The 57671-nt window shown below is 69.7% G+C and carries 54 protein-coding genes (2 of these 54 cut by a window edge); 34 read left to right on the top strand and 20 right to left on the bottom strand.

The window, feature by feature from the left end; all coding sequences use genetic code 11:
• From VFK57_12040 to VFK57_12055, 4 genes are all read right to left on the bottom strand, one after another.
• Nucleotides 1-847, bottom strand: the 5' end (the start) of a protein-coding gene (locus VFK57_12040; protein HET7696433.1) for a penicillin-binding protein. The gene continues 1001 nt to the left of window position 1, outside the view; 847 of the gene's 1848 nt are visible here — the first part of the coding sequence; the start codon lies at nt 845-847; its stop codon lies off the left edge, out of view.
• Nucleotides 848-1093: 246 nt separating this feature from the next.
• A complete protein-coding gene (locus VFK57_12045; protein ID HET7696434.1) occupies nt 1094-1486 on the bottom strand; it encodes a cell division protein FtsL in 393 nt (130 codons plus the stop codon).
• Nucleotides 1483-2370: a 16S rRNA (cytosine(1402)-N(4))-methyltransferase RsmH gene (gene rsmH / locus VFK57_12050; GenBank protein HET7696435.1), complete on the bottom strand. Its 888-nt coding sequence runs from the start codon at nt 2368-2370 to the stop codon at nt 1483-1485. Before rsmH ends, VFK57_12045 begins: the two co-directional genes overlap by 4 nt.
• Nucleotides 2370-2810, bottom strand: a complete 441-nt coding sequence (locus VFK57_12055; GenBank protein HET7696436.1) for a hypothetical protein — start codon at nt 2808-2810, stop codon at nt 2370-2372. The genes rsmH and VFK57_12055 overlap by 1 nt, the downstream gene beginning before the upstream one ends.
• A 128-nt stretch (nt 2811-2938) precedes the next feature.
• Between VFK57_12055 and ychF the strand changes: the two genes are divergently transcribed.
• The 21 genes from ychF (at nt 2939) to VFK57_12160 (ending at nt 27969) form a co-directional block, all read left to right on the top strand.
• Nucleotides 2939-4045 carry a redox-regulated ATPase YchF gene (ychF, locus tag VFK57_12060; GenBank protein HET7696437.1) on the top strand — a complete coding sequence of 369 codons (1107 nt, stop codon included), beginning with the start codon at nt 2939-2941 and terminating at the stop codon, nt 4043-4045.
• An 83-nt stretch (nt 4046-4128) separates the two neighbouring features.
• Nucleotides 4129-5190, top strand: a complete 1062-nt coding sequence (locus tag VFK57_12065; GenBank protein ID HET7696438.1) for a glycosyltransferase family 4 protein — start codon at nt 4129-4131, stop codon at nt 5188-5190.
• Nucleotides 5187-6197 carry a glycosyltransferase family 2 protein gene (locus VFK57_12070; GenBank protein HET7696439.1) on the top strand — a complete coding sequence of 337 codons (1011 nt, stop codon included), beginning with the start codon at nt 5187-5189 and terminating at the stop codon, nt 6195-6197. Before VFK57_12065 ends, VFK57_12070 begins: the two co-directional genes overlap by 4 nt.
• Entirely contained in the window at nt 6198-7058 is an 861-nt protein-coding gene (locus VFK57_12075; protein HET7696440.1) for a glycosyltransferase family 2 protein, read from the top strand. It abuts the gene before it with no gap.
• On the top strand, nt 7055-8317 hold the full coding sequence (locus tag VFK57_12080) for a hypothetical protein (protein ID HET7696441.1): 1263 nt from the start codon (nt 7055-7057) through the stop codon (nt 8315-8317). Before VFK57_12075 ends, VFK57_12080 begins: the two co-directional genes overlap by 4 nt.
• A 25-nt stretch (nt 8318-8342) precedes the next feature.
• Nucleotides 8343-9050, top strand: a complete 708-nt coding sequence (locus VFK57_12085; GenBank protein HET7696442.1) for a polyprenol monophosphomannose synthase — start codon at nt 8343-8345, stop codon at nt 9048-9050.
• A gap of 1 nt (nt 9051) precedes the next feature.
• Nucleotides 9052-10281, top strand: coding sequence for a glycosyltransferase family 4 protein (locus VFK57_12090; GenBank protein ID HET7696443.1), 1230 nt, complete (start codon nt 9052-9054; stop codon nt 10279-10281).
• Nucleotides 10282-10294: 13 nt separating this feature from the next.
• The gene (locus VFK57_12095) at nt 10295-11059 is read left to right on the top strand and encodes a glycosyltransferase family 2 protein (protein ID HET7696444.1); all 765 of its coding nucleotides are present in this window, start codon (nt 10295-10297) and stop codon (nt 11057-11059) included.
• Nucleotides 11049-12146 (top strand): DegT/DnrJ/EryC1/StrS family aminotransferase, encoded by a 1098-nt coding sequence (locus tag VFK57_12100; protein ID HET7696445.1) that lies wholly within the window; start codon nt 11049-11051, stop codon nt 12144-12146. The genes VFK57_12095 and VFK57_12100 overlap by 11 nt, the downstream gene beginning before the upstream one ends.
• Nucleotides 12146-13222, top strand: a complete 1077-nt coding sequence (locus tag VFK57_12105; protein ID HET7696446.1) for a hypothetical protein — start codon at nt 12146-12148, stop codon at nt 13220-13222. Before VFK57_12100 ends, VFK57_12105 begins: the two co-directional genes overlap by 1 nt.
• A 4-nt stretch (nt 13223-13226) precedes the next feature.
• Complete coding sequence (locus VFK57_12110) at nt 13227-14654, top strand: MBOAT family O-acyltransferase (protein ID HET7696447.1); 1428 nt, start codon at nt 13227-13229, stop codon at nt 14652-14654.
• Nucleotides 14654-17149 (top strand): glycosyltransferase family 39 protein, encoded by a 2496-nt coding sequence (locus VFK57_12115; GenBank protein HET7696448.1) that lies wholly within the window; start codon nt 14654-14656, stop codon nt 17147-17149. The genes VFK57_12110 and VFK57_12115 overlap by 1 nt, the downstream gene beginning before the upstream one ends.
• A 13-nt stretch (nt 17150-17162) precedes the next feature.
• Complete coding sequence (locus tag VFK57_12120) at nt 17163-18320, top strand: glycosyltransferase family 9 protein (GenBank protein HET7696449.1); 1158 nt, start codon at nt 17163-17165, stop codon at nt 18318-18320.
• A complete protein-coding gene (locus VFK57_12125; GenBank protein HET7696450.1) occupies nt 18317-20104 on the top strand; it encodes a hypothetical protein in 1788 nt (595 codons plus the stop codon). Before VFK57_12120 ends, VFK57_12125 begins: the two co-directional genes overlap by 4 nt.
• Nucleotides 20105-21064, top strand: coding sequence for a GDP-mannose 4,6-dehydratase (locus VFK57_12130; GenBank protein HET7696451.1), 960 nt, complete (start codon nt 20105-20107; stop codon nt 21062-21064).
• Nucleotides 21064-22011, top strand: coding sequence for a radical SAM/SPASM domain-containing protein (locus tag VFK57_12135; GenBank protein ID HET7696452.1), 948 nt, complete (start codon nt 21064-21066; stop codon nt 22009-22011). The genes VFK57_12130 and VFK57_12135 overlap by 1 nt, the downstream gene beginning before the upstream one ends.
• Nucleotides 22012-22114: 103 nt before the next feature.
• Nucleotides 22115-22897, top strand: a complete 783-nt coding sequence (locus tag VFK57_12140; protein ID HET7696453.1) for a hypothetical protein — start codon at nt 22115-22117, stop codon at nt 22895-22897.
• Nucleotides 22898-22912: 15 nt separating this feature from the next.
• Nucleotides 22913-23620 (top strand): methyltransferase domain-containing protein, encoded by a 708-nt coding sequence (locus VFK57_12145; protein HET7696454.1) that lies wholly within the window; start codon nt 22913-22915, stop codon nt 23618-23620.
• A 7-nt stretch (nt 23621-23627) separates the two neighbouring features.
• Entirely contained in the window at nt 23628-25214 is a 1587-nt protein-coding gene (locus VFK57_12150; protein ID HET7696455.1) for a lipopolysaccharide biosynthesis protein, read from the top strand.
• 50 nt (nt 25215-25264) lie between these two features.
• Nucleotides 25265-26494, top strand: coding sequence for a radical SAM protein (locus VFK57_12155; GenBank protein HET7696456.1), 1230 nt, complete (start codon nt 25265-25267; stop codon nt 26492-26494).
• The gene (locus VFK57_12160) at nt 26494-27969 is read left to right on the top strand and encodes a radical SAM protein (GenBank protein ID HET7696457.1); all 1476 of its coding nucleotides are present in this window, start codon (nt 26494-26496) and stop codon (nt 27967-27969) included. The genes VFK57_12155 and VFK57_12160 overlap by 1 nt, the downstream gene beginning before the upstream one ends.
• An 85-nt stretch (nt 27970-28054) precedes the next feature.
• Here VFK57_12160 and VFK57_12165 read toward each other — a convergent pair whose 3' ends face one another.
• Nucleotides 28055-28810, bottom strand: coding sequence for a polyprenol monophosphomannose synthase (locus VFK57_12165; protein ID HET7696458.1), 756 nt, complete (start codon nt 28808-28810; stop codon nt 28055-28057).
• A gap of 53 nt (nt 28811-28863) precedes the next feature.
• Between VFK57_12165 and VFK57_12170 the strand changes: the two genes are divergently transcribed.
• From VFK57_12170 to VFK57_12205, 8 genes are read left to right on the top strand one after another with little or no spacing between them, the layout of a single operon-like run.
• Nucleotides 28864-30408, top strand: coding sequence for a hypothetical protein (locus VFK57_12170; protein HET7696459.1), 1545 nt, complete (start codon nt 28864-28866; stop codon nt 30406-30408).
• Entirely contained in the window at nt 30405-32072 is a 1668-nt protein-coding gene (locus VFK57_12175) for a glycosyltransferase family 39 protein (protein HET7696460.1), read from the top strand. Before VFK57_12170 ends, VFK57_12175 begins: the two co-directional genes overlap by 4 nt.
• Complete coding sequence (locus VFK57_12180; protein HET7696461.1) at nt 32059-32940, top strand: class I SAM-dependent methyltransferase; 882 nt, start codon at nt 32059-32061, stop codon at nt 32938-32940. Before VFK57_12175 ends, VFK57_12180 begins: the two co-directional genes overlap by 14 nt.
• 6 nt (nt 32941-32946) lie before the next feature.
• Nucleotides 32947-33996: a GNAT family N-acetyltransferase gene (locus tag VFK57_12185; GenBank protein ID HET7696462.1), complete on the top strand. Its 1050-nt coding sequence runs from the start codon at nt 32947-32949 to the stop codon at nt 33994-33996.
• Nucleotides 33997-34008: 12 nt separating this feature from the next.
• The gene (locus VFK57_12190) at nt 34009-34995 is read left to right on the top strand and encodes a hypothetical protein (protein ID HET7696463.1); all 987 of its coding nucleotides are present in this window, start codon (nt 34009-34011) and stop codon (nt 34993-34995) included.
• Between the two features lie 11 nt (nt 34996-35006).
• Nucleotides 35007-36125, top strand: a complete 1119-nt coding sequence (locus VFK57_12195; protein ID HET7696464.1) for a glycosyltransferase family 4 protein — start codon at nt 35007-35009, stop codon at nt 36123-36125.
• Nucleotides 36122-38017 carry a hypothetical protein gene (locus tag VFK57_12200; protein ID HET7696465.1) on the top strand — a complete coding sequence of 632 codons (1896 nt, stop codon included), beginning with the start codon at nt 36122-36124 and terminating at the stop codon, nt 38015-38017. Before VFK57_12195 ends, VFK57_12200 begins: the two co-directional genes overlap by 4 nt.
• 9 nt (nt 38018-38026) lie before the next feature.
• Nucleotides 38027-38476 (top strand): GatB/YqeY domain-containing protein, encoded by a 450-nt coding sequence (locus VFK57_12205; GenBank protein HET7696466.1) that lies wholly within the window; start codon nt 38027-38029, stop codon nt 38474-38476.
• A 195-nt stretch (nt 38477-38671) separates the two neighbouring features.
• Here VFK57_12205 and VFK57_12210 read toward each other — a convergent pair whose 3' ends face one another.
• Entirely contained in the window at nt 38672-40216 is a 1545-nt protein-coding gene (locus VFK57_12210; protein HET7696467.1) for a lipopolysaccharide biosynthesis protein, read from the bottom strand.
• Nucleotides 40217-40286: 70 nt separating this feature from the next.
• On the opposite strand from VFK57_12210, the gene VFK57_12215 reads away from it, so the two are divergent.
• A complete protein-coding gene (locus tag VFK57_12215; GenBank protein ID HET7696468.1) occupies nt 40287-41426 on the top strand; it encodes an MFS transporter in 1140 nt (379 codons plus the stop codon).
• A 34-nt stretch (nt 41427-41460) separates the two neighbouring features.
• On the top strand, nt 41461-42213 hold the full coding sequence (locus VFK57_12220) for a rhomboid family intramembrane serine protease (protein HET7696469.1): 753 nt from the start codon (nt 41461-41463) through the stop codon (nt 42211-42213).
• A 16-nt stretch (nt 42214-42229) separates the two neighbouring features.
• Here the strand turns inward: VFK57_12220 and VFK57_12225 are convergent, their stop codons facing one another.
• Both VFK57_12225 and VFK57_12230 read right to left on the bottom strand, forming a co-directional pair.
• Nucleotides 42230-43054 carry an SDR family oxidoreductase gene (locus tag VFK57_12225; protein HET7696470.1) on the bottom strand — a complete coding sequence of 275 codons (825 nt, stop codon included), beginning with the start codon at nt 43052-43054 and terminating at the stop codon, nt 42230-42232.
• A 12-nt stretch (nt 43055-43066) separates the two neighbouring features.
• Nucleotides 43067-43429, bottom strand: a complete 363-nt coding sequence (locus tag VFK57_12230) for a cupin domain-containing protein (protein HET7696471.1) — start codon at nt 43427-43429, stop codon at nt 43067-43069.
• 23 nt (nt 43430-43452) lie between these two features.
• On the opposite strand from VFK57_12230, the gene VFK57_12235 reads away from it, so the two are divergent.
• The 3 genes from VFK57_12235 to VFK57_12245 are packed head-to-tail and all read left to right on the top strand — an operon-like array spanning nt 43453 to nt 47578.
• Nucleotides 43453-45576 carry a dehydrogenase E1 component subunit alpha/beta gene (locus tag VFK57_12235; protein ID HET7696472.1) on the top strand — a complete coding sequence of 708 codons (2124 nt, stop codon included), beginning with the start codon at nt 43453-43455 and terminating at the stop codon, nt 45574-45576.
• A gap of 7 nt (nt 45577-45583) precedes the next feature.
• Nucleotides 45584-46594, top strand: a complete 1011-nt coding sequence (locus VFK57_12240; protein ID HET7696473.1) for a hypothetical protein — start codon at nt 45584-45586, stop codon at nt 46592-46594.
• Between the two features lie 27 nt (nt 46595-46621).
• Nucleotides 46622-47578, top strand: coding sequence for a ParB N-terminal domain-containing protein (locus VFK57_12245; GenBank protein ID HET7696474.1), 957 nt, complete (start codon nt 46622-46624; stop codon nt 47576-47578).
• 9 nt (nt 47579-47587) lie between these two features.
• On the opposite strand, the gene VFK57_12250 is transcribed toward VFK57_12245, so the two are convergent.
• The 12 genes in view from VFK57_12250 to VFK57_12305 are tightly spaced (at most 45 nt apart) and all read right to left on the bottom strand, a layout consistent with a single transcriptional unit that may run on beyond the window.
• Nucleotides 47588-47992 carry a gas vesicle protein K gene (locus tag VFK57_12250; protein ID HET7696475.1) on the bottom strand — a complete coding sequence of 135 codons (405 nt, stop codon included), beginning with the start codon at nt 47990-47992 and terminating at the stop codon, nt 47588-47590.
• Nucleotides 47989-48657, bottom strand: coding sequence for a GvpL/GvpF family gas vesicle protein (locus VFK57_12255; GenBank protein HET7696476.1), 669 nt, complete (start codon nt 48655-48657; stop codon nt 47989-47991). The genes VFK57_12250 and VFK57_12255 overlap by 4 nt, the downstream gene beginning before the upstream one ends.
• Nucleotides 48657-49049, bottom strand: coding sequence for a gas vesicle protein (locus VFK57_12260; protein HET7696477.1), 393 nt, complete (start codon nt 49047-49049; stop codon nt 48657-48659). Before VFK57_12260 ends, VFK57_12255 begins: the two co-directional genes overlap by 1 nt.
• On the bottom strand, nt 49046-49822 hold the full coding sequence (locus VFK57_12265; protein HET7696478.1) for a GvpL/GvpF family gas vesicle protein: 777 nt from the start codon (nt 49820-49822) through the stop codon (nt 49046-49048). Before VFK57_12265 ends, VFK57_12260 begins: the two co-directional genes overlap by 4 nt.
• Nucleotides 49822-51831, bottom strand: coding sequence for an ArsA family ATPase (locus tag VFK57_12270; GenBank protein HET7696479.1), 2010 nt, complete (start codon nt 51829-51831; stop codon nt 49822-49824). Before VFK57_12270 ends, VFK57_12265 begins: the two co-directional genes overlap by 1 nt.
• On the bottom strand, nt 51828-52127 hold the full coding sequence (locus tag VFK57_12275; protein HET7696480.1) for a gas vesicle protein GvpG: 300 nt from the start codon (nt 52125-52127) through the stop codon (nt 51828-51830). Before VFK57_12275 ends, VFK57_12270 begins: the two co-directional genes overlap by 4 nt.
• Nucleotides 52127-53056 (bottom strand): GvpL/GvpF family gas vesicle protein, encoded by a 930-nt coding sequence (locus VFK57_12280; protein HET7696481.1) that lies wholly within the window; start codon nt 53054-53056, stop codon nt 52127-52129. Before VFK57_12280 ends, VFK57_12275 begins: the two co-directional genes overlap by 1 nt.
• A 20-nt stretch (nt 53057-53076) precedes the next feature.
• Nucleotides 53077-53535 carry a response regulator gene (locus VFK57_12285; protein HET7696482.1) on the bottom strand — a complete coding sequence of 153 codons (459 nt, stop codon included), beginning with the start codon at nt 53533-53535 and terminating at the stop codon, nt 53077-53079.
• Nucleotides 53532-55661 (bottom strand): ATP-binding protein, encoded by a 2130-nt coding sequence (locus VFK57_12290; protein ID HET7696483.1) that lies wholly within the window; start codon nt 55659-55661, stop codon nt 53532-53534. The genes VFK57_12285 and VFK57_12290 overlap by 4 nt, the downstream gene beginning before the upstream one ends.
• A 6-nt stretch (nt 55662-55667) precedes the next feature.
• Nucleotides 55668-55994, bottom strand: coding sequence for a gas vesicle structural protein GvpA (gene gvpA / locus VFK57_12295; GenBank protein HET7696484.1), 327 nt, complete (start codon nt 55992-55994; stop codon nt 55668-55670).
• A gap of 27 nt (nt 55995-56021) precedes the next feature.
• Nucleotides 56022-56369 (bottom strand): gas vesicle protein, encoded by a 348-nt coding sequence (locus VFK57_12300; protein ID HET7696485.1) that lies wholly within the window; start codon nt 56367-56369, stop codon nt 56022-56024.
• Between the two features lie 45 nt (nt 56370-56414).
• A protein-coding gene (locus tag VFK57_12305) for a long-chain fatty acid--CoA ligase (GenBank protein HET7696486.1) crosses the window boundary here: on the bottom strand, nt 56415-57671 show its 3' portion. 315 nt of this gene lie beyond the right edge of the window; only the last 1257 of its 1572 coding nucleotides appear in the window; the start codon falls outside the window, past its right edge; the stop codon is at nt 56415-56417.

A 57671-nucleotide genomic window follows, 5' to 3' on the forward strand; every position in this document is an offset into this window, starting at 1 on the left:
AGTGGTGCGTGTCGTAGATCGGCTTGCGTCCCGGGAACGTGATGAAGCCCGGGCTGGTCTCGATCAGCGAATCCGGCCGGATCACCTTCTGTTCCAGCGCCGCCGACGCGGTGACGATCTTGAACGTCGAGCCCGGCTCGTAGAGCGTCTGGATGGCGCGGTTGCGGCGGACGGCGTCGTCGACGCGGCCGAACGCGTTGGGATTGAACGTGGGCCAGTTGGCGAGCGCGAGGATCTCGCCGCTCGACGGATCCATGACGATCGCGGTTCCGCCTTCGGCGCGGTTCTCCTCGACGCCGGCGCGCAGCTCGCGTTCGGCGACGTACTGCAGGTACTGATCGATCGTCAGCTCGATGCCGGCGCCCGCGGTGGGCGGGGTTTCGACCCGGCTGAACATCGCCTTCCGCAGGTTGTCGGTCTGCAGCAGGACCTTGCCGGCGCGGCCGCGGATCTGCGAGTCGTAGGCGGACTCGATGCCGCCGAGACCGACGTTGTCGAGGCCGACGTAGCCGATGACGTGGGCCGCCAGCTCGCTGTTCGGGTAGTAGCGGCGGCTCTCCTTCAGCAGCATGATGCCGGACAGCGCCAGCGCCTTGACGCGCCGCGCCTCGTCGGGCGTCACCTGGCGGGCGATGTAGGCGAACGGCGCGCGCTTCGAGAGGTTCCTCGCGATCCCCTGCCGGCGCTCGGCGTTGCAGCCGTCGAGCGCGGCGCAGACGCGCGCCGCGACCTCCGCCGGGTTGTCGATCTCGTTCGGCACCGCGGCGATGGTGTCGGCGTCGACGCTGTAGGCGAGCAGCCGTCCCTTGCGATCGAAGATGTCGCCGCGCTTGGCGGGCGGGATCACGGTGCGCAGCTGCTGCCGATCGGCGCGGGTGGTGAAGTCCTCGTGCGCGACGACCTGCAGATAGACCAGGCGCGCCTCGATGCCCGCGGTCCACAGCGCCAGGCCGGCGGCGGCGATGAGAATGCGCGAGCGGAGGGTCGCGCGCCATTCCGCCGGTGGCCGAAGGCTGCCAGGCCGAGACCTCGTCCGGCTTCGAGCAGCGACTGGATGCGCTCTGGTGTGATCGCCATGTCCGGACGCGCCTGTCTACCGTGCGGCGACGATCGATTTGTCGGGCGGCGCCGCCGGAGTGACGCGCTCGATGACGATGGCCCGGCCGCGCGCCGGCGCGACGAGGTGGAGCTGCTCGGTGGCGATCTTCTCGATGCGGCGCGGGGCGCGCAGCGTCTCGATCTCGAGCGTGAGGTGGCGGTTGATCTCCTCTTCCGCGGCGCGCTCCTGGCGCATGCGTTCGATTTGATAGCCGTGCCGCAGCAGCTCGAAATGCTGCCACGCGGAGAACAGCAGCACCACGACGAGGAACAGCCCGATGCCGACCGAGCGCCAGAGCTGCCGCTGGCGCGCCGCGTCGACCTCGCGCACGATCGGGTTGTTGCGAATGTCCTTCTTGATCGCGTACTCGAAGTCCATTCCGCTCATGCGAACCTCTCAATCGCGCGCAGCTTGGCGCTGCGGGCGCGCGGGTTGCGCGCGACCTCGTTGTCGCCGGGCGTGAGCGGCCGCTTGGTCAGGATGCGGAGCCCGTCGCCGGTCTTCTCCAGCGCCCGGAAGGTGTGCTTCACGATGCGATCCTCGAGCGAGTGGAACGTGATCACCGCCAGCCGCGCGTTCGCGCGCAGCCGCCGCGTCGCGTCCGCGAGGAACCCGTCCAGCCCCTCCAGCTCGCGGTTGACCCAGATCCGCAGCGCCTGAAAGGTCCGCGTCGCCGGGTCGATCCGCTGGTGTCCCTTGTGCGGCACGGCGCGGCGGACGATCGCCGCCAGCCGCGACGTCGTGTCGATCGCCGCTTCCCGGCGCGCGCCGACGATCGCGCGGGCGACGCGGCGCGAAAAGCGCTCCTCCCCGAACTGGAAGATCACGTCGGCGAGCGCCTGCTCGTCCACGTCGCGGAGCAGATCCGCCGCGGTGGGTCCCTGGGTGCGATCCATCCGCATGTCGAGCGGCTCGTCGCGGCGGAAGCTGAAGCCGCGCCCGGCCTCGTCGAGCTGCATCGACGACACCCCGAGGTCGGCGAGCGCGCCCGCCACCGCGTCGATGCCGCGCGCGTCGAGCACCCGGCCGAGGTCGCGGTAATCCGCATGCACCAGCTCGACACGCCCGCCGAAGGAGGACAAGGCGGCACGCGCCAGCGCCAGCGCGGAGACGTCGCGATCCAGCCCGAGCAGGCGGTCGGCGCCGTTCTCCAGCAGCGCGCGGCTGTGGCCGCCGAGCCCGACGGTGCAGTCGACGAACAGACCGCCGCGCGACGGCTCGAGCAGGGTGAGCACTTCGGGGACCATCACCGGCTCGTGCAGGGGCGACATCAGACGCCGAACTCCGAGAGGGCGCGGGCGTCGTCGTCCGTGTAAGGCTCGCTGAGCATCTTGGCGACGAGCCGATCGTGATTCCAGACGTCGAGGCGATCGACCGCGCCGAGCACGTCGACTTCACCGCTCATGCCGGCGGAGTCGCGCAGGCGCTGGTGGATCAGCACGCGCCCCTGTGAATCGATTTCGGCGCTCTGCCCGTAGTAGTTCACCCGGTCGAGAAACTTGGTGCGGGACGGATGAGTCGAGGGGGCGCGGGCCAGGCGCTCTTCCAGGGCCAGCCAGACCGGCATGGGATAAATCCGTACGGAGTCCCCCGTCAGGCTCGTCACGAACACTTCAGACCCATGCGCCTTTTCGACCAGCGCACGGAAAGCGTTCGGAATCTTGAGCCGCGCCTTGTCATCGATTCTGGCGGCGTAGTTGCCCCGGAGCACGTCCGTTTACTCCACTTTGCTCCACAAAAATCCACCGCGATAGTAGAGGGGGCATCTCTTTCTGTCAACGGCAAAATGTAGAGCCTCTTGGACTTACGTTAAACTTTCGCCCCCTTTCGCGTGCTAGCATGCGCAGATCTGACATGCTGCGCGCCGGCCTCATCGGGTTCCCCTCGTCCGGCAAGACCGCCCTCTTCCAGCTCCTGACCAGCGTCCGCGAGGCTCCGCGTCCCGCGGGCCGGCAGGAAGCCCATGTCGGCGTGTCCCGCGTACCCGACGAGCGCCTCGATCGGCTGACTGAGCTGTTCAAACCGCGCAAGCACACCCCGGCGACCGTCGAGTTCGCCGACATGGGCGGCGCCGGCGGGGCGCGGACCGGCGCGGCCGCGCTCCTCGACGTCGCCCCGTTTCGCAACGCCGACGCGCTGCTGCACGTCGTCCGCATGTTCCGCGATCCCGCCATTCCGCACGCCGCGGGCTCCGTCGATCCGGCGCGCGACGTCCGCACCATGGAGGAGGAAGTCATCCTCGCGGATCTCGGCGTCGTCGAGCGGCGGCTCGAGCGGCTCGAACGGGATCTGAAGAAGTCGGCGGCGAACGCGGACCTGAAGAAGGAACACGAGATCCTGCTGCGCTGCCGGGCGCTGCTCGAGAACGGCAAGGCGATCCGCACGCTCGACCTCCCGGCCGACGACGCGCGGCGGCTGAGAGGATTCCAGTTCCTCTCCGCGAAGCCGCTGCTGATCGTGTTGAATCTCGACGAGGCGGATCTGCCGCAGGCCGACCGCGCGGTGGACCTTGCCGGAATCGCGGATTACCTCCAGGGCGCGCACACCCGCGCCGTGCCGATCTGCGCCAAGATCGAGCTGGAGATCGCGCAGCTCGATCCGGCGGACGCCGCGGCATTCATGGCGGATCTCGGCCTGCGCGAGTCTGGCCTGGACCGCGTGATCCGCGCCAGCTACGAGCTGCTCGGGTACATCTCCTTCTTCACCGTGGGGGAAGACGAGAACCGCGCGTGGTCGATCCCGCGCGGCACCAACGCGCAGCAGGCGGGCGGGGAGATTCACACCGACATCCAGCGCGGCTTCATCCGCGCCGAAGTGGTGCGCTACGAGCACCTGCTCGCGCGGGGCTCGCTCGCGGCGTGCCGCGAGCACGGCGAGCTGCGCCTCGAGGGGAAGGAGTACATCGTCCTCGACGGCGACGTGATCAACTTCCGCCACGCGACGTAATCATCCGCGGGGCTTCGCCCCCGGACTCCTCTGCACGCCCGCTCGCGGTTGCTGCTGAAGTTGCGGGATAATCGGAACGGTCGATGCCGGTTCAGAAGATCCTCGTACTCGAGGCGCAAGTGCCGTTCGTGCACGGGGGTGCGGAGGTTCACGTACGCGAGCTGCTCCGCGAGCTGCGCGCGCGCGGCTACGACGCGGAGCTGGTGAGCGTCCCGTTCAAGTGGTATCCGAAAGACGAGATCCTGCCGCACGCGGCGGCGTGGCGGCTGCTGGATCTGAGCGAGAGCAACGGGCAGCCGATCGACCTCGTCATCGCGACCAAGTTTCCGACCTATTTCGCGCGGCATCCGAACAAGGTCGCGTGGCTGATTCACCAGTATCGCGCCGCGTACGAGCTGTGCGGGACCGAGTACAGCGATTTCGGGCACAACGAGCGGGACCTGGGGCTCCGCGACACGCTGATCCGGCTGGATACGGAGATGCTGGGGGAGTGCCGTCGCATCTACGCCAACGCCCGGAACACCGCGAATCGCGTGGCGAAGTACAACGGGCTGGCGGCCGAGGCGCTGTATCATCCGCCGAAGCTGGCGGCCCGGCTGCGCGCCGCGCCGCCGGCGTACGGCGACTTCGTGCTGTCGGTCGGCCGGATCGAGGCAGTGAAGCGCGTCGACCTGCTGGTGTCGGCCATGGCTCGCGTCGATAAGCCGATCAGGCTCGTGGTGGCGGGCGACGGCACGCAGCGCGGCAACGTCGAACGCGCCGCCGCGGAGGCGGGCGTCGCCGATCGAATCGACTTCCTCGGCTCGGTCGACGACGAGCGGCTGCTGGATCTGTATCGCCGGGCGCTGGCGGTGCTGTATCCGCCGTTCGACGAGGATTTCGGCTACGTCACGCTCGAGGCGTTCCTGTCCCGCAAACCGGTCGTGACCGCCGCCGATTCCGGGGGGCCCAACGAGTTCGTCGTCGACGGCGTGAACGGCTTCGTGCGCCCGCCCGATCCGTCGGCGTTCGCCGACGCCGTCAACGCGCTCGCCGCCGATCGGCGCCGCGCGGCGGCGCTGGGCGACGCCGGCTACGAGCGCGCGCGCACGATCACCTGGGACGGCGTGATTGAGAAGCTGGTGAGGCAAGCGAGCGGCGGATGAAAAAACTGATCATCCAGATTCCGTGCCTCAATGAGGCGCAGACGCTGCCGGCCACGCTCGCCGACCTGCCGCGGAGCATGGCCGGCGTGGACGTCGTCGAGATCCTGGTGATCGACGACGGCTCGCGCGACGGCACGGCGGAGGTGGCCCGCGCCTGCGGGGCGCATCACATCGTGCGGCTGCGGCGCAATCAGGGGCTGGCGGCGGCGTTCCGCGCCGGCATCGACGCCGGCCTGAAGCTCGGCGCCGACTTCATCGTCAACACCGACGCCGACAACCAGTACGCCGGGCACGAGATCCCCAGGCTGCTCGCGCCGCTGCTGCGCGGCGAGGCCGACATCTGCATCGGCGATCGCAACATCGCGGAGCTGCGGCACATGTCGTGGCGCAAGCGGCAGCTGCAGGCGCTCGGCAGCTGGGTGGTCCGGCAGGTGTCGAACACCTCGGTGCCCGACACCACCAGCGGCTTCCGCGCCTACACGCGCGAAGCCGCGCTGCGCATGACCATCGTCTCCGAGTTCTCGTACACGCTGGAGTCGATCATCCAGGCCGGCAAGAAGCGCATGGCCATCGCCCACGTGCCGATCGCGGTCAACCCGCGGACGCGCGAGTCGCGCCTGTTCGACAGCGTCTTCTCCTATATCAAGCGGTCCGGCGCCACCATCGTCCGCATCTACGCGATGTACGAGCCGCTGAAGGTCTTCACCTACCTGGGGCTCACGATCTTCGGCGGCGGCGTGCTGCTCGCGCTGCGCTACGGCTACTACGTGCTGCGAAGCGAAGGCTTCAAGCACACCGGCTCGCTCATCGCCGCGGCGGTGCTGATGATCGTCGGCTTCATGGTGCTGGTGATCGGCCTCGTGGCGGATCTGATCTCCGCCAACCGCAAGCTGCTCGAGGATCTGCTCTACCGGGTGCGCGGGCTCGAGCTGCCGCCCGAGGAGCGCGACCGCGAGGGGCCGACGGTGACGCACGCGTCCGAACGCGTCGACCGGTGGGAACACTAGGTGGCGGATCCCTCCGCAGTCTCGGTCGTCATCCCCGCGTACAACGAGAGCGCGGCCATCGCCGAGGTGATCGCGGTGCTGCGCGGCGCGGCGCACTGGCGGGAAATCATCGTCGTCGACGACGGCTCGACCGACGGCACCGGCGAACGCGCCGCCGCCGCCGGCGCCACCGTCGTCCGACATCCGTACAACATCGGCAACGGCGCCGCGGTGAAGAACGGCATCCGCCGCGCCGGCGGCGACTACATCCTGATCGTGGACGCCGACGGCCAGCATCCCGCCGAAGATGCGCTCCGCCTGGTGGACAAGCTCGGCCCCTACGACCTCGTGGTCGGCGCGCGCTCGGCGAGAACCCAGGCGACGCACGCCCGGCGCGCCGGCAACGGCCTGCTGAACCGGTTCGCGAGCTACCTCACGGGACGCGACATCCCGGATCTCACGTCAGGGTTCCGCGCCGCACGCGCATCCGGCCTCCGCGAGTTCCTGCATCTGCTGCCCAACGGCTTCTCGACGCCGACGACGACGACGCTGGCGTTCATCAAGGGTGGGTACAGCGTGACGTTCGAGCCGATTCACGCGCGGCAGCGGACGGGACAATCGAAGATCAAGCTGGCGCGCGACGGCGCGAAGTTCCTGATGATCATCTTCAAGATCATCACGATCTTCAGCCCGTTCAGGATCTTCCTGCCGATCAGCGCCGCGGCGCTCGCGCTCGGCGCCGGCTACGGCATGTGGAACGTGGTGATGCACTCGCGCATTCCCAACGGATCGGTGCTGCTGATTCTGTTCGCGGTCGTCGTGTTCCTCGTCGGGCTGGTGTCGGAGCAGATCTCCGCGCTGCGGTTCGAAGGACGGCGGTGACGGCGCCGCCGACGCGGCTGCGGCTGCCGGCGTGCCTGGCGCTCGCGCTGGCGCTGCGCCTCGGGTTCGCGCTGTTCTACTGGGTCGATCAGCCGCTGACCCACGACGAGCGCGAGTATCTGGCGCTCGGCCGCAGCGTGGCGCGCGGCGACGGCTTTCACTACCCCGCCGACGAGCCGCGCCCGGGAACCGCGCAGCAGTTCGGGCGCGCTCCGGGATATCCGCTGTTCCTCGCCGCCCTCGGCCTCCGCGAGCCCGCGGACCACGCGCCGCGGCGCCTGCAGATCGCCCAGGCGCTCGCCGGCACGCTCATCGTCTGGCTGATCGCGTCGATCGCCTCGCGCGCTGCGGGCCCGCGTGCGGGAACGGCGGCGGCGGCGATCGCGGCGGTGTACCCGCCGCTGGTGTGGACGCCGGCATACGTACTCAGCGAGACGCTGTTCTCGGTGCTGGCGCTCGCCGCGGCGCGGGCGCTGCAGGAGCGAGGATCGAGGGGCGAGGGGCGAGGATCGGAAACGATTCTGCCGATCCTCGAGCCGCGAACCGCGTTGGCCGGCGTTCTCACCGGCGCCGCGATTCTGACCCGGCCGGGGCTGATCTTCTTCCTGCCGTTCGCCGCGGTGTGGCTGTGGCGGAGCAGGCGCGCGGCGCATGGGGCGATCTTCGTCCTCGTCGCCGCGCTCTGCGTCGCTCCGTGGACGATCCGCAATCACCGGGTCTACGGACGCTGGATTGCCGTGGCCTCCGAAGGCGGGGTGACGTTCTGGACCGGGAACCATCCGCTGGCGGTCGGTGAGGGGGATCTCGCCGCGAACCCGGCGATCAAGCGGGCCGAGCTGGAATTCCGCGGCGCGCATCCGGGATTGACGGCGGAGGAGCTGGAGCCGCTCTACTATCGCGACGCGTTCGCGTGGATCCGCGCCAACCCGGGCGCCTGGCTCTGGTTGATGGCGCGCAAGGCGTTCTACACGGTCGTGCCGGCGGGCCCGTCATATGCGGTACACTCGGCGAAGTACGTCGTCGCGTCGGTCGCGGCCTATCTGGCGGTTCTCGCGGCGGCGATCGCCGGCGCGTGGCGGTGGCGGAAATCGCAGCGGCGCACGGGCCCCGTCGCACTGTGGCTGATGGCGGCGTCGACCGTGGCGGCGGGCCTGATCTTCTTCCCGCAGGAACGGTTCCGGATCCCGGTGATCGACCCGGCCTTGATCGTCACCGCCGCCCTGCTGGCGGGCCTTCGCACCCGCGAACGCACGGAGTGAGCCCACGCGAGCCGCCGACCAACTTATGAACGTGTTGATTGTCACTCCGACGTATAACGAGCGCGACAATCTGCCGGTCCTCGCCGAGGGCGTTCTCAAGTACGACGGCACCCGCATGCTGGTCGTCGATGATGGATCGCCGGACGGCACCGGCGCGGTGGCGGACGCGCTGGCGGCGCGGCATCCCGGGCGCATCGAAGTGATGCATCGCACCGGGCCGCGCGGGCTGGGGCGTTCGTACGTCGACGGCCTGCTCCACGCGATCCGCGAAGGGCGTGCCGAGTTCATCTGCCAGATGGATGCCGACCTGTCGCACAATCCGGACTACCTGCCGGAACTGGTTCGCGCCGCCGGGTCGCAGGACCTGGTGATCGGCTCGCGCTATCTGCGCGGCGTCAGCGTCGTGAACTGGCCGCTGCATCGGATCTTTCTGAGCGCGTTCGGCAACCGCTACATCCGGCTCATCACCTCGCTGTCGGCCAGCGACTGCACCAGCGGGTACCGCTGCTGGCGGCGCGAAGCGCTGGCGCGCATGCCGATCGCCGACATGGTCTCGGACGGCTACTCGTTCCTCGTCGAGATGCTCTACGAGGCGCAGCGGCGCGGCCTGCGGATTGGCGAGGTGCCGATCATCTTCATCGAGCGCCGCGTCGGGCAGTCGAAGCTCTCCGGCAACGTCCTCCTCGAGTCGCTGATCATGCCCTGGCGGCTCGTGTTCCGCTCACGCTCGTAGCATGCGCCACGTCGTCGTGATGGTGACGACATCGTATCCGCGGTTCCCCGGCGATTCCGTCGGCACGTTCATGGAGCCGATCGCCAGGACGGTGGCGGCGCGCGGCCACGAAGTGCACATCGTCGCGCCGTGGCACCCGCGCATCGTGCGCGGCCGGGTGGAAGACGGCGTGCACTTTCATTTCTTCCGGTATGCCCCGGTCGAGTCGCTGAACGTGTTCGGCTACGCCGCCGGACTCCGCGCCGACGTGACGCTCAAGGCGGCGGCATGGCTGGCGGCGCCGCTGGCGCTCGCGGCGGGATGGTTCAAGGCGATGCGCGTCGCCCGGAAGCGCCGCGCGACGGTGATGCACGGCCACTGGGTCGTGCCGGGCGGCGTGATCGCCGCCGCCGCCCGCCCGGCGCTGCCGCTCGTCGTCAGCCTGCACGGGTCGGATGTGTTCGTCGCCGAGCGGACCCCGCCGGCGGGCGCGGCGGCGCGGCGGGTGTTCGCGCGCGCCGGCTTCGTAACCGCGTGCAGCGAGGACCTGGCGCGGCGCGCGATCGCGCTCGGCGCGCCGGCGGACCGGATCGAGGTCGTGCCGTACGGGGTGGATACCACGCGCTTCCGGCCGGCGCCGGAACGGCGCGCGGCGTTGCGCTCGCGTCTTGGCATCGGCGACGATCGGCCGCTCGTCGTCGCCGCCGGACGGCTGGTTCGCAAGAAGGGCTTCGAGTACCTGATCGATTCCATGGCGGCGCTGCGCGCCGTCCACCTCGCGATCGCGGGGGATGGCGATCTCGCGGCGGAGCTGCATGAGCGCGCCATCCGCGCCGGCGTCGCCGATCGCGTGCACCTGCTCGGCAACCTGCCCCAGGACGAGGTCGGCGCATGGTTCGGCGCCGCCGACGTCGTCGCGATTCCGTCCGTGCGCGACGACAGCGGCAACGTGGACGGGCTGCCGAACACCGCGCTCGAGGCGCTGGCGTCGGGCACGGCAGTAGTCGCGACGGCGGCGGGCGGCCTCGGCAGCGTGGTCCTGGACGACAGGACTGGCGCCGTGGTGCCGGAACGTGACTCGGCGGCGCTGGCCCGGACGATCACCGCGCTGCTCGGCGATCCGGCGCGCCGCGCCCGGCTCGGCGCGGCCGGCCGCGAGGCGGTCATCGCCCGTTTCGGCTGGCCGGCTGCGGCGGAACGGTTCGAATTCGCTTACGATCGTGCTCTTGCCTTCAGGTCACTCAGCCGATAACATTTGGCGCCCCATGTCCGCTGAAAGCCCGGTGAAGGGGCTGAGCGTGTTCTTTCCCGCTTACAACGACAGCGGGACTATCGCGAGCCTCGTCATCACGGCGCTCCGCAGCGCCCGCAAGCTGACGTCCGACTTCGAGGTCATCGTCGTCAACGACGGCAGCGCCGACAGGACCGCGGAGATTCTCGACGAGCTGGCGCGGACCTACCCCGAGGTGCGCGTCGTCCACCACGAGCGCAATCGCGGCTACGGCGGCGCGCTGCGGACCGGTTTCGCGACGGCCACTCGCGAACTGGTCTTCTACACCGACGGCGACGCGCAGTACGATCCGTCCGAGATGGAGCTCCTGTGGCGGCGGCTGGACGATTCGGTGGACGTCGTCAACGGCTACAAGATCAGCCGTTCGGATCCGATGCACCGCATCGTCATCGGCCGGCTGTATCACCACACCGTGAAGCTGCTGTTCGGGCTCCGCGTCCGCGACGTCGATTGCGACTTTCGCCTGATCCGGCGCTCGGTGTTCGACAAGGTGCGGCTCGAGAAGGACAGCGGCGTGATCTGCCTCGAGATGATGAAGAAGATCACGGACGCGGGATTCCGCATCGCCGAAGTGCCGGTGCACCACTATCACCGGGCGTACGGGAAGTCGCAGTTCTTCAACTTCGGCCGGCTGTTCCGCACCGGCGTGGACGTGATGAAACTGTGGGTCTCGCTGGTGATCCGGCGGGAGCATCTCAAGGCGCCGGGCCGCGTCGTTCATGATTCGAATGTCCGGTAGCGTCCCGTTCCTGAACCTCACGCCCGGCGAAGACGCGCAAGACATCCGGACCGCCATCGATCGCGTGGTGTCGCGCGGCTGGTTCGTGCTCGGCCCCGAGCTCGAGGCCTTCGAGGCGGAATTCGCCGCCGCCTGCGGCGCGCCGTACGCCGTCGGCGTGGGCACCGGCACCGACGCGCTGATGCTCGCGCTGCGCGTCCACGGCATCGGCCCGGGGGACGAAGTCATCACCTCGCCGCTGTCAGCCGCCTACTCCGCGCTCGCAATCATGATGACCGGCGCGCGTCCGGTCTTCGCCGACATCGATCCCGATCGACTGACGATCGATCCGCGCGCCGCGGAGGCGGCCGTCACACCGCGGACGCGCGCGCTGCTGCCCGTCCATCTCTACGGTCAGCCGGCCGACATGCCGGCGCTGATGCAGGTCGCGGAGCGGCACCGGCTGCTCGTCGTCGAGGACTGCTGCCAGGCGCACCTCGCGGCGTGCGCGGGGCGTCCGGTGGGTTCGTTCGGCGCCGCCGCGGCATACAGCTTCTATCCGACGAAGAATCTCGGCGCGTTGGGCGACGGGGGGGCCGTCACCGTCGCCGACGGCCAGATCGCGGCCCGGCTTCGCCGCCTGCGCAACGGCGGACAGACGGATCGTTACCAGCACCTCGAATTCGGCGTGAACACGCGGCTCGACGAAGTGCAGGCGGCGATCCTGCGGGCCCGCCTGAAATGGCTGCCGCGCTGGACGCAGCAGCGGCGGGCGCTGGCGGCGCGGTATCGCAGCGCGCTCGAGACGGCGCCGATCGCGGTCCCCGCCGAATACGATCCCGGGCACGTGTATCACCTGTTCCCGGTACTCTGTCGCCGCCGCGACGCGCTTCAGACACAGCTGAAAGCGCGCGGCATCGAGACGCTGATCCACTATCCGGTGCCGATCCCGCGGCAGCCCGCGCTCCAGTCCGAACGGCCCGCGATGTGTCCCGTCGCCGACCGCGTCTGCGCCGAAGTGCTGTCGCTCCCGCTCCATCCGGGGCTGACGTCGCAGACGGTCGATGAGGTGGCCGCGGCGGTCCGCGAGTTCGCTCCCGTGGCGTGATGCGGGTTCGACGTCTCCTGCTGCTCGCCGCGATCGCAGCGGCGAACTTTGCGGTCTTCGAAGCGGCGCTGCGCACCTGGGGTCACTCGGAAGCGGCGCCCGCGTTCCAATCGCTGTTCGTGCCCGATCCCGCGATCGGCTACCGGCTGCGGCCCGGCGCCCGCGTGCGCTTCGCGACCGCGGAATTCGACACCGTGATCGCCATCAACGATCAGGGCGTGCGGGACGACGAGCCGATCGGGCCCAAGCCTCCGAACGAGCGGCGGATCGTCGTGCTCGGCGACTCGCTCGTGCTCGCGGTTCAGGTCGACCAGCGGCAGACGTTCTGCGAGCTGCTGGAGCAGCGGCTGAACCGCGGCGGCGGGCCGATTCGATACCGCGTCATCAACGCCGGCGTCCAGGGCTACGGCCCGGTAGAGGAACTGCTCTTCTTCCGCCACGTCGCGCGCGCATTCCAGCCGGATCTGGTGATTGCGACGGTCTTTGTCGGCAACGACGCGGAGGAAGCGGTCGGATCGGCGCCGCGCCTGCGCGACCGCCCGCTCGCCGAAACGATCTCCGAGTCGACGATGACGCGGCTGCGGCGCGTCGTGCGGCGCAGCATGGTCCTCCAGATCCTGCGGCTCCGCCTCGTCGCCGTCACCTCGCGGTTCTCCGGCCGCGGCGCGCCGCCCGAGCCGCCGCTGCAGTCCTACGCCGAGCATCCCGCGCCGCGCATCGCCGACGGACTGCGCATCACCCGCGAATGCGTGGATGCGATCGCCGCCGAGGCGCGCGACGCGGGGGCGCGCACGACGGTCATGCTGATGCCGGCGCGATTCCAGGTGGACGACGCCGATTACGGCCGGCTCAAAGAGGCGGTCGCGGCCGCGGGCGGCCATCTCGTTCGCGACGCAGCGACCGAGCGGTTCGACGCCGCGCTCGCGCCGCTGCCACGGCTCGACGCGCTGCCGCCGCTTCGCGCCTCCCTGCCCGGGCCGGACGTCTTCTTCCAGCAGACGGTTCACCTGACGCCGCGCGGCCACGAGATCGTCGCCGACGCGCTCGAGGCGTTCCTGCGGCGCCAGGGCCTGTGAGGCCGTGGTTTTCAATTCCCTCCAGTTCCTCTGGTTCTTCGTCGTCGTCTACGGGCTCTACCGCGCGGCGGCGGCGCTGCTGCCGCCGCCCGGTGCGCGGCGCGCGCAGAACTGGCTGCTCCTCGTCGCCAGCTACTACTTCTACGCGGCATGGGACTACCGCTTCCTCGCCCTGCTGGCCGCCTCGACGCTGGTCGACTACACGTGCGGGCTGCTCATGGGCCGGACGTCGGATCGGGCGCGGCGACGGACGCTGCTGTGGCTGAGCATCGGCTTCAACCTGACGCTGCTCGGCTTCTTCAAGTACTTCAATTTCTTCGCCGACAACCTCCACGCGCTGTTCGCCGCACTCGGCTGGCAACTCGACTTCGTGACCGTGCGCATCCTGCTGCCGATCGGGATCTCGTTCTACACCTTCGTGACGATGAGTTACGTCATCGACGTGTATCGCGGGGAGATCGAGCCGACGCGCAAGCTGGTGGACTTCGCGGTGTTCGTCGCGTACTTTCCCCACCTCGTCGCCGGCCCGATCCTGCGCGCGACGGCGCTGCTGCCGCAGATCGCCGGGATGCGCCGGATCACGCCGCAGCAGATGCGCGACGGCGCGTGGCTGTGCGCCTGGGGGTTCTTCCAGAAGATCTTCGTCGCCGACAACCTCGGTCCGCTGGTGTCGAAGGTGTTCGAGTCGGACACGCACCCTGCCGGCGTCAACGTCCTGCTCGCCACCTACGCGTTCGCATTCCAGATCTACGGCGACTTCGCCGGCTACTCGAACATCGCGCGGGGCACGTCGAAATGGATGGGGATCGAGCTGATCGAGAACTTCCGCTTTCCCTACCTGGTGACGACGCCGCAGGCGTTCTGGCGTCACTGGCACATCAGCCTCTCGACCTGGCTGCGTGACTACCTCTACATCCCGCTCGGCGGCAGCCGCGGCGGGGCGTGGAAGACGCGTCGCAACCTCTTCGTGACCATGCTGCTCGGCGGGCTGTGGCACGGCGCGGCATGGACCTTCGTGCTCTGGGGGGTCTACCAGGGAATCCTGCTGATTCTCTACCGGCCGTTCGAGGCGGCGTTTTCGAAGCTGACCGCGGCCTGGCGCTTCGCCGCCTGGGCCGTCATGTTCCACCTGACGTGTTACGGCTGGCTCATCTTCCGGTCCACCTCGTTCGGGAAGCTTCGCGAGCTGACGGTCAGCCTGTTCACGCAGTTCGCGCCCGGGTCGGCCGACATTCCAGGCCTGCTCGTCCCGCTGCTCGTCTACACGGGTCCGCTGCTCATCGTCCATCTCCTCGAGGCGCGGGCAGACGATGTCCTCGCCGTGCCGAGACTGCCGATCGGGGTGCGCTATACCATCTATGTAGCGACGCTCTATCTGATCCTGCTGTTCGGCAACTTCGGCGGTTCGGACTTCATCTACTTCCAGTTCTGATGGATCTGCTGCTGCTCCTTCTGCGCGTCGCCGGCGTCTGCTGGCTGCCGGGGTGGGCGATCTTCCGGCTGCCGCTCGCGGATCGCGACCGTCGTGCGGCGCTGCCGGCGGAGGAGCGCGCCTTCTGGGCGATCGTGCTGAGCGCGGCGACCTCCATCGTGGTGGTGCTCGCGCTGGCGGCGGCCCACCGGTACAGCTTCGAACGGCTGCTCATCGCGGACGGCGTGCTCGTCGTGGCGCTGGCGGCGGCGGCGCGATTCGACGTGCGGCTGGGGCCGGCGGCGCGCCGCGCCGGGCCCGCGGTGATCGTCCCGATCCTGCTCGCCGTGTTCGCCGCGTGGCGGTTCCTTCCGCCCGCCGAATACATCATCGGCGGCAAGGACCCGGGCGTGTATGTCAACGAGGGAATCCAGATCGCGCAGCGAGGCGCGCTGGTCGCGGCCGATCCGGTCGTGGCGGCCGTTCCGGGATTTGCCCGCGATCTGTTCCTGCCGAGCGACCGGCCGGCGGATGAATACCTCGCCCCGCGGTTCATGGGGTTCTACATCCTCGACCCGGATCGCGGCCGCGTGGTCGCGCAGTTCCCCCACGTGTTCCCGGCGTCGATCGCGATCGGCTACGGGCTGAACGGCCTGACCGGCGCGCGCATGGCGGTCGTGTTCTGGGGCGTGCTCGGCGTGCTGTCGGTGTATTGCCTCGGCGCGCGGCTGCTCGGCCGTCCTGCCGCGGCGGCGGCAGCGCTGCTCCTGTCGTTGCACGTCATCCAGCTCTGGTTCGCGCGCTATCCCAACGCCGACATCGTCATGCAGGCGCTGCTGCTGGCGGCGATCCTCGCCAGCGCGCGCGCACACGTGGACGGCGACGCGTTCTTCGCGCCGGTCGCCGCCGTCCTGCTCGGGCTGCTGCTGTTTCTGAGAGTCGACGCCGTGGTCGCGGCCGCCGCGGTGATCGCCGGCGTGCTGCTCGGCTACGCGGTCCGTCAGCGGTTCCACTGGCCGTTCTGGCCGCCGCTCGCCGCGGCGGCGGCGCTCGCGTGGTGGTACTACACCGGTCCGATGCGGGCCTACGTGGAAGTCCCGCTGGCATTCCTGTGGCGCGTCCCGGCGTGGCAGTTCATCGCGCTTGCCGCCCTGGGGATCGTCCTGATCGGTCTGGTCGCCGCCGGACGGCGTTCCGACGCCGCATCGCGCCGGGTCACCGCGCTGCTGCCGCCGGTGCTGACGGTAATCGTTGTGGCGCTGGCGGCGTACGCGTTCCTGCTGCGGCAGCCCGGAGGAAAGCTGACCGACTACGACGCCCACGCGCTGCGGACCTTCGCGAACTTCTACTTCACCGTACCGGCGCTGATCGCGGCGCTCGTCGGCTACGCGCTCCTGGCGCGCTCCATCTTCTGGCGCGACCCCGCGTTCATGCTGACGATCACCGCGTTCTCGCTGTTCTTCTTCTACAAGATTCGCATCGTCCCGGATCATTTCTGGATGGCGCGGCGGTTCGTTCCCGTCATCCTCCCGGGGGCGCTGCTGCTGGTGGCGGGCGCCGCGCTGACCGGCGTGCGCGGCCGGCTGCTGTTCACGCGCGCGATCCGCGGACCGATCGGGATCGTGTTCCTGGCGCTGCTGGCGGTTCACTACGCCCGCGCCGCCCGGCCGGTCGTGGAGCACGTGGAGTACGCCGGCATCGCAGCGCGGCTCGAGGCGCTGGCGGCACGAATCGGAGACGACGACCTCCTGATCGCCGAATCACGCGATGCCGGTTCGGACGTTCACGTGCTGGCGCTCCCGCTCGCCTACATCTACGGCCGCAACGTGCTGGTGCTGGCGACCCCGGTGCCGGACAAACCCACCTTCGCCGCGTTCCTCGACGCGGCGCGCACGCGCTACCGGCGCGTGCTGTTCCTCGGCGGCGGCGGCACCGACCTGCTGTCGTCGCGCTGGACGGTCGAGCCGATCGAGAGCGTCCGGTTCCAGGTCCCCGAATACGACTCGCCGCGCAACGCCTATCCGCGCTTCAGCAAACAGAAGGAGTTCGACTACAGCGTCTACGTATTCGGCCCGCGGTCGACGGAGCCGCCGCCGGACACGCTCGACGTCGGCGTCGGCGACGATCTCCACGTGCTCCGCTTTCACGCCAAGGAACAGTCCAACGGCATCACCTATCGCTGGACCCAGGCGCAGTCGTTCCTCGTGGTCGACCGCGTTCCCCCCGGCGCGAAGACGCTGGTGCTGTCGATGGCCGACGGCGGCCGGCCCGCGGCGGCGCCGGCGGCCGACGTCACCGTCCTCATCGGCGGCCGCGCGCTCGGCACGGTTCGCGTGCGCGGCGGCTTCCGCGACTACGAGGTGCCGATTCCGGGTGAGGTCGCGGCAGCGGCGGCCGCCGGCGGCGAACCGGTGCGCGTGACCATCCGCACGCCGGCGTGGAATCCGCTTCGCACGCTCGGCACGAATGACGACCGCGATCTCGGCGTCATGCTGGATCGCGTGGCGGTAAGATGACCCGCACGCCCGAATGGCCCTGACCATCTACGATCGCCGCGAGCGGGCGCTCGTGACGCTCGCGGATGCGCTGCTCCAGCCGGCGGCCGTTCGACGCTTCTTCCGGCGCGGGCGGCCCGGGGCTCCCCGCCGCATCCTGTGCCTGCGGATCGAGCGCATCGGCGATCTCCTCATGACCCTGCCGGCGCTCGCCGAGTTGCGCGCGCTGGCGCCGGACGCGACGATCGATCTCGTGGTCGGCAGCTGGAACCGCGACATCGCGTCGGCAATCCCGGGCGTGAGCGCCGTCGAAACGCTGGACGCCGCCTGGCTGGCGCGCGGCGCGTCGGGGCGTTCACCGCTTGGGCTCGCCGCCCGCGCGGCGCGCTGGCGATCGCGCAAGTACGACCTCGCGATCAATTTCGAGCCGGACATCCGATCGAACGTGGCGCTGGCGGCATCCGGCGCCAGGCGGACGGCGGGGTTCCGCAGCGGCGGCGGCGGCCCGCTGCTCGACGTCGCGCTCGACTACGACCCGAGCCGGCACACCGCGGACAACGCCGTCCGCCTCGTGCGCGCCGCGCTGGGCGGATCTGCCGAAGCGGCACCGGCGACGCTGCAGATCCCCGATGCATCCCGCGCCGAGGCGGAACGGCTGCTGGCACCGCTCGGCACCCGCCTCAAGGCCGGCATGCATGTCAGCGGCGGCCGCGACGTGAAACAGTGGCCGGAGGCGCGATTCCGTGAAGTCGCCGAGCACCTGGTCCGCGATCGCTCCGCCGCCGTGGTGCTGACGGGCGCGCCCGCCGATCGGCCGCAGGTGGACCTCGTGCGCGCCGCCCTGCCGCCGGAACGCACGCTCGATCTCTCCGGCACCGCGAACCTCCTGACCGTCGCCGCCGTGATCCAGCAGCTCGACCTGTTCGTCACGGGCGATACCGGCCCGATGCACCTCGCGCACGCCGTCGGCACGCCGATCGTGGCGGTGTTCGGCCCGTCCGACCCGCGGCGCTACGCGCCGCGCGGGCTGCGCGACGTGGTGGTGCGCATCGATCTGCCGTGCAGTCCGTGCAACCGCATCCGCCTGCCGCCGGCTCGCTGCACCGGCCACACGCCCGATTGCCTCGCCGGCATCGACGCCGCACAGGTGATCGCCGCGATCGACGACGTGCTCAGGGAGGCGGAGCGATGATCCGCCTCGACATCGAGTCCGGCACCGGGCCGCGGCGCATCGATCTGTTCTCGTATCTCGAGCCGGCCGACGAGGAGCGGGCGCAGGAGGACGCCTACGCGTGGATCAAGGCGGTGCGCCACCTGCGCGTCGACGGGCAGCGCTTCCGCTCGCGGTTCACGCTGCGGGGGGACTCGCTCTGGTGGTTCGCCGAGCTGTACCTCAACAAGCAGCAGGCGATCCTCACGGTGCTGCGCGCGCTCTCCGCGTTCGCCACCATGGCGGATCGCGAGCGCCCGCTCGCGGTCACGTGCGAGGACCGCGCCTACGGCGGCGTCATCGCCCAGGCCGCGGCCGCGCGGCGGATCCGGTACGCCGGCGCCGGCTGGCCCAGCGAGACCGGACGGCTGCTGCGCATGGAAGCGCGGGCGTCCGCGCTCGCGGCGGCGGCGCGGCTGTCGCGCCTGCGGGCCGGCCGCGCGGACGACAGGCAGGTCGCGATCGCGGCATTCGTGCACCGCGCGTTCTGGCGAAGCGGTGTGGAGGATGGGAGCGCGGAGTCATACATCGGTCCCGTCCTGCGCGAACTGGAAGCGCAGGTCGGACCGCCGGACATCCGCTACGTCGGGGTGGGTCCGCGGAGCAACTTCCGCGCGCGCCGCTGGTGGGACCCGATCGCCCCCGAGGCGGGCGCGGGCAGCGTCCCCGTCGAACGGTACGCCCCGTGGCCGGCGCTCGCGGCGGCGCGAGCGCTCTACCGCGAACGCCATGCGATCCGCCGCGCGATGTGGGGCAGCGCCGACCTGCGCGAACACGCCGTCATCCGCGGCTGCGACTGCTGGCCGCTGGTCAGGCACCAGCTGGCCGGGATCGCCCTGCTGCAGTTCACGTGGTCGGCCCGTGCCATGGACGAGGCCGCGGCCGCGCTCGACCGGCTCCGCCCGAAGATCGCCGTCACCTACGCCGAAGCGGGCGGCTGGGGACGCGCGCTGGCGCTCGAGTGCCGCCGCCGCGGCGTTCCGCTCGCCGGGCTCCAGCATGGATTCATCTACCGCCACTGGCTGAACTACCGCCACGAGCCCGACGAAGCTCAGCCGGATCCGGACAACGCATCCGATCGCGGGTTTCCCTTCCCGGCGTCGACGCTGCTCTTCGACGAGCGAACGGCCGACCATCTGACGAGCGTTGGACGCTTTCCGCCGTCCGCGCTGCAGGTCACCGGCAGCCCCAGGCTCGACGAGATGCAGGCGTCCATCCGCGCGCTCGCGCCGGACGCCGTCGACGCGGCCCGGCAGCAGGCGGGCGCTGCCGGCCGCGCGCTCGTGGTCTTTGCCGCAAAGGAACGCGAAGCGCGCCGCTCGCTGCCGGCGCTGATCGCCGCGGTGCGCGCCATGCCCGACGTGCAGCTCGCGATCAAGCCCCACCCCGCCGAGACCCCCGAGGTGTATGCCTCAGCGGTCTCGGGCGCCGCCAACGTCTCTGTGCTGCCGGCGTCCGCGGCGCTCGCGCCGCTGCTCGCGGCCGCGCAGGCGATCGTGACGGTGAACTCGACCGTGGCGATCGACGGATTGACGCTCGGCGTCCCCTCCCTGGTGATCGGTCTGCCGAACAATCTCACCCCGTTCGTCGACGCCGGTCTCATGGCCGGCGGGCGCACCGAGGAGGAAATCCGCGACGGGCTCGCGCGCGTCCTGTATGATCAGGAGTTCCGCAGCAGGATTCAGCGCAGCCGTGGAACGGAAGGCGGCCGGCCGGCCGCCGCGCGGTCCGCCGAGGCCATTCTGCGGATGACGGGAGCCAAGTAGATGCGTGTGTTGATAACAGGCGGCGCCGGGTTCGTCGGCTCGCACCTCGCCGAAGCGCTGCTCGATCGCGGCGACGAGGTCTACATACTCGACGACCTCTCGACCGGATCGATCGAGAACATCACGCATCTCAAGGCGAACCCGCGCTTCCACTACACCATCGACACCGTGGCGAACGAGCCGGTGCTCGCCGAGTTGATCGATCGCTGCGACACCGTGGTGCATCTCGCCGCCGCCGTCGGCGTCAAGCTCATCGTCGAGTCGCCGGTGCGCACGATCGAGACCAACGTTCACGGCACGGAGGTCGTGCTCAAGATCGCCGCGAAGAAGCGGAAGCTGGTCCTGATCGCGTCGACCTCCGAGGTCTACGGCAAGAGCGCGAAGGTCCCGTTCAGCGAGGACGCCGACCTCGTGCTCGGCCCGACCGACAAGCACCGGTGGGCCTACGCGTGCAGCAAGATGATCGACGAGTTCCTGGCGCTCGCATACTGGAAGGAGCGCAAGCTTCCGGTCATCATCGTCCGGCTGTTCAACACCGTCGGCCCGCGCCAGACCGGTCAGTACGGCATGGTGGTGCCGACGATGGTGAAACAGGCGCTCGCCGGGCGGCCGATCACCGTCTTCGGCGACGGCACGCAATCGCGCAGCTTCACCTACGTCGGCGACGTCGTGAGGGCTGTGGTAGCCTTGATCAACGAGCCTCGCGCCGTCGGGCAGGTCTTCAACATCGGCAACGGCAGGGAGATCTCGATCGCCGACCTGGCCGAACGGATCAAGGCGATGACGAACAGCGCCTCGCCGATCGTCAGGATTCCCTACGATCAGGCCTATGAAGCCGGCTTCGAGGACATGCCGAGGCGCGTTCCCGACATCTCGAAAATCCGCGCCCTCGTCGGCTACCAGCCGACGGTCGAGCTCGATGAGATCCTGACGCGCGTGATCGCGTCGCTCCGTACCTGATGAAACTCAAAGCTGCCGCCCGGCGCGCCGCCGAATCGGCGCTCCGCCGCCAGGCGAAGCCGATCCGCCGCCTGATGCTCGCGACCGGCCGCGATCGATCGCCGGTCCTGCCGGAGATCGTGCAGATCGAGAGCACCAACATCTGCAACGCCAAGTGCGTGTTCTGCCCGCGCGACGAGATGCACCGGGCGCAGGGGGTGATGAGCCGCGAGCTGTTCCGCAAGGTCGTGGACGAATGCGCCGCGCTCGGCATCACCCACGTCCGGATGCACAACTACGGCGAGGCCTTCCTCGATCGCCACCTCACCGAGAAAGTCCGCTACGCGAAAGAGAAGGGCATCAAGGAGGTCGGGATGATCAGCAACGGATCGCTGATCACCGAGAAGGTCGCGCGGGCGATCATCGAGGCCGGGCTCGACGCCATCAACATCAGCGTCGACGCCGGCGGCAAGGAGGTCTTCGAACAGACCCGCATCGGCCTCAACTACGACAAGGTGATCGCCAACATCGAGCGGCTGGTCCGGATCCGCGCCGAGCTGGGACGCGCCCGGCCGAAGCTCATTCTGTCGTTCGTGCGGCAGAACAATTCCGCCGACGAACAGGCGTTCATCGAGCACTGGCGCGCCATCGCCGACAAGATTCACATCACCGAGCTCCACAACTGGGCCGGCACGCTGAACCACGACTCGGACGTGAACTATCCCTGCTACCGCCCGTGGCTCACGTTCACCGTGCTGTGGGACGGCCGGGTGTCGCTCTGCTGCGCGGATTTCGACGGCAAGACCGTGCTCGGCGACCTCAATACCCAGACGATCGAGGAGGTCTGGAACTCGGACGCGTTCCGCGCCGTCCGCCGCGAGCACCTCGAGAGCGGCGGCCCCGACGTCTGCCGCGCCTGCGACCTCCCGAAGAAGGACTCGCCGCTCTGGATCACGAAGCTCGCCTGATCCATAAACTGTTGATACGCAAGGGCTAGCAGCTCTGCCTGCGGCTAAATTCGCTGCCCGGTCGTCTCAAAGGAGGCGTATACTGGAGGACCGAGCCAACAACATGAAGAACACGATTTTGCGCTGCGTTCTGCCGGCGGCCCTGGCCGTTGGCCTCTCCGTGTCCGCATCCGCCCAGCAGGCGCCGCAGCCGGCCTCCCTGGCTCAGGCCGCGCCGCAGGCGGCCGCGCCCCGCACCGGGCTGACGCTCACGATGCAGAACGGCCGCGTCACGCTCATCGCCGACAACGTCCCGCTGCGGCAAATCCTGCAGGAATGGGCTCGCGTGGGGCAGACCAACATCGTCAATGCCGACAAGCTCGCCAGCCCGATGATGACGCTGCAGCTCGTGAATGCCCCGGAGCGCGACGTCCTCGACATCCTGCTGCGCTCGGCGGCGGGCTACATCGCCGCGCCCCGCCCCGCCGCGGTCGCCAACGCCGCCCTCTACGACCGCGTCACGATCATGGCAACCAGCCGTCCGCCGGCGGCGACCGCCACGGTCACCCAGTCGGTGCCGACGTTCCAGCGTCCGCCGCAGCCGCAGCCGGTCGACGACGGCGACGAGCCGATCAACGTGATGATGGGCCAGCAGCCCCCGCAGAATCCGGTGACGATGCAGTTCCCCGGCATGCCGAATCCGAGCCAGATGCCGGTGACCGCAACGCAGCCCGGCCCGCTCACGTCGCCGCGTCCGGGCGCGCTGCCGCAGCCGCAGACGCCCACCGGCATGCCGCCCACGCTGCCGCCGGGGATCCAGAATCCGTATCAGCCCGGCGTAGTCGGCCGTCCGATGCCCGGCGGGCCGGGTGGACCCGGCGGCCCGGGCGGACCAGGCGGTCAATAGTAAGATCGCGTACGCATGACGAGCCCCCACACGATGCGCCGCGGTGAATACGCGGCGCGCGGGGACTATCACCGTACGCTCGACCCGGCCTGGGAGTACTACCCCACCTACATCGCGAAGATGCGCGCCGTGCGCCGCTACCTCGACGCGCTGCCGAAAGGCGTGCGCGTCCTCGACGCGGGGTGCGGCGAGGGGGTCCTCGTCGACGAATACGCCGCCGGCCTGGACATCGTCGGCGTCGACGCGAACTATGCGTCGGAGCGCGTGCGCGAGGGTTCCGTGACCGCGCTGCCGTTTGCGGACGCCAGCTTCGACCGGGCGCTCTGCCTCGACGTTCTCGAACACCTCACCTATGAAGAGCAGCCGCGCGCGTTCGCCGAGCTGCATCGGGTCCTGCGCCCCGGCGGCGAGCTGTTCGTGTCGGTCCCCAACCTGGCCCACCTGCAGTCGCGGGTGCAGTTCCTCCTTCGCGGGCGGCTGATCCGCACCGCGTCCGAGATCAAGCACCCCGGCGATCGGCCGGTGTTCGAGTACTGCCGCATGGGGGCGCGCGCCGGCTTCGTGCTGGCGCGCCGCGAGGGGATCTTCCCGACCGTGCCGGTGGTCACGCATTTCATCAGGCGCCATCCCCAGGCGCTGGCGCCGCTCCACCGCGCGCTGACGCGGCTGCTGCCCGTTCCCGGCTGGTGTTTTCTCAACCTGCTGACGTTCCGCAGGGTCTGACGCGGACTTGTTCTCGAAGATCCGCGCGCTGTCCCGGGACGTCACGGTGTACGGCCTCGGCGACGTCGCCGTCTCGATCGTCAACTTCTGCCTGCTCGGGCTTTACGTCAAGTATCTCGACGCCGCCGACTACGGCGTCATCGGCATGCTCGGCAGCGTCGAAGTGGCCGCCAAGATTGCCTTCCGCTTCGGTCTCGACGGCGCGTTCATGCGCCTGTTCTATGAAAGCGAACGCCCCGCCGACCGGCAGCGGCTGGCGAGCACGATCTTCTTCTTCCTGCTCGCGCTGAACGGCGCGGTCGTCAGCCTGCTGCTGCTGGCGGCGCCCGCGCTCGCGTCGGCGCTGCTCGGCGGCGCCGAGCACACGGCGGCGCTGCGGTTGATGCTGCTGAACACCTTCGCGATCGGCTTCACCTTCATTCCGTTCCACGTGCTGCGCATCGAGCAGCGCACCGTGACGTTCAGCCTGCTGACGCTCGCGCGGGCCGGGCTGACCACCATCGTCCGGCTCGTGCTGGTCGTCGCGCTCGGGATGGGCGTGACCGGGCTCTATCTCGCCGACGTGCTGGTGACCGTGATCCTGATGGGCGCGCTGGCGCGCTGGTTCGTGCCGTTGATCCGGCCGGTGTTCTCCCGCGCCGCGCTGCGGGATGCGCTGCGCTTCGGGCTTCCCCGCGTGCCCCATGCAGCCGCGCAGCAGGTGATGGCGATCGGCGATCGACTGGTGCTCAAGCTCTTCGTGCCGATCGAGAGCATCGGCATCTACTCGATGGCGGTCAGCTTCGGCCTGGTGCAGAAGCTGTTTCTCAGCGCATTCGAGTCGGCGTGGGCGCCGTTCTATTACGCGACGGTCCGCGAGGGGGATGCACCGCGAACCTTCCGGACCATTACCACGTACGGCGTCGCGGTGCTGGCGCTGTTGACCGCGGGATTGTCGGCCGTCGGCAGACACGCCGCGCAGGCGATGACGCACGGCTTCCTGCTCGCGCCCGACGATCCGCGGTGGCGCGACGTCGAGACGGTCATCACGTGGACGGCGATCGGCGTTTTTCTGCAGGGCTTCTACCTGCTCACCTCGATCGGCCTGAACATCACCAAACGGACGGAGTACTACCCCGCCGCCACGCTCAGCGCCGCGGCGGTCAACATCGTGCTGAATTTCGCCCTCATCCCGCGCTTCGGGATCGTCGGCGCGGCATGGGCGAACGGGGCGGGATACGCCGTCCAGGCCGCCGTCGGCTACGTGTTTTCACAACGCTTCTATCCAATCGAGTACGAGTGGGGGCGCTTGATTCGCGTGTGCGCGGCGGCCGGAGCGGCGACGCTCGCGGCGCGGCTGCTTCCGGCGATCACGCTGCCGGTCAGCGCGCGCTCGATTCTCGCGCCGGTGCCGGATCTGCTCGCCCGCGGCGTCACCGTCGTCGTCGTATTCGTGGCGCTGCTGGCGCTCACCGGCTTCTTCCATGCGGCGGAACTCCGGCGCCTCGCGCAGCTGCGGAGCCGCGGCGCGGGACGACGGCCTCCGCCCGCGCCCCCCGACAGCACGGAAATGGCGGGAGAGATCGTCGCCACCGACATCGGCGTGCCGGACTGAACGTAAGTGCCGTATAATAAGGGGATCCGGGATCGTCCCTCGAACACTTCATGCCACTCCTTCGTAGAGTCCGCGATCGCCTGAAAAGACAGGCGCGTGCGCTGCCCGCGGCCCGGCACGCGTGGGCGCGCTACCGGCGGCGCAAGTACGACGCGAGAGTCCAGCGCTTCGTCGACGAAGGCACCGGACGCGCGGACCGCCTGCCCATGGGCGCCGTCTACGAGGCGACCATGCGGTGCAATCTGCACTGCGAGTTCTGCTACGTCGGCGACTTCCTCAACATCGAAGGGGAATGGCGTCAGGAACTGTCGCTGGAAGCGCTGGCGAAGGCGTTTCCGGATCAGGACGGCCTCCAGATCAACCTGACCGGCGGCGAGATCTTCATGCGCAAGGACATCCTGTCCGTGCTCGATCTCTTCCGCCGGAAGGGGTACGCCTGCGGCTACCTGACGACGAACGGCACGATCATCAGCGACGAACGCGCGGAGGCGCTCGCCGAGCTCGCGGCGAAAGGCTTTCTCAAGCACATCAGCGTCTCGGTGGACGGCCCGAAGGATCTGCACGACGCGGCGCGAGGGCTGAAGGGGACCTTCGAGCGGACGACGGAGGGATTGCGCCGCCTGCAGGAAGCCGCGCGGAGGAAAGGCGCGCCGCTGCGCGTGAGCATCAACACCACGGTCGCGCACGAAAGCCTCGACGCGCTGCACCAGATGGTCGACGTCGCCGAGGAGCTGGGCGTCAACGCAATCGGCCTCAATCACCTGATGTTCAGCACGCCGGAGGAAGTGGCCGAGACGGTAAGGATCATCGGGGCGCCCGATCCATCGGTGATCGCCACCTTCGTCACGCCCGACCCCGGCCTCGACGTGGAGCGCGTGCGGTCGCAGGTCACGGCGCTGATCGACAAGTGCCGCGAGCGCAACATCCTGTTCGACTTCCGCCCCAAGGTCCACGCGCCGCTGATGGACAGCTACTACACGCCGGGCACCAGGCTCGACGGCCGCTGTCTGTATCCCTTCCTGCACGCGCGCGTGTCGTTCTCGGGCAAGGTCTACTTCTGCCCGTTCATCCGCGTCGAAGTCGGCGACCTGACGACGTCCACGCTCGAGGAGGTGTGGAACGGCGAGCGCTATGTCGCGATGCGCAAGCAGCTCCTCGAGCACGGCATCTTCCCGGTCTGCCGGCGGTGCTGCAAGGTCGAGCTCTCGCCGGTGCCGGCGGTGGCGACGGCGGACCTGCCGAAGCGCCGCGCCATCCCGCTCACGGTCGTGCACAATTGATGCTCGGGGCCCGAACGCTTCTCGTCAACCCGCCCCTCGTCCACGGCATCGCGTTCACGCGGCAGGGTCGCTGCCAGGAGCGCGAGGAAGTGCTCGGCACGACCAAGCCGCCTTACACGCTCGCCCTGCTCGCGTCGCTGCTGCGCAACGCCGGCTGTCAGGTCCGCCTCGTCGATCTCACCGCGGAGCGCCGCACCAGCGCGGATCTCGTCGCTCAGCTCGATCGTGAGGGCTTCAAGCCGACGCTGATTCTGTTCCCCAGCACGACCCCGACGCTCGACGCCGACGTCGTCGCCATGGCCGAGCTGAAAGCGCACTTCGGGGCGCCGATGTTCTGCTTCGGGCCGCACGCGTCGACGACGCCGGCGGTGTCGATGCAGCGGGCGCCGCAGGTCGACGGGATGTTCGTCGGCGAGCCGGAAGACGCGGCGCTGCAGCTGGCGCAGCTCGAGTCGCTCGATCGCCTCGACGCCATCCCGAGCCTGACGTGGCGGCGTCCGGGGGACGGCGCCATCGTGCCGCATCGCGCGCAGGGCGCCTACGCCGGCTTCCTGCAGATGCCGTATCCCTCGTGGGACCTGGTGCCGCTGCGCACCTACAACCTGCCGCTGGTCAACCGGCCGTACGTGCTGGTCGAGACGAGCCGCGGCTGCCCGTATGCCTGCGACTTCTGCGTCGCGCCGATTCACCAGGGGCACAAGTTCCGCGAGCGCAGCGCCACGTCGCTGGTCGACGAGATCGAGCGCGGCTACCGCGAGTTCGGCATCGACTTCTTCTACCTGTGGGGCGACACCGTCACGCTCAACGTGAAGTCGTTCTCGGCCTTCTGCGAGGAGTTGATCGCGCGCAATCTGCCGATCCGCTGGTTCGGCAACGCGCGCGCCGACAACCTGACCGATCCCGCCTTCGTCCACCGGCTGCGCAAGGCCGGCTGCTGGATGCTGGCGATGGGGATCGAGACCGAGTCCGAGGACATCCGCAAGGACATGGTGAAGCGGCTGGAACGGCAGAAGATCCAGCTCGCCATCGACAACATGCGCGACGCGGGGATACGCTCGTTCGCGTTCTTCATCTTCGGCTATCCCGGCGAGTCGCTGGCGACGATCAACCAGACGATCGATTACGCGATTGCGCTGAACCCCGACTTCGCGAACTTCTATCCCGCGGTCCCGTATCCCGGCACCGAGCTGTACAACAAGGTCAAGCGTGAGGGGACGCTCACCGAGGAAGACTGGTCGCGGATGGAATACTCGTTCTACCTGCTGCGCGGCAACGGCCTCGACGAGCGTGTCGTGATGGACGCGATCAACCGCGCCAAGCGGCGGTTCTTCATGCGGCCGCGCTACCTGGCCAACCGGCTGGGCGACATGGTGAAGCTCGCCGCAACCAAGCCGTCGATCTTCGGCCAGATTGCGACGCGGACGATCTTCGGCGCGCGCATCCCCGACCCGCCGCGCGATCGGGCGATCGGGTGAGGGGGATCGGGTGATCGGGTGATCGGGTGATCGGGCGATCGACGATCGCCAGATCACCCGATCGCCCGATCACCCGATCGCCGGATCACCCGATGCGCGGAGCGATGTGATGCCGCGGCCTCGGCAATCGCCGCTGCCGCCGATAGGCGTGCAGATCGCGAAGCTGCACCAGGTATCCCGCCGCTTCCTTCACGTTCATCTTGCTCTCGCCGACGGTCCGCCCCTTGAACACGTAGGGCACCTCGATCACCAGCGACGGTTCGCTTCGAATCAGCAGCTCCAGGCAGATCTTGAAACCGCCGGCTGAAATGGTCACCCCGCGGGCCCGATCGCGGCGCATCAGGAAGAACCCCGACGTGGCGTCGCGCACCGGCGTCAGGCCGCGGGCCAGCAGGCAGGCCGCCTTCGACATGATCACGCGCGACCGCTCCCAGTTGCTGGTGCCGCCGCCGGGAATGTAGCGGCTGCCGATCACCATGTCGGCGCGCTCCCGCTGCATCACCTCCAGCATGCGCGGCACGAGGTCCGGCGGGTGACTGAGATCCGCGTCGATCACGCCGACGATCTCGGCGGAGGCCGCGGCAAAGCCCTCGACCACGGCGGTGCCCAGACCCAGCTTGCCGGCGCGATGGATCACGCGGATCGGATACGAGCGGGCGAGCTCGTCGGCGACTGCGCCGGTGCCGTCCGGCGAGTTGTCGTCGACGATCACCAGCTCACCCTCGACATGGCCGCGTTGATAGGCGTCGAAGATCGCCCGGACCAGTTCCGGCAGTCGTTCGCGCTCGTTGTAGGTGGGCACGACGAGGGCGAGAGTGGGGGCTACGGCGGCAACTGGCAAGGGACGCGCTCCGCAGCACTATAATTCATGGCGTCCGGCGCTTTCATCTCTGCATGCGTACACGCCTGCTGGCGGCGCTCTTCGCCGCCCTGCTGCTTTTGCGGCTGCCTTCACTGGTACAACCCATGGGCGCGGATCAGGGACTCTACGCGTACGTGGGGGACCGCATCCGGCACGGCGAGCTCGCCTACCGCGATGCGTGGGACCAGAAGCCGCCCGGGATCCACTACGTCTATGCCGCGCTGCGGGCGCTGTCGACGAGCGACGCGGTCGTCCCCGCGGCCGATCTGGCGAGCGCGGCGCTCACCGCGGCGCTGCTCTGGGTGCTTGGCGCGCGGCTCGGCGGCCCGGCCGCCGGCGCGCTGTCGGCGGTCCTCTTCCTGGCACTGTCCGACCCCTCGTTCGCGCGGTATGGCGGCGTCAGAATCCGCGCCCAGTGCGAGACCTTCATCGCGCTGGCAGTCACCGGCGCGCTGGTGCTCGTCACCGGCCGCAGAAGCGTGCCGCGCCTGATCGCCGCCGGCCTCCTGCTGGGGGCGGTGTTCGCGCTCAAGTACAACGCGGGGCTGTTCGCGATCGTCGCGCTCGCGGCCGCGGCCCTCACCATCGGCGTCGGCCTCCGCGACGCCGCCTGGCTCGCGGTTGGATCGTCGGTCGTCCCCGCCGCGCTGCTGCTGGTCTTCTGGCGCGGCGGCGCCCTGAACGATCTGTACCAGGCGACCATCACCTACAACCTGCAGTACTCCGGTGAGACGTATGCCAGCCGCTGGGACATGCTCGGGTATCTGGTGCGATTCCCGTTCGAGCGGGCGCGGCTCGACGGGCTGTGGCTCGCCGGAGGACTCGGCTGCGGCGTCCTCCTGGCCGCGGCCCGCGCGAGGCGCGCGGCGTGGGTGCCGATCGTCTGGGTCGCCGCCGCCTGCCTGTCGATCGCGATCAACGGCAGCCGCAACCTGCCCCAGTATTTCCTGCAGGCCTCGCCGGCGCTGGGGCTCGCCGCCGGAATGGGGGCCGCGATCGCGTTCAAGCCGTTGGCGCCCGCGCTTCGCGCCGGCGTCGCCGTCCTGCTGGCGATCGCCGTCTGGCGCGCCGGGCCCGATCCGTTTCCCGATCTGGCGCGGAACGTCTGGCACGACGCCCGGTACATGTTCGGCCGCATCGACCGACGCACCCACCTCGCGCGGTTCGGCGGAACGCGCAGCGGCGAGAAGTTTTCGGCGCTCGACAACATCGACCTCGGGGCGTATCTCGCGTCCCGCACCGGACCGGACGAGCCGGTGTACGTCTTCGGCTTCTCGCCGGGCGCTTACGCGTATGCGCAGCGGCGGAGCGCTTCGCGGTTCTTCTGGAGCCGGCCGGTGATCGTGCGATTCAACGCGCAGGATCCGCGCTACGCCGTCGCCGGGCTGGCCGACGAGCTGCGGAGCCGGCCGCCGGCGTACGTGGTGCTGCAGAAGCGCGACTGGGCTCCGGACGTCCCGGACTCCGCCGGGTTCTTCGTGGCGCAGCCGGCGCTGGTGGCCTGGCTGCGCGACGAGTACCACCAGGTGCCGGACGCGGTCGAGGGCTTCCTCACGTGGGAGCGCAACGGACGATGACCCAACGCCGGTTCGCTGCGGCACTCCTCGCCATCGCGCTCCTGGCGCTGACGCTGCGGGTGATCTTCCCCGCCGCCGATCCCCCCTGGCGCCCGACGGTCGGCATCGTCTGGCACGACGAAGGGGCGTGGACGCACAACGCGCGCAACAAGGCGCTGTTCGGCGCGTGGCGGCTGGACAACTGGAATCCCGTCTACGTCGCGCCGGTGTTCACCGCGCTCGAGTACGCGGCGTTCGAAACCTTGGGCGTCGGGCTCCGGCAGGCCCGCCTGGTCAGCCAGCTCGCCGGCTTTCTCTCCGTCGTCCTGCTGGCGCTGGGCGTGTGCCGGATCGCGGGGCGCGTCGCGGGAGTGATCGCCGGCGGCCTGCTCGCCACCAACTACGTGTACGTGATGTACGGCCGCGCCGCGATCATGGAGTCGCTGATGGCGGCGCTGATCGTGGCGTCGTGGTACTGCTCGACCCGCGCGGAGAAACAGCCGATGTGGGGTGCGCTCGCCGGGGTGTGCGCCACGCTCGCGTTCTTCACCAAGGCCGCGGCGGCGTTCTATGTCGGGGCGCTGGGATTGGTCGTCGCTGCCCGGATGCTGGATCGTGAGCGGACGTCTGCGTCGTGGACGATCGCGGGCCTGGCGGCGTCGTTTGCGGCGGTGGGACTCTTCTTCGTGCTGCCGCACTGGGCGGACTATCAGTTCTACAACTGGCAGATGTCGGTGACGCGCAAGCCTTCGTACGATCTGGCGTCGCTGGCGATGCGATTCTCGTGGTTTCCGGTGATCCACGACACGTTCAGCCGGATGTGGTTCGCGCTGTGTCTGGGCCTGTTCGGCGGGTGGGGGATCGCGGTCCGCTGGCGGCAGGCCGGTGACGGCGAGCGCCTGCTGCTGCTGTGGCTCGCCGTGGGCTCGATCGAGCTGCTCGTGCACGACGTCGGCAACGAGCGCCGCTTCGTGTTCCTGATCCCCGTGCTCGTGGCGCTCGCCGGCATCGTGCTCGCGCGCGGCACGCTGCTGCCGGCCGAAGCCGCCGACGTGCCGCGCAAGCGGGTCCTGCTCGCCGCGCCGCTGCTGCTCTACAGCGCCTACGTGCTGTTCGGACCGCTGGTGCGGGTGCCGTTCCTCGAGCAGGTTCGCGCGAACGTGTTCCGGATGCCGGTCCGGCTCGCCGTCGTCTCGGCACTGGTGATGGTCGCGGTGCTGTTGCTGGGGTGGGCGCGCGCCGCCCGGCTGCTGACGTCGCTGCGATGGCGGCCTGCGTTCGCCGGCGGCTTTCTCGGGCTGGCGATGACCTGGCACCTGGCGCAGTTCGTCGACTACGCGCGCCACCGCACGTATGAAAACTACGCCGCGTCGATTGCGCTCGGCCGCGTGCTGCCGCCGGGAACGGCCGTGCAGGGGAAGCTCGCCAACGGCCTGGCGCTCGAGAATCGAATCCGCCCCATCTTCATCGGGCACGAGTTCGGCAACTATGCCGACCGGAAAGACCGCTGGGATGTGCGGTATATTTTGACGTATACCGATCCGGAAATCGGCTACGAGGGGGACCAGATCCTCGACGTGCTCGCCGCCTATCCGGGATGGCGCATCATCATGACGTTCGACGTCGCGGAAACGCGCTCGGGCCACGACACGGCCGCGCTGATCGAGAAGCGTGCGCGCGATTGACGAGCGCGCCATCAAGGCGCACGCCGACCAGCGCTTCCGCTCCGAATACGATTACGCCCTGTTCGAGTATTACCGCAGCGCCAAGGTGATCGCATTCCTCGAGCGCGCCGGCGTCGCGGTCGGCGGCCGCGTGCTCGACGCGGGGTGCGGCGGCGGCGGCATGCCGCTGTCGCTCGCCGAGGAGGTCCGCGAAGCGGTGGGTATCGATCCAATCGACCGGTTCGGGGACGCCGGCGTCCGGCTGGCGCGGGAACGGGGCGTGCGGAACGTCCGTTTCGCGCGCGCCGACGGCATGGCGCTGCCGTTCGCCGGCGGGGTCTTCGATCTGGTGCTGTCGCATGCGGTCATCGAACACGTGGCGGACGCAGGACTGTATCTGCGCGAGTGCGCGCGCGTGCTCGCGGCCGGCGGACGGATGTATCTCTCGACCTCGCCGTATCTGTCGTTCGCCGGCGCGCACCTCCCGCGGCTGAGGCTCCAGCTTCCGCTGCATCTCCTCGCCGGACGCCGCGTCGCGTTTGCCACCTTCAGCTGGCTCGCCCGTCACGCGCCGTGGACGCTGAAGGAGCCGGCGCACGAGAACTCGTTCATCCAGCTCGCGCGCAGGGGACAGACCAAGGAGGACGATCTGCTGGAGAAAGTGACGGTATCGGGACTGCGCGCGCGGATTGCGTCCGCCGGCCTGGCGATCGTGCGGGAAGAGCTGCACGTGACCGGGACGGTGCGCCGTCTGCCGGCGTTCCTCGCCGACGCCGTCCGTGAAGACGGCCTCACCCGCGACATCTTCATCTCGAACATGGAATACGTGCTCGCCCACGCGGGCGCCCCTTCGGCTCCCTCCGCTCGCCCGGGGCAGGCGGGAGCATAGCGCCGCATGCCCGTTCCCGACGTCGATCGCTACCGTCCCGACGACCGCCGCTCCGTCGAAGCGCTGTATCGCCGCGTCTTCGGCAACGATGCCGCCGAAGCGAGCCGCCTGCGCTGGGAGTGGCAGTACAGGAAGAACCCGAACAATCCCGGCGGGGAACCGGAGATCTGGGTGGCGCGGGAAGGCCCCGCCATCATCGGTCAGTACGCCACGATGCCGGTGCGCCTGTCGGTCCGCGGGCGCGAGGTCGTCGGATCGTGGGGCATGGACGTGATGGTCGCTCCCGAACGGCAGCGCCGCGGCCTGGGCGAAGTGCTGTTCCGGACCTGGGACCGCAACGTCGGCGCCTCGCTCGGCCTCGGTCTCTCGGAGGCCTCGTACCGCCTGTTCCAGAAACTCAAGTGGCCCGACGTGGGGCCGGTGCCGTGCCTGATCAAGCCGCTGTCCCGCCGCGCGTTCCGTCACCCGCGCTGGCCGGTGCCGCTCAACCGCTTCATCTCGTTCCTCACCTGGCCCTTCGTGATGATCGTGGCGCGCTCGCGTCCGCTGAGCGCCGAAGTGCGGGTCATCCACCGCTTCGACGAGAGCTTCACCGCGTTGTGGGAACGGGTGGCGCCCAAGTTCGACCTCGCCGTCCGCCGCGACGCGGCGTATCTGAACTGGAAGTTCGCCACCGCGCCGCACGTCCGCTATTCGATTGCCGCGCTCGTCCGCGAGGGCAGCACCGCCGGGTACGCGGTCTACCGGCACCTGCACGAGCCGCGCGGACGGGTGACGCTGCTGGTCGACTTTCTCGCCGATCCCGACGACGAGCAGGGGATCGCCACGCTGCTGCACTGGGTCGATCGCGAAGCGCGGCAGGCGGACTCGGACAAGATCCGCACGTTCGCGATGCACGCCGGCTTTCGCCGGATCCTGCGCAAGTCGGGCTACTTCGTCGTCAAATCGACGATGGAGTTCGTCGTCAAGGTGAACGGCACGGACGTGCCGCCGGATTTCTACGAGAACACCGACCACTGGCACGTCACGCTCGGCGATTCCGATCAGGACCGGTGACGCGCTCGACACATGCATCTACTCGTCGGCATCGACACCGAAGGCGACAATCAGTGGGACGCGCAGGCGCGGCTGAACCAGCGCTTCGAGAACATCTATGCGCTGCCGGCGCTGCACGCGCTGTTCGCCCGCCACGGCGTGCGTCCGACCTACGTGATTACCTATCCGGTGGCCACCGACGCGCGCTCGGCGGAGGTGCTGCGCGAGCTGAAGGGGCGCGGCGACTGCGAGATCGGCGCGCATCACCATGCCTGGGAGACGCCGCCGTGCACCGCCGATGACGTCCGGCGGCATGCGTATGCGGCGAGCCTGCCGCTGCCGCAATTCGAGGCGCAGCTCGCCTCGCTGACGGCCGCCATCGCGGACGCGGTCGGCGCGCGCCCGGTGTCGTACCGTTCGGGCCGCTTCGGGTTCTCCGCCGCTCACGTCGCCGCGCTCGAGCGGGAGGGCTACCTGATCGAGTCGAGCGTCGCGCCGCTCTTCTACGAGGGGCACAAACGCGGGCCCGATTTCGTCGAGGCGCCGCTGACGCCGTATTTCCTGGCCTACGACAACGCGACGCGGCCGGGAACGAGCAACCTGCTCGAGGTGCCGGTGTCGGCCGCCTTGAATCGCCGCCTGCCCAGGGCGGTGCAGTATCTCTACGCCCGCGCGCCGCGGCCGTACACCACCAAGCGCGTGCTGCGCAAGCTGGGCATCGCCCGCGTGCGCTGGCTGCGCCCGTCGTACTCGTCGCTGGACGACATGAAGGCGCTCGCGCACGACCTCGCCGCCGCGGGCGAGCCGGTCCTGAACCTGCTGTTCCATTCCAGCGAGGCGATCGTCGGCGGCAGCCCGTACAACCGCACGTCCGCCGAACTCGCCGCCTTCTGCGAACGCCTCGAACGCTTCTTCGCATATGCGACGGCAACGCTGAACGCCCGACCCGCCACTTTCACCGAGTTCCGCCGCGGCTACGGCGGACCCGCGCACTCCGCACCCGGCACCCGGCAGCCGTGAGAATCCTCCACGTGACGCCGCATCTGCCGCCCGACCAGGCCGCGAACGCGCTGCTGCCGCACCACCTGGGAGAGTGGGCGCGCGAGCGCGGCGACAGCGTCCACTTCATCGCGCATCCGCCAGTGGGCGGGCCGGCGGAGCCGCGTGAGAACGTCACGTGGATTCCCCGCACCAGGCGCTCGCCCGCCCAGCGGTTCTTCCGCCTCGGCTCGATCGCCGGCGCCCTGCGCATCCGGCGCGAAGCGCGCCCGCTGCTGGCCTCCGCCGACATCGTGCACGTGCACAGCAACGGCCTGCTGCCCGAGCTGTCCGCCCGCCTCGCCCGCACGCTTCGCAAGCCCGTCGTGCTGACGCTCTACGGGACGGAGATCTGGCACTACCGGCGCAAGGCCGGCGTCGATCTCTTCACCAGCGCGTATCGTCACGCCGACGCGGTGACGTTCTACAGCCAGCGGCTGCACGAGCGGGCGGGCGAGCTGGGGCTCGATCGTCCCGGCTGTTCCGTCATCTATCCGCCGGTCGCCGCGTCCTTTCGTTTTCACGACCGCGCGGAGATGCTCGCGGTGCGCCGCGCGCTCGGCCTGGCGTGCTCGAAGGTGCTGGTCAACGTGAAGCGGCTGCATCCGCTGGCCGGGCAGCGCCATCTGCTGCAGGCCATGCCGGCGATCCTCCGCGCCCACCCGGATACGCACCTGGTCATCTGCGGCACCGGCGCGCTGCTGCCGGAGCTGCAGGCGCTCGCGCGGTCGCTGGACGTCGAACGCCGCGTCACGTTCGCCGGCCTGGTCGACAACGCCGTGGTCGCACGGTACTGCGCCGCCGCAGACCTCTTCGTCCTGCCGTCTCTCTTGGAAGCGCTGCCCACCGTGGCGGTCGAAGCCCTCGCGTCCGGCACACCCGTCGTCTCGTCTGACAATCCCGGCGGCGTCGAGCTGAACCGCGTGTTCGGCGACGACGTGACCGTCGTGCCGCGCGAGCAGCCCGGGCCGCTCGCCGGGGCGATCGCGAGCGCGCTCGACGAGCCGCGCCGCACGCGCGACGCGACGCGCCTGATCATCGAGCAGCGCTTCCGCGCCGGCGCGGTGGCGCGGCGATACTGGGACGTCTACGCGGGCGTCGTACGGCGATGACCAGGATCGTCGCCAAGGCCGCCGTCACGGCGCTGATCTCCGGCCTGCTCGGCGCCGCATGGGTCGCGGTGCTCTACGCGTGGCACCCGGCGCTTCGCATCGAGTTCGATCGCGATCTGCCGCGCAACGTGTCGGGCATCTACGGCCCGGAACGCGACGAGGCGACCCGGCTGACGTTCGCCTGGACCGGCGCTGACGCGGTCGTTCGGCTGCCCGGCCTCGATCGCACCGGTCCGTGGATCGCCGACGTACGGGTGCGCGGCGCACGCGCCGGGAACAATCCCACGCTCGCCGTTCTCGCCGATGGGGTGGTGCTGGCGACGCGCGAGCTCTCGGCTGGCTGGACGGACCTGCGGATTCCGATCCCGCCGCGCCCCGACCGCCGCGGGCTCGTGCTCGGACTGCGCAGCTCGACGACGATAGTGCCCGGCCCGGCGGATCCGCGCGCGCTCGGGGTGATGCTCGATCGGCTCGTCGTGGCGCCCGAACGCGTCGTGCTGGTGCCGCGCCCGGCGCTCGAAGCGGCGGCGATCGCCGCTGCCCCGATCGGCGCGGCGCTGGCGGTGCTCGGCGTGACCGCGTCGGCGGCGATTGGCGGCGCCGTGCTGCTCAGCGCGGGGGGCGCGGCGATCGTCGCGCGCGGCTTCGGTCCGTTCACCGACTTCCCCGACCGAGCGGTCACGCTCGGCTTCGCGATCGGCATCGCGCTCGGGGCGATCGCGCTCGCGTTCCGGCTGCGCGGGGGCAAGCCGCGCAACACCGCACGGTTCGCGATCGCGTTCTCCGCCGCGGCGCTGTTTCTGAAGCTGCTGGTCCTGCTCCACCCCGACATGCCGATCGGAGACGCGATGTTCCACGCGCACCGGTTCCAGGGCGTGCTCGCCGGCCAGTGGTACTTCACGTCGACGGCGCCGGGCGGCTACCTGTTTCCGTATCCTCCCGGCCTCTACGTGTTCTCGGCGGCCTTCGCCGATCTCGTGCGCCGCGGTGCGGGGGACGTGATCCTGCTGCGCGTTGTCACAACCACCGTCGACGTCGTCTGTGCCGCCTTGCTCTACACCGTCGTCGCCGCGGCATGGCGCGATCGGCTGGCGGCAGCGATCGGCGTCGCGATGTATCACTTGCTGCCGGCGACATTCGCCGTTCTCACGACCGGCAATCTCACGAACGCCTTCGCCCAGTCGCTGGCGCTGGGCGCGCTGGTCCTTGCCGGATACGGCGCCGTGCGTCTCGATCGCGTGATGACGGTGCTGCTGTTGACGGTGGTGCTCGCGGCCGCGTATCTGTCGCACACGAGCACCGCCGCGATCCTCGGCGTGGCCGCGCTTGCGACCGCGGCGCTCATGGCGGTGCGCGGAGGCGCGGCGCTGCGATCCACGGCGATCGCGATCGCGATCGGCGCGGTCGTCGCGGCGCTGGCGGCGACGGCGATCTATTACGCGCATTTCGCCGACACCTACCGGTCGGAATTCGCCCGCATCGCCCAGGAGACCGCCACGAACGCGGCGGACGCCGGCGGACGCACCGCCGGCAATCGGCTGGCGGGCGTGCCCTACTCGGTGCGCATTCACTATGGCGTGCCGGCGCTCCTGCTGGCGGCGTTCGGCGCGCTGCGGCTCTTCCGGCGCGGCGCCGACGCGCTCACGCTCACGCTGGGCGGGTGGGCCGGCGCCTGCGCGATCTTTCTGGCGATCGGCATCCTCACACCGGTGGACATGCGCTATTACCTCGCCGCGGCTCCGGTCGTCGCACTCGCCGCCGCATACGGCGCCTCGTCGGCGTGGGGGGAGCGCCCGCCGGCATCGCGGATGTGGTGGCGCACGGGCGCGGCGGCGCTGCTGGCCGGCACGATCTGGACGGGGTTCGGGCACTGGTGGCAGACGCTCGGATAGGATGGTCCCATGACATTGAGCGAGCAGATCTCACGCGACATCACGGAAGCGATGAAGGCCCGCGACGCGGTGAAGCTCTCCGCGCTGCGCATGGTCAAGGCGGCGTTGATGAACGGCGAGGTCGCCAAGGGACGGCCCCTGGAGGAGAGCGAGATGCAGCAGGTGCTCGCCTCGCTGCTGAAGCAGCGGCGCGACTCGATCGAGCAGTTCACGAAGGGCGGCCGCCAGGACCTGGTCGACAAGGAAACGGCGGAGGTCGGGATCCTGGAGCGCTACGCGCCGCCTGCGGCAAGCGCCGCCGATCTCGAGCAGGCGGTGGACGCGGCGATCAAGGAAACCGGCGCCGCCGGACCGAAGGACATGGGGCGCGTGATGAAGGCGGTGATGAGTGCGCTCGCCGGCAAATCGGCGGACGGCAAGGCCGTCAACGAAATGGTCCGCAAAAAGCTCGGCGGGTGATGCAAACTTTTTCCGCCATGCATCGTCTAATCATTTTGAAAGGCAACGCACAAGCCTCTCATCCATCCTCCATGGGGCCTCCGCTGAAAGGCGGGGGCCTTTTTACTTTGCCGGCGGCTTTACATCCTTGACAAACCGTTCGGATGCGGGACGGCTGTGCGCATCCGCACGCTGCCCGTTCCCGGATAGTGTCCGCTATTCCTGCGGCGCGGCGATGCAGCGTCTGAACGCGAATGCCATCGCCGCGACCGGGGCGGGCAGTCGCGAGCGCAGCCGCTCGAAACGCGGCTCGCCGAGCTGCCAGAGTCCGCCGACCGCCCAGGGAATCGCCGCGGCGGCGAGGACGCCGAACGTGATCGCGCCGCTCGGAAGCCGCATCGCTTCGAGCAGCAGCCGCACCGGCATCGCGATCGCGCAGACCGCCGCCGCGGTGATCAGGGGGGGCATCTGCACGCGCAGGTACGCGAGCCACGACAGCCCGGTCACGCGCAGCGCGAGCTGGCCGAGCGCCACGAACATGAAGATGATCGCGGCGTCGACGCCGGCGGCGACGCCGGGCAGACCGTATCGCGTACCCGCGACGGCGCCGACCACCACCAGCCCGGCGTACGCGGTCTGCCGCCAGAGCTCCGCGTACACCCGGCCGACGCTTTGCGCGACGACGGCGCCGAGTTGATACAGCGCTCGCAGATAGCCCGCGAGGCAGAGGATCTGCAGCGGTATCGCGGCATCGACCCACTGCGGCCCGTACACGGACCTCAGCAGGTGCGGCGCGGCAATCGCGAGCGCGACCATGCCGGGCGCCGCGAGCATGGCGGTGAGCTGCGTGACCGAGAGATACGCCCGCCCGAGACGCGCCGCGTCCGACTGCGCCTGCGCCAGCGCCGGGAAGAGCACGCCCGCGGTCCACACGATCGAGAACCGGTTCGGCGTGTTCACCAGATGGTAGGCGCGGCTGTAGGTGCCGACGGCGGAGGCGCCGAGCCAGCGCCCCACCACGAAGTTGTCCACCGTCATCGCCGCGTGGTGCACCAGTCCGCTCACCGACGCGCCGATGCCGAACCGCAGCAGATCGCGGAGCTCGCGCGCCGCGAGCAGCGGCCGGCACGGGTGCGGCGAGACGGAGAAGAACCACACCGACGCGAGCACCGAATGGGTCAGCGCGCCGTAGACCAGGCTCCACACGCCGTAGCCGAGAACCGCGAGGATCACGGCGACGACGCCGTAGCCGATCGCGCTGGTGCCCGTCTCGATCCAGGCGATGCGGCGGAAGTCCATCCGGCGGCGGAGCAGCGCGCCGGCCACGATCGTCGTGCCGGCGATCGCGAACTCGATCGCCAGCACCCGCAGCACCGGCGCGACCTCGGCATCGCGCATCAGCGCCGCGGCGAGCGGAGCGAAGGCGGCGATCAGCGCGGCGCCGGTGATGCCGAGCAGCAGCGAGCAGGTGAACGCGACGCGGATGTGCCGTGGCGTGAGATCGGCGCGCTGCACCACGGCGTTGCCGATGCTCAAGTCGCACAGCGGACGCGCCGCGCCGAGCACGACGAACGCCAGCGCGACGAGGCCGAAGCTTTCCGGCGTCAGCATCCGCGCCAGCACGATGCCGAACGCCATCTGCAGGACGGCGCCCACCGTGCCGGCTGTCAGCATCCACTGCGCGCCCACGGCCGCCTGGTCCGTCAGCGTGGGGCCGGCGTCCAGCACCGGGTCGATCGTCAGAGGGCGTTCGGTGGGCATTTCAGCGCCTGCCGCGGCACAGCCGGCCCAGCATAGCGCGATTGGCGCCGAGATTTGATACGGTGGACATTTGAAACGCATTCACCCGACCGTGCTGCTGATGGCCAGCGCACATTTCATGGTGGATGGATACGGCAATATCTACGCGCCGCTCCTTCCGCTGCTGATTCCCAAGCTCAATCTGTCGCTCGCCGCGGCCGGCACGCTGACCATGCTCTACCAGATGGCGGCGTCGGTGGCGCAGGTCGGATTCGGCCACGTTGCCGATCGCTGGCGCCCCCGCGCGCTGGTGATGATCGGCCCGGTGATCGCCGTCACCGTTCTGAGCTTCGTCGGCGTCGCGCCCAACGCGCCGGTGCTGGCGGCGCTGCTGATCGTCGGCGGCCTCGGCGGGGCGGCGTTCCATCCGCCCGCCGCCGCGCTGGCGCACCGGCTCGGCGGCGATCAGCGCGGGCTGGCGATGTCGGTGCACATCACCGGCGGCACGCTCGGCTTCTCGATGGGACCGCTGCTCTTCGCCCCCGCGGCGCAGCACCTCGGACTGAGCTGGACGCCGCTGCTGGCCATCCCCGGGCTGATCGTCATCGCGTTCTTCCTGACCCGCGTGCCGCCGATTCCGCTGCATCATGCGAGTTCCGGCGGGTTCGGCGCGCTGCGCCCGTACGCAAAGCCGCTCGGGCTGCTCTACCTGATCGTTGTCCTGCGCACGCTCGCCTCCCTGGCCTTCGCGACGTTCGTGCCGGTCATGCTGACCCGGCGCGGGCTCACGCTCTCCGAGGCGGGGGCGATCGTCGCCGCCTATCTGTTCGCGAGCGGCGCCGGCGGGTTCATCGGCGGGCCGGCGGCCGATCGCTACGGGCCGCGCCGCGTCATCATCTGGTCGCTCGTGCTGGCCACCCCCTTCCTGCTCGCCGCGCCGCTGCTGTCCGGCTGGCTGTTCATCGTCGTGCTGGCGGCAGGGGGATTTTTCCTGCAGTCGACCCTGCCGGTGAACGTCGTCTTCGGGCAGGCGCTCGCGCCGGTGAGCGCGGCGACCGTGTCGTCGCTGATGATGGGCTTCGCCTGGGGGATGGGCGGATTCAGCGTGCCGCTGGTCGGCGCGATTGCCGATCGCTATGGCATCGAACCGACATTACTGGGACTCGCGTTCATTCCGCTGGTGGCGGCGGCGGTCTCGACGCGCCTGCCGGAGCGCGCGCCGCAGGCCTGAGATTTGCGTGGTACGATACCCGACGGGTCCTGCCATGCCGCGCCATCCCAGCCTCTCCACCGTCGCGTATTCGTTCGGGCCCGGTCCGATGACGCCGGCCGTCCGCGCGCTGCTCTACGCGAACATCGCGGTGTACGTGGCGACGCTCATCTTTCCGCGCCTGGTGCTGTGGCTGGGCCTGATCCCCGAACAGGTGGTCGAGCAGTACTGGCTGTGGCAGCCGGTGACCTACATGTTCCTGCACGCGCGCGCGCCAACGCACATCCTGTTCAACATGCTCGCGCTCTGGATGTTCGGCGTGGAGCTCGAGCGGCTGTGGAGGACGCGCTTCTTCGTCCGCTATTACGCGGTCACCGGCATCGGCGCCGGCATTCTGTCGATTCTCATCGCGCTGCTGCCGTTCGCCGCCGCACGGGCGACGTACGACGACGTGATCGTCGGCGCGTCCGGCGCGATCTTCGGTCTGCTGCTCGCCTACGCGCTGTACTTTCCGAACCGCCCGATCCTGATGTTCTTCTTCTTCCCGGTGCCGGCGAAGTACTTCGTGATGATCCTCGGCGCCATCAACTTCATCGTCGCGATCGAGGGCAGCGGGGGCGTGGCCGCGGTGGCGCACCTGGGCGGGATCGCCGTCGGCTACGCGTACCTGCAGAGCGGCCGCGGCGGATTCACCGCGGAAATCAAGTACCGCTATCTGAAGTGGAGAATGAACCGGATGCGCCGCAAGTTCGACGTCTATTCAGGCGGACGCTCGGACAAATCGCACTGGAACCGCCACGTGCATTGATCCGGGGGGAGCCGCATCAGACCAGTCCCTTCGTCCACCCACCGTCAACGGGAATCGTGACGCCCGTCACGAAGGACGCGGCAGGCGAGGCGAGGAACGCCACCACCGCGGCGAACTCCTCGGGAGTTCCCATGCGCCCGAGGGGAATCTGACTGACGACGCGCTCGTCGGCCTGTTCCGCGGTTATCCCGTCCCGTCGAGCGGTCGCCTGCGACAGCTCGACGACGCGATCGGTGCGGGTGTAGCCGGGGGCCACGCAGTTCACGAGGATGCGGTCCCGGGCAAGTTCTACCGACAGTGTCTTGGCGAGCGACGTGACCGCCGAGCGGAGCGCGTTGGACAGCACCAGCCCTTCGATCGGCTGCTTGACTGAGATGGACGTGATGTGGATGATGCGTCCGCCGCCGCGCTGGCGCAGCAGGGGAATCGCCCCGCGGCACAGCCGGACGACGCTCAGGAGCAGCGAGTCGATGGCCTGGATCCATGCCCGCTCGTCGAACGCCATGAACGGCCCGGACGGCGGTCCGCCGGTGTTGGTCACGAGCACGTCCAGCCCGCCGAACCGCGCCGTCGTCGCCGCGAAGATCCGCTCCACGTCCGCCGCATTGGAGAGATCGGCGGGGATCGCGAGGACCTCGGCGCCGGCTGCGGCGAGCGCGCGCTCGGCGTCGGCCAGCGCCTCGCGCCCTCGCGCACAGATGGCCACCTGGAATCCGTCCCGCGCCAGCGCCGCCGCGGCGGCGCGGCCGAGCCCTTTGCTCGCGGCGCAGACGAGGGCGACCCTGGGTCTGGCCGGCGCCCCCGGCGCCAGGGTCGGGCCTACGGGTTCACCTTCGCTCACCGGCGTTGCTGGCTACTCTCGGTGGAAGTACGTGTCGGTATGATCGAGCCAGTCCTGGCGGATGGGGGCGAACAGATCGAGCTCGAACGTGTCGTCGAGCGCCTCGGCCTGGTGCTCGACCCAGGAGGGAATGTGGAGCACTTCCCCTTCACGGACGGTGATTTCCTCGCCGGCGATGAGGAACTTGAGGGCGCCCTGCAGCACGTAGGTCATCTGCTCGCTCTCGTGGTTGTGCATCGGCACGAGCGCGCCCTTCTTGAGATAAATCTGCGCCAGCATCTCGCGCTCGCCGGTCACGATCTTGCGCGAGATCATCTCGGTCACCTTCTCCAGCGCGAGCTCGTCCCAGCGATACAGGCTGACGGGTGGCGGCACCGGGGGATTATATAATGGCGTCGATGAAGGCGGCCGCCACCCGCGAAGCGAACCCGCGCACGCACGAAGGCCTGTCCCCCAAAGATCTCCTCCGCGCCTATCGGACGATGGTGCTGTCGCGGAAGCTGGACGACAAGGAGATCCAACTCAAGAACCAGAGCCTGATCTTCTTTCAGATCAGCGGCGCGGGACATGAAGCGGTGCTCACCGCCGCGGGCATGGTGCTGAAGCCGGGTCACGACTGGTTCCACCCCTACTATCGCGACCGCGCGCTGTGCCTCACCCTCGGCATGACGCCGCTCGAGATGCTGCTCGGCGCCGTCGGGGCGAAGGACGATCCCAACTCCGGCGGACGCCAGATGCCGTCGCACTGGGGTCACCGGCAGCTCAACATCGTGTCGCAGTCGAGTCCGACCGGCACGCAGTGCCTGCACGCCATCGGCACCGCGGAGGCAGGGCGCCTGTACGAGCGAGTGACGGCGATCGACGGGCGGGAGTCGCGCTACGCGTCCGACGAAGTCGTCTACATCTCGATCGGCGAAGGCACCTCCAGCGAAGGGGAATTCTGGGAGTCGCTGAATTCCGCCTGCACGCTCAAGCTGCCGGTGGTCTATCTGATCGAGGACAACGGCTACGCCATTTCGACGCCGGTGGAAGTGCAGACCGCCGGCGGCGATCTCTCGAAGCTGGTGGCGTCGTTCCCGGGCCTGCTCGTCCAGAGCGTCGACGGCACCGACTTCCTCGAGTCCTACAAGGCCATGACGGCGGCGGTGAAATACGCGCGCGCGCGGAAGGGGCCGGCGCTCGTCCACGCCCGCGTGATCCGGCCGTACTCGCACTCGCTCTCGGACGACGAGAAGCTGTACAAGACGGCCGACGAGCGCGCCGCCGAAGCCAAGCGCGATCCCATCACCCGGCTCGCGACCGTGATCGTCGCCGACGGCGTCGCCACCGAAGCGGAGCTGAAGGACATCGTCCGCGAGGTCGAAGCCGAGGTGAACGCCGCGGCCGACACCGCCATCAGCTCCGAGAAGCCGTCGCGCGACACCGCGACGCGCTACGTCTACTCGCCGGACGTCGATCCGGCGTCGGCGGCGTTCAGCACGGAGCTTCGCAGCGAGGGGAAGCCGGAGACGATGGTCTCCGCCATCAACCGCACGCTCAAGGACGAAATGGCGCGCAACCCGCGCATCGTCGTCTTCGGCGAAGACGTCGCGGATTGCAGCCGGGAAGCGTCGCTGGAGTCCGTGCCGGGCAAGGGGGGCGTCTTCAAGGTCACGCACGGCCTGCAGCGCGCGTTCGGCAGCACCCGCGTGTTCAACTCGCCGCTCGCGGAAGCCAACATCATCGGCCGCGCCGTCGGCATGGCGGTGCGCGGCATCAAGCCGGTGGTCGAGATCCAGTTCTTCGACTACATCTGGCCGGCGATGATGCAGATGCGCGACGAGATGTCGATGCTGCGCTACCGCTCGAACAACGCCTTCTCGTGCCCGATGGTGATCCGGACCGCCATCGGCGGCTACCTGCGCGGCGGGGCGCCGTATCACTCGCAGTCGGGCGAGAGCATCTTCGCGCACTGCCCCGGCATCCGCATCGTGTTCCCGTCCAACGCGCAGGACGCCGCCGGTCTCCTGCGCACCGCGATCCGCTGTGACGATCCGGTGCTCTTCCTCGAGCACAAGCATCTCTACCGCCAGACCTACAACAAAGGGGAGTACCCCGGCTCCGACTACATGGTGCCGTTCGGCAAGGCCGCCGTCCGCCGCGACGGCACCGACGTCCTGGTCCTCACCTGGGGGGCGCTGGTGCAGCGCTCGCTGCTGGCGGCGCAGCAGGCGGAGAAGGACGGCATCAGCGTCATGGTCATCGACCTGCGCACGATCATGCCGTTCGACTGGGAGACGATCGTCGCGGCGGTGCGCCGGACCAACCGCGTGGTGATCGCGCACGAGGATCAGCTCACCTGCGGCTTCGGCGCCGAGCTGGCGGCGCGAATCGCCGACGAGCTGTTCGAGCACCTCGACGCGCCGGTCCGCCGGGTCGCGGCGCTCGATACCCCGGTGGCCTACTACCCGGACCTCGAGGAAGCGATCCTGCCGCAGTCCGGCGACGTGCTGAAGGCCGTTCGAGACCTGGCTCGATACTGAGCGCACCATGCGCGCGCTCGGGATCGTCTCCTGCGTCGTCGCCGCCTCGCTGTCGCCGCTCCCGCGGCTGCCGGTCGAGGTCCTGCGATCGACCGGCGGACTGCCGGCGCACATCGCCGGCGCCTTTCAGCGCCCCATCGGGTTCCAGCAGGCGGACAGCGGCCAGTACTTCGTCTTCGACCGGCGGGCGCACGCCGTGTACACGGTCACCGGCGACACCGTCAAGAAAATCATCGAGGTGGGCGCCGAAGCGGGACGGGTGATCGATCCGAGCGCGTTCGACATCGATCCCGCCGACGGCACGTTCGTGATCGGCGACGCGCCGTTCGACGGGGCCCGCATCCAGACGTTCACCGCGAGCGGCGGCCGTCTCGGCGGATTCGCGCTTCCCGGCCGGCAGGTGCCGCGCGTGACGATGGAGTCGTTCGTGCTCGGCGGCATCGGCTCGATCCAGTTCACCGGCACGACCATCCTCATCAACCAGCCCGAGCAGGGCTCGCTCATGACCGAGCTGACGTTCAACGGCGCGCCGTCGCGCGCCATCGGCGAGCTGCGCAGCACCGGGCAGGCGGATCCCAACGTCCACCTCGCCCTGAACAGCGGCTTCCCGCTCGTCGATCCGACCGGCGGGTTCTATTTCGTGTTCAGCGCCGGCGTGCCGGTGTTCCGCAAGTACGACGCGCAGGGCCGCCAGCTTTTCGAGCGGCACGTCGAAGGCCCCGAGATGGACGCGTATCTGCGGACGATGCCGACGGCGTGGCCGAAGCGGCAGGTCGAGAAGAACCTGCTGCCCATCGTCCCGGCGGCGATCCGGACCGCGGCCGTCGATCGGACGGGGCGGTTGTGGGTGGCGCTGACCGCGCCATTCACCTACGTCTACGACCGCTCGGGCGACAAGATCAAGACGGTGCAGTTCAGAGGGGCTGACACGCTGACGCCCAACAGCCTGTTCTTCACCAGGGACGGCCGCGTGCTGGTCACGCCCGGCTGTTATATCTTCCAGGTGCCGAAGCTGTAGGCGATCTTCAGGCCGCAGCACAGCGACATGGCGAAAAAGAAGCCCGTACGTCGAAAGAAGGTGGCGGCTGGGACGGTCGGTCTCACCGCGCCCGAAACCGCCCGCGTCGCGGACGGGACGCTGGACGCGCTCGCCGGGCAGGTCGCCGCCGACGGCGGCAGCGTGCTCGGACGCTACAACGAGCCGTTCGGCGGACATCCGCTGCTCCTCGTGGCGCTGCCGATCTCGACGGTGGAGCCGACGCCCTACCAGCGCGATCCCTCCGACGCCCACGTGAAGCGCCTGATGACCGTGCTCGAGAAGATCGGGCTCTTCCTCGATCCGATCATCGCCATCCATCACGAGGACAAGTACTGGACGCCGAACGGCAACCATCGCCTGCAGGCGCTGAGGAAGCTCGGCGGCAAGACCGTGATCGCGCTGCTGGTGCCCGATGCCAGCGTCGCGTTCAAGATCCTCGCGCTCAACACGGAGAAGGCGCACAACCTGCGCGAGAAGTCGCTGGAAACCATCCGCATGGCGCGCGCGCTCGCCGGCGCCAGGACCTCCAAGGGGGAGCAGGAGTCGGCATTCGCCTTCGAATTCGAGCAGCCCGCGTTCCTCACGCTCGGCGCCGCGTACGAGGAGCGCCCGCGCCTCAGCGGCGGCGCCTACCAGTCGATCCTGCGCCGGGTGGACGAGTTCCTCGACGAACCGATCAGCGACGCGCTGAAGGAGCGCCTGCGCCGCGGCCGCAAGATCCTGAAGCTGGACGACGCGGTGAGCGCGGCGGTCGAGAAGCTGAAAGCGAAAGGACTGACCAGCCCGTATCTGAAACCGTTCGTCGTCGCGCGGGTGAACTACACCCGCTTCTCGAAGGCGACGTCGTTCGACTTCGACGAAGCGCTCGACCGGATCATCGCCTCGGCGCAGAAGTTCAACACCGACCGGGTGAGCCAGCAGGACGTGGCGAAGGTGGGCGGCGGACCGGCCGACGAGGAGTAGAACCGGCCGCTACATCAACTTCCCGATCGGTCCGAGATCGAGATTCAACTCGTCCGGCGGAATGTCGAACTGCTTCGCCAGGTCGAGGATCGTGTCCTGCAGCCGCATCAGCGCGAGTCCGACTGCCTCGGTCTCGTCGCCGGTAAGCGTGCCCGCCTCCATGCGGCGGATTGCCTGGCGCTCCAGCAGCTGGCGGATCAACTCGACCAGGGTCAGTACCAGCTTCAACACCGACTTGCGCACGTCGTCAGGGTTCGCGTTCCATCGCGGCGGCGCGGCAGCCACGCCCTGGATCTGCTTCCTGATCGCTTCGATCTCGCGCGCCGCCGCGGGTTCGGCGCCCTTCCCCGCCGCGGGGCGCTTCGCCCGTCCGGCACCTCCTGCCCGTGTGACCCGCCTTGCGCCGCGCGTCATAGCAGTGCCGCCGCGAAGGCGAAGGGCGGCCACGGCCCCGTCACCGTCAATCGCGCATCCGCGTCGCTGAGCGCCGCGCCGAGCGCCGCGTAGCGTTTGACGGCGTCGCGCCGCACGAGGTGGTAAAGGGACTCGGGCGTCGTCGCGGTGGCCGGCTGATAGCGCTCCGCCGCGACGAGCGGCGCCAGCTTGCGGCGCAGCGGCCGCCACGCCGGCGGCGGCGCCGCCCTGGCGGCTCTCGCGGCGCGGCGCAGGTACTCCGCGCCGGACGGCTCCCCTTCTCTGAGTGAACGGGCCGCGCGCGGAGGCGAGGATTTCGCGTGCGGGGCGGTCCGGCGCCGCCACGTGAACTGCACTTTCCCGCGGACCGCTGCGAGCGCGTCCGCGATCTCGGCGCCGCGATCCTCGAGCACCTCGTCGATTGCCGCATCGTCCAGCAGCGTGCCGAAGCGGACCGGCAGGATGGCGGGAACGCGCTCGGCAAGCTGCGCGACGACGTCCTGGTGGCGCTGCAGTGGCGCGAATTCCGCGGGAGGCACATCCGCCCGTCGCTCGACCACGGCGAATCCGCCGGGGATCGGGCGCAATCCGAGCGCGCCCGACAACCCCTTGCCTTTCGCGCCGCGCGGCGGCGCATCGACCAGCGCGAACACGTACCACGCCATCAGGGATGTCTGCGCCGCACCGGCAGGATGCGATCCGCCGCACAGAGCAGCGCCGAGAGGCGGACGTAGACGAGGTCGACGTTCGCCAGGGCGAGGATGAGATCGGCGTTGAGAACGACCCCCTTGCCGAGCAGGTTGTCGATCAGATCGAGCAGCGTCGACTCCTCGTCCCCCTCGACGATGCGCGCGGCGCGGCGGCTGGCGGGACTCGCGGACTTCGGCGCTCTGACGGAGAGCTTCGCCGGGGCGACCCGCGCGGCGGGCCTGGGCGAGTCGGGACGCGGCGGCGGCGGTTCCGCCGGCACCGTCGAGAGACGCGGGCTGGCGACGGCGGTGGACGCCTTGCGCGCCGGCTTGAGAGGAGCGGCCCTGCCGGCCCGTGCCCGTTTCACGCGGGATCACCGACGAAGTTGTAGGCGGGCCACGGCCCGGTGAGCGCGAGATCGGCCGCGGCACGGTCGCAGGCAGACGCCTGGCGGCGTGCTTCGGCTTTGAACCTGGCGCGTGCTGAGAGCGGCACGAGGAACGCGGCCTCGAGCACCGGCGGGTTGGTCCCAGGCTCGGGCCGGCGATCGCGGGCCGTCGCCTCGCGCGCGTGTCTGGCGAGAGCGTGGAACGCCGCTTCCGCGGCCGCGCTCGCCGCCGTTCTCGCGCTGGCGGCCGCATCGCGGGCCGCCTTGCGCGATGCGAGGAACGCCGCACCCGTCATCGGCGCCGGGCGCGGACTCTCCTCCGCGGACGGCGCGACGGGGCGCCGCGTCACGCGGATGCCCCACTCCTCGGCGCCGGCGATCCGCTTCATCACCCGCTCGATGGAGGCGCGCCGGGCCGCCACGTCCGCAATTGCCTTGTCGACGGACGAGAACAGCGTGAACAGCTTCGCCGGAATGACCGCGGAGCCCTTCGGGCGCGAGAAGAACTCGACTACGGCTTCGTGTCCGACCGCGGCGGTCGCGACCCAGTCCAGATCCTGAAGCCGAGGCTCGAGCCTGCCCGGACCGTACTGCGCCAGCGGTACGTCGGCGGCGATCAGCCAAAGCCCCTTGCCGGCCTCGTGCGCCTCCGGCCGCGAGGCGCCGCCGAGCCCGTGCGGCGCGCGCGCGGCCGCCGGGCGCCGCGCGCTCTTGACCACGCAGTAGAGATAGGTCGCGGAGTCCTTGGCCATCAGGTGAGCCGCCACGCGGTCCGCCACGCCGACAGCGCGGCGGCGCCGTGCGGCGGCGGGATCTCGGCCGGCGTCTCGATGATAGCGTAACCATCGGCGGCGACCGCGGCGCGCAGCCGGGCGATGGCCCGCCTCTGTTCGGCGAGGGCGGCGCGGCACAGGCCGCACTCGCCCCGGCCGACCGCGTTGACGACGACCCCGCCCACATGAACCCCGATCGGGCGGAGCGCCGCGATCAGCTCCATGGATTCGGCAATCGGGACGGCAGCGGCGCGCGTCACCACGATGAACCGCGACTGAGCGGGATCCGCAAGAACGCTCTGCAGGCCGCGCAGCCGTTTCGAGAGCTGCACCAGCAGCGATGCAAGCGTGCCGGCGCCGACGATTTCGCGGTACTTGAGCAGAATCGCCATGAGCGCGAGCGCCCAGTCGCGAAGTACCGCCGGCGTGTGCAGCAGCCGCAGCGCGTGGCCGGTCGGCGCCGTGTCGGCAATGACGACGTCGTAGCGGCTCTGCGGTCCGATCGCCGACTCCGCCACCTCCGCGACCGCCATCACCTCGTCGATGCCCGGCGGCGCGAGATCGATGAGGTCGCGGAACGCGGCCCGGTCGCCCGACGCGGTGCGCGCGATCCGCGCGAACGCTTCGTCGACCGCGGCGATGTATCTGTCTCGGAAACGCGCCATCTCCGCGGCGGCGTCGATCTCGCGCACCAGCAGGGCCGGCGGACCGCCGGGAACGGGACGCGGCACGTTGTCGAAGCGCGCGCCGAAGACGTCGCCGAGCGAGTGGGCCGGATCGGTCGACAGCAGCAGCACCCGCGCGGTCCGCGCGAGATCGAGCGCGGCCGCTGCAGCGCACGTCGATTTGCCCACGCCCCCTTTGCCGCCGAACAGGATCAGCTTCCGGTTCACGCCGGAAGCCGCCTGCTGGCGCGGCTGGCGAGACCGGCTGGCTCGGGAGTTCAGACGGTGTCCGGCTTCAGCGGGACCATCGAGGGGCGCCATCCTCACCCGGCGCTCCAGGCGACGCGGGGTCGCGGCGGCGCGCCACGGCGCGAGGTCCTTGAACGCCGCCCGCAGCGCCGCAACGCCGCGCGGCTCGTGGCGGCGCTCGGGAAAGGCCAGGAGCTCGCGTCCGCCGAACCGTCGCGCTGCCGGCGCGAGTGCCCGCGACTCGAAGGCTTGCCGGGCGGTGCACCAGGTGCACGGCCCCTCCGGCTCGGGCGTCATCCGGTTGACGATCACGCGCGACACCGTGATGCCGCTCCGCTCCAGCGCGGCCAACGCGTCGGCGGTCTCTTCCAGCGCCATCGGCTCCGGCAGGGTGATCCAGGTCAGCCGGGTGCGCTGCCTGTCGCGCAGCAGACGCGACAGCGCCGTGCCTTCCGCGTCGAGCTCCTGGATCATCGCGTCTGCGGCGTCGGCGCGGTAGCCGCCGCGCAGGGCGCTGACGACCGCGCGGTGATGGGCCTGGAGCGAATCGAGCAGGATCGCGACGCGCCCGAGCAGCGCCGGCGCCGCGAGCAGCCGCAGGGTATGGCCGGTCGGCGCGGTATCGACGACGACCGTGTCGAACGCTCCGCCGTGCTCCTCCGCCCCCGCGAGCCGCACGACCTCCATCAGGCCGATCACTTCGTCGATCCCGGGCAGCGACAGCTTCAGCAGCCGGGACACGTCCTCATCGTCCAGATACGTGCCGCGAACCGCGATCGCCGCCAGCAGCCCGCGGCGGCGCGCCAGCCAGCGATCGAACGCACGGCGCGCATCCACGTTCGCCGCATACAACTGCCGCGCGCCCGGTACGGCCGACGGTTCGGCGGCGACGGAGGCGTTCAGGACGTCGGACAGCGAGGAGGCAGGATCGGTGGTGACGAGAAGCGTGGGGCCCCGCGACGCGGCGTCGATCGCAGCCATGGCGGCGTGCGTGGTCTTGCCGACCCCACCCTTGCCGCCGACGAACTCGAACGACCGTACTGCCGTCCGTGTTGCGTCGTCCGTCTTGGTCAGTGTTCGTCGCCTTCGAACGTGGCTTCGATCCCGGTGACCTTCATGTCCTTCGGCGAAATCGCGGCCGGCTCGCCGCCGCGCCGGCGCTCCTTGATCTCGCGGATGCGGGCCAGGATCTCGGTCTCGAGCTCGTCGAACTCGTCCTGCGACAGCTCGCCGAGCTCGAGCCGCATCTGGGCGTCCAGCAGCCGCTCGCGCAGCACGCCGTCGTCGTTCAGCTCGCTCTCGACCGCCGCCGCCAGCTTGTCGAGGACGAACCGCACGCCCGAGATGATCAGGGAGTCGATGATCAGCACTAATGCGCGCGTTCGAGCTTCAGCCGGATGTTGACGAAGTTGTACGGCGGCCAGGGTCCGGTGTACTTGAAGGTCAGCTTCTCGTATTGCTGGCCGATTTCCTTGACCCGCGAGTCGAACGCCTGCTCCATCTCCCGCGAGACGAGGAACGCGGCGTTCATGATCATGCGGTCGCCGATCGGCTTGTTCGATCGCGAGGCGACCGAGACGTCGCGCAGCGAGTTGAAGATCTCGGCGACGTAGCGCTCGGTGCGCGACTGCAGCGCCGCGTCGATCAGCCGCCCGTACTGCATGCGGGCGAAATAGGTCGAGCCCTTCTGCGAGGAGATCTCGCTCTTCAGCCGGCGGATGTCCTCGTCCTCGTCCTCGATCTCGCGGATGATCTGGTCGCGATCCCAGAGCACTTTGAGGCCGAACTCGAACTTCTCCTGCATCTTGTTCAGCACGTCGCTGAACGCGTCGTAGGCGGAGCGCAGCAGCTCCATGATGTCGTCCTCCGTCTTGAAGACGGTGCCGAACGACATCGGGATGACGGTGTGCTTCTGCATGACCGTCTCGTTGACCCGCTGGTGCGCCAGCACGTTCTCGCGGGTCGGATCCTGGACGACGATCGGCGTGCTCGAGACGACGGCGCAGATGTCGCGATAGTGAATGGTGTGAACTTCGGCGGGCTCGGGGCCGAGGCCGAGCGGACCGAAGCTGAGCGGCGTCTCCGAGCGGATGACGCAGTAGACGTATTTGCCTTCGCTGCCGTCCTCGCGCTTGGGGGACGGCACTCTCACCCGTTCCAGCTTGCCGCGCGCCGCCTGCTGCCGCGCGGCGGCCGTCTCCGCCTTGCGGCCGGCTGCCGCCTTGGCCGGCGGGGTCCCTTTTCGGGCGCCTTTCGCCGCGGCCTTCCGGGCCGGCTTCTTCGCTGCAGTCTTCGCCATAGGTCCGCTCTGTCTGTGCTTCAAGTCCGCTTCCGGATGGTCTTCGCCCGTGCCGGATCGCCCGTATTGTCCGCCTTCCCGCGGTGATCTTCCAGCAGCCGCCGGATCTCGGCGACCAGCGCGTCGGGCAGGCATGGCTTGGTCACGAACGCGTCGCAGCCGGCGTCGCGCGCCCCCTCGGCGTGGCCGGCCAGCGCATGCCCGGTGAGGGCGACGATCGGGATGTGCCGCGTGCGATCGTCGTTCTTCAGCCGCCGTGTCGCCTCCCATCCGTCCATGCGCGGCAGCGCGAGATCCATCAGGACGATGTCCGGCAGGAGTTCGTGGGTCTTCTCGATCGCCTCGATGCCGTTGCCGGCTTCCGCCACCGCGAAGCCGGAGAACTGCAGGTAGGCGGCGTACATCTCACGCGCGTCCTGGTAGTCCTCCACGACCAGCACCAGCGGTTGGGAACGCGTCCGCGCCGACGTCGGGCTCATCTCCGCCGCCCTTTCGCCGGCAGCCGCAGCGTGAACGTCGATCCTTTGCCGGCGGTGCTCTCGAGGTCGATCGATCCTCCCAGGATGTTGGCGAGGCGCCGGCAGATCGACAGGCCGAGGCCGGTGCCGCCATAGCCCCGCGCCGGCGACGTGTCCAGCTGGCGGAAGTCCTCGAACACCTTCGCTTGATCCTCCGGCGGGATCCCGACGCCGGTGTCGCGCACCGCGATGGCGACCTGCTTCGCGCGTCCGTCATACGACGCGGTCATCGTCACCGACCCGGCGGGCGTGAACTTGAGGGCGTTGCTCAACAGGTTGAGGACGATCTGCTTGACCTTCTGCCGGTCGGAGCGCAGCGTCGGCACCGCGCCGCGCACCCTGGTCGTGACCGTCAGATTCGACCGCTTGATGATCGGCTCGAGCTCCGCCTGCACCTCCTCGAACAGCTCCTTGATGCCGAACGAGGTCGCGTTCAGCGGCATCCGTCCCGCTTCGATGCGGGTGATGTCGAGAATGTCGTTGATCAGCGCGAGCAGGTGCCGCGAGTTCGAGTCGATGCGCGTCAGGCTCTTGCGCTGCGGCTCGGTGACCTGGCCGGTCACGTTGTTCAGCAGCATGTGCGTGTAGCCGAGGATCGCGTTCAGCGGCGTGCGGAACTCGTGCGACATGTTGGCGAGGAACTGCGACTTCAGCGCCGAGGCCTGCTCCAGCTCGATGTGCTGCCGCCGCAGCAGCTCGTTCTGTTCGGCGAGCTCCGCGGTCGCCTCCTGGACCTTGCGTTCGAGCTCCACCGACGCCTGCTTCAACTGTTCGTAGAGGCGCGCCTTCTCGATCGCTTCCGTCAGATCGTGCAGGATGGTGACGACCCACATCAACTCGCCCTGCTCCGACAGGATCGTCCCCGCGACCGCCTCCACCGGCAGCGGCCGGCCGGTCAGCGGATCGCCGAGCTGAATCTCGCCGCGGTAGCGCTGCTCGCCGGATCGGGTGAGCACGTTCGACACGAACGACGTCAGGTTGGCGCCGTTGGCGCGCACGCGCCGCAGCGTCCCTTCGTCGTCCACCCCCGGGGCGTTGAACAGCCGCTCCGCCGGCGTGTTCATCAGCACGATGTCCCCCTCCTGGTCGGTGACCAGGATGGGATCGGCGACCGAGTCGATGATCAGATCGAGCCGGTGGCGCTCGTCGCGCACTTCCGCCTGGGCGATCCGCAGCGTGCGGTAGCTCTCCTCGATCTCCTCCTTGGCGCGCGCCAGGTCGGTGACGTTGCGGAGAATCGAGACCACGTAGGTGCCCTGCCGCTCGTCCTTCGCGCGCGAGCTGAGAAGCTCGAACAGGAGGTCGGACCCCTCCAGCGGATCGACCAGCAGCAGCTCGCGGCGCGACAGCGCGGTCATGCCGACGGCGCTGGTCGACAGCGCCGCCGAGAAGAGCATGTTGTTGAGCGCCGCGGCGCGGCGCCAGCCTTCGCTGGCTTCCTCGGGAGCGGCGAACAGCTTTTCCGCGTGGCTGTTCGCGATGATCAACTTTCCTTCGGTATCGGTCAGCAGGATCGGGTCGGTGACGGCGTTGATGATGCTGTAGAGCAGCATCCGCTCCTGGCCGAACCGGGTCTCGGCCAGCATCTGGCGGCCGAGCAGGCGCGACACCTGCTTGCCCAGCGTGCGCGCGAGCCATAGCGTCTCGGAATCGATGTGGGGTCCGGGGCCGGCGACCAGCAGCAGGCCATGGACCGGCTCGTGCGGCTCGGCGCGGAGCGGGATGGCGTGAAAGCCGCGCGATTCGAGCGGGACCCGGAAGTGCGCCGGCACCGCATCGAAATACACCGGCGTCGCCTCGGCGAGCGTCTGGATGAGGGGATGGCCGGTGTCTTCCCGATTCAGCGCGAAGTCCATGATGGCGCCGCTCGAGATGCCGTGCTCGGCGACCAGCAGCATGGCGCTCGACACCCCCTCGGCGACGAGGACGGCGGCTTCCGTGACGGGGGCGTGGGCGGCGAGCCAGTCGACGGCGCGCCGCGCCGATTCCTGGACGTCGATGCTCGTCAGCAGAAACTCGACCAAGGCGAGCTTCGCGTCCGACTCCACGGCTTGAACCGGCGCCACCGGAACGGCGACGCGTGCCACCGTGGCTTAGCCCTCGTCTGAGGCGCGGCGGCGCTTCGGCCGCGCGACCTTGGATGCGGCCAGTTCGGCGCGGAGCGCGGCGTTCTCGGCGACGACGTCCTGGTGCGACGGCAGTTCCGCCGCCGGCCGCGAGACCGGCGCGACCTGGCCGACCGCCTCGGAGTACTTCAAGTAGGTATCGATCGACGCCACGACCACGCGGGCCTCGACGGTGATCAGATCGATGCCCACCAGCGACACGCGCACCCACGCATCGATGACGATGCCCTTGTCGAGCACGCGATCGAGGACGTCGATGAGACTGGTGCCGCCTGCAGCGCGTTCAACTGCCATGCTGTACTCCTGCCTCCCAGAATCGAATCAGCGGCGCCGCCGCCCCGCGGCGCGCGGCTTGCCGTTGGTCGCAAGTGTGAGCGCCGCGACGCGCTCCTGCAGTTGGCGGACCTCCGCGCGAAGATCCGCATGCTCGCCGGCCAGGTCACGCACCGCGCCCGGCGACAGATCACGATCGTAGCGCCACCAATCCAGCCCGATTTCCTGCGCCTTGTCGAGGGAGCAGACGAGGAGCCGGATGCGGATGGTGAGCAGCTCGACTTCGGCGAGCGAGACCTTGATGTCGCCGGCGATGACCAGGCCCTTGTCGAGCACCCGATCGAGCACATCTACGAGTCCGGTGGCGCGATGGGACCCTGGGAGCTCGAGAGCCATGAATCTCGGACTATATCCCGACGCTCGACGCGGAAGCAACGCGCGTCACCGGTTCTGCTCGCCGCGCAGTTCACGTTTCAGCACCTTTCCGGTGGCGCCAACCGGCAGCGACTCACGAACTTCGACGGATCTGGGGTATTTGAACGAAGCCATCTGCTCGCGGCTCCACGCGACCAGCTCATCCGCGGTAACGGTCGAGCCAGGTTTCAGCACCACGAACGCCTTCACTTCCTCCCCCAGCCGCGCATCCGGCACCCCGATCACCGCGGCGAGCGACACCGCCGGATGCGTCATCAGCACCTCCTCGATCTCCCGCGGATACACGTTGAACCCGCCGCGCAGGATCATGTCCTTCTTGCGATCGACGATCGCCAGATACCCGTCGGCGTCGAACTGTCCGATGTCGCCGGTGCGGAACCAGCCGCCGCGCATCGCCTCCGCCGTCGCTTCCGGCCGGTCGTAGTACCCCTTCATCACGTTCGGCCCGCGCACCACCACCTCGCCGCGCTCGCCGACCGCCACCGGCGTGTCGTGCTCGTCGACACAGCGGATCTCGACGCCGAAGATCGGCAGGCCGACGGTGCCGGGGCGCGAGGGGCGCTGCAGCTGATTGAAGGCGGCGACCGGCGCCGTCTCCGAGAGACCGTAGCCTTCCAGGATGCGGGCGTTGAACGTGCGTTCGAACTCGTACAGCACTTCGACCGGCATGGGCGCGCCGCCCGACGCGCACACGCGCAGCGACGCCGCCGCCCGGCTGACGTCCGCGCCGGTGCCGCGCGCGTGCTGCAGCAGCGTCCAGTACATCGTCGGCACCCCGACCCACAGGCCGATCTGCTCGCGCGTGAACGCGTCGAGCACCGCCGCGGGGTCGAATCGCGGCATCAGCACGAGGCGGAAGCCGCCGTAGAAACCGGCGTTCATCTGCGCCGTCTGCGCGGTGGAGTGGAAGAGCGGCAGCGTGACGAGCGTGACGTGCTGGTCGGCGCCGTTGTCGAACGCGGGCTTGAACATGTCATGGCAGGTCACCGCGTTGGTGACCATGTTGCCGTGCGTCAGCTCGGCGCCCTTCGCGCTTCCCGTCGTCCCGGAGGTGTAGAGGATGACGGCGGTGTCCCCCGCCTCGCGGCGGACGGCCTCGAACGACGCGGCGTCGCGCATCATCGCCGGCAGCGTCAGATCGCCGTCGCGCGCCGGCGCCGCCGGATCCGCCGGCATCACGATGAACAGCGGGCAGCCCGACTGCGCACAGGCCGCCCTGGCCATCGCGGCAATCGGCAGCTCCGCGGTCCCTTCGAACGCGAT

Source organism: Vicinamibacterales bacterium (genome assembly GCA_035699745.1).
Lineage (GTDB): Bacteria > Acidobacteriota > Vicinamibacteria > Vicinamibacterales > 2-12-FULL-66-21 > JAICSD01.

What these genes read in the sequence shown, in the direction of transcription:
- VFK57_12210 (HET7696467.1), bottom strand. Translation starts at nt 40,216, where the DNA reads ATGCCCACCGAACGCCCTCTGACGATCGACCCGGTGCTGGACGCCGGC.
- VFK57_12245 (HET7696474.1), top strand. Translation starts at nt 46,622, where the DNA reads ATGGCGAAAAAGAAGCCCGTACGTCGAAAGAAGGTGGCGGCTGGGACG.
- VFK57_12235 (HET7696472.1), top strand. Translation starts at nt 43,453, where the DNA reads ATGAAGGCGGCCGCCACCCGCGAAGCGAACCCGCGCACGCACGAAGGC.
- VFK57_12135 (HET7696452.1), top strand. Translation starts at nt 21,064, where the DNA reads ATGAAACTCAAAGCTGCCGCCCGGCGCGCCGCCGAATCGGCGCTCCGC.
- VFK57_12240 (HET7696473.1), top strand. Translation starts at nt 45,584, where the DNA reads ATGCGCGCGCTCGGGATCGTCTCCTGCGTCGTCGCCGCCTCGCTGTCG.
- VFK57_12070 (HET7696439.1), top strand. Translation starts at nt 5,187, where the DNA reads ATGAAAAAACTGATCATCCAGATTCCGTGCCTCAATGAGGCGCAGACG.
- VFK57_12265 (HET7696478.1), bottom strand. Translation starts at nt 49,822, where the DNA reads ATGGCCAAGGACTCCGCGACCTATCTCTACTGCGTGGTCAAGAGCGCG.
- VFK57_12190 (HET7696463.1), top strand. Translation starts at nt 34,009, where the DNA reads ATGCATCTACTCGTCGGCATCGACACCGAAGGCGACAATCAGTGGGAC.
- VFK57_12125 (HET7696450.1), top strand. Translation starts at nt 18,317, where the DNA reads ATGATCCGCCTCGACATCGAGTCCGGCACCGGGCCGCGGCGCATCGAT.
- VFK57_12120 (HET7696449.1), top strand. Translation starts at nt 17,163, where the DNA reads ATGGCCCTGACCATCTACGATCGCCGCGAGCGGGCGCTCGTGACGCTC.
- VFK57_12250 (HET7696475.1), bottom strand. Translation starts at nt 47,992, where the DNA reads ATGACGCGCGGCGCAAGGCGGGTCACACGGGCAGGAGGTGCCGGACGG.
- VFK57_12140 (HET7696453.1), top strand. Translation starts at nt 22,115, where the DNA reads ATGAAGAACACGATTTTGCGCTGCGTTCTGCCGGCGGCCCTGGCCGTT.
- VFK57_12285 (HET7696482.1), bottom strand. Translation starts at nt 53,535, where the DNA reads ATGAGCCCGACGTCGGCGCGGACGCGTTCCCAACCGCTGGTGCTGGTC.
- VFK57_12175 (HET7696460.1), top strand. Translation starts at nt 30,405, where the DNA reads ATGACCCAACGCCGGTTCGCTGCGGCACTCCTCGCCATCGCGCTCCTG.
- VFK57_12130 (HET7696451.1), top strand. Translation starts at nt 20,105, where the DNA reads ATGCGTGTGTTGATAACAGGCGGCGCCGGGTTCGTCGGCTCGCACCTC.
- VFK57_12155 (HET7696456.1), top strand. Translation starts at nt 25,265, where the DNA reads ATGCCACTCCTTCGTAGAGTCCGCGATCGCCTGAAAAGACAGGCGCGT.
- VFK57_12205 (HET7696466.1), top strand. Translation starts at nt 38,027, where the DNA reads ATGACATTGAGCGAGCAGATCTCACGCGACATCACGGAAGCGATGAAG.
- VFK57_12105 (HET7696446.1), top strand. Translation starts at nt 12,146, where the DNA reads ATGCGGGTTCGACGTCTCCTGCTGCTCGCCGCGATCGCAGCGGCGAAC.
- VFK57_12115 (HET7696448.1), top strand. Translation starts at nt 14,654, where the DNA reads ATGGATCTGCTGCTGCTCCTTCTGCGCGTCGCCGGCGTCTGCTGGCTG.
- gvpA (HET7696484.1), bottom strand. Translation starts at nt 55,994, where the DNA reads ATGGCAGTTGAACGCGCTGCAGGCGGCACCAGTCTCATCGACGTCCTC.
- VFK57_12170 (HET7696459.1), top strand. Translation starts at nt 28,864, where the DNA reads ATGCGTACACGCCTGCTGGCGGCGCTCTTCGCCGCCCTGCTGCTTTTG.
- rsmH (HET7696435.1), bottom strand. Translation starts at nt 2,370, where the DNA reads ATGTCGCCCCTGCACGAGCCGGTGATGGTCCCCGAAGTGCTCACCCTG.
- VFK57_12300 (HET7696485.1), bottom strand. Translation starts at nt 56,369, where the DNA reads ATGGCTCTCGAGCTCCCAGGGTCCCATCGCGCCACCGGACTCGTAGAT.
- VFK57_12100 (HET7696445.1), top strand. Translation starts at nt 11,049, where the DNA reads ATGTCCGGTAGCGTCCCGTTCCTGAACCTCACGCCCGGCGAAGACGCG.
- VFK57_12160 (HET7696457.1), top strand. Translation starts at nt 26,494, where the DNA reads ATGCTCGGGGCCCGAACGCTTCTCGTCAACCCGCCCCTCGTCCACGGC.
- VFK57_12185 (HET7696462.1), top strand. Translation starts at nt 32,947, where the DNA reads ATGCCCGTTCCCGACGTCGATCGCTACCGTCCCGACGACCGCCGCTCC.
- VFK57_12255 (HET7696476.1), bottom strand. Translation starts at nt 48,657, where the DNA reads ATGGCGTGGTACGTGTTCGCGCTGGTCGATGCGCCGCCGCGCGGCGCG.
- VFK57_12065 (HET7696438.1), top strand. Translation starts at nt 4,129, where the DNA reads ATGCCGGTTCAGAAGATCCTCGTACTCGAGGCGCAAGTGCCGTTCGTG.
- VFK57_12280 (HET7696481.1), bottom strand. Translation starts at nt 53,056, where the DNA reads ATGGCGAAGACTGCAGCGAAGAAGCCGGCCCGGAAGGCCGCGGCGAAA.
- ychF (HET7696437.1), top strand. Translation starts at nt 2,939, where the DNA reads ATGCGCAGATCTGACATGCTGCGCGCCGGCCTCATCGGGTTCCCCTCG.
- VFK57_12090 (HET7696443.1), top strand. Translation starts at nt 9,052, where the DNA reads ATGCGCCACGTCGTCGTGATGGTGACGACATCGTATCCGCGGTTCCCC.
- VFK57_12145 (HET7696454.1), top strand. Translation starts at nt 22,913, where the DNA reads ATGACGAGCCCCCACACGATGCGCCGCGGTGAATACGCGGCGCGCGGG.
- VFK57_12220 (HET7696469.1), top strand. Translation starts at nt 41,461, where the DNA reads ATGCCGCGCCATCCCAGCCTCTCCACCGTCGCGTATTCGTTCGGGCCC.
- VFK57_12095 (HET7696444.1), top strand. Translation starts at nt 10,295, where the DNA reads ATGTCCGCTGAAAGCCCGGTGAAGGGGCTGAGCGTGTTCTTTCCCGCT.
- VFK57_12045 (HET7696434.1), bottom strand. Translation starts at nt 1,486, where the DNA reads ATGAGCGGAATGGACTTCGAGTACGCGATCAAGAAGGACATTCGCAAC.
- VFK57_12085 (HET7696442.1), top strand. Translation starts at nt 8,343, where the DNA reads ATGAACGTGTTGATTGTCACTCCGACGTATAACGAGCGCGACAATCTG.
- VFK57_12200 (HET7696465.1), top strand. Translation starts at nt 36,122, where the DNA reads ATGACCAGGATCGTCGCCAAGGCCGCCGTCACGGCGCTGATCTCCGGC.